Here is a 57,671-nt window from a genome sequence, read left to right on the forward strand (position 1 = left end):
GGCCGCTCAGGGTAACCGCGCCTGACAGACCGACTTCCTCGTCGAGCTCGGCCAGAAGCTGGGCGCCGAGGTCCACGGTGTCGGCGTCCTCCCGCGCTTCGACACTGCCAGCGGGAACGCCCTGCCAATACCCGGGCAGATACAGGGAGTTCGGATTGCGTCGCCCCAGAACGACGCCGTCCGGGCAGAGAAGCAGTCCCGTGACGGCCAGGGAGCGTAGATTGAGACGTGCCGCGAGTTCGGGCGCCCGCATCTGGGCGAGAACCCAGCGATATTCGCACCAGAAACCGGAGAGAGCATCTGGGGAAAGAGAGGAGAGGCAGAAGACGCGGCCATTATAGAGCCCCGGATGCGCCTTGAGTGCGTCGTGCCATTGCGCTTCGATCGCGGCCTCGAGATCGGGATCATCCAGAACCGGGGCGGGATGGCAGGTGATGCTCAGGGCCGTTGCGAGGCTCGTAACTGGCCAGGGGGCGCTTATCGGGTTCATGCGGGCTTCCTTTCCGCGGCAAGCAGCGCATCCAGTTCAGCCTTCATCGCATCGTCCAGGGTCAGTGCGCAGGATCGTGCATTCTGCAGCAATTGCTCCTCGCTTGTGGCTCCGGCGATCACGCTTCCCACTACGTCATGGCGCAGCAGCCATTGGAAGGCGAGATCGGAGAGGCTGTGGTCGTGGCGGGTTGCGAGCGCCTGCGCACCCTCGATGAATGACCAGACAGCGTCCGACCGGTAGCGCTCCTGGAGATAAGTCCAGGCGGCCAGGCGTGATCCTTCCGGCGGGGCGGTGTCGCGTTGATACTTACCCGTCAACATACCGGAGGCGAGGGGGAAATAGGGCAGGAGTCCCAGGCCAAACTGCTTTAACGCCGGGATGAGAGCGGTCTCGGCGCCGCGCTCCAGCAGGGAGAACTCATCCTGGCAGGCGATGATTCCCGAGAGTCGTTCCCGTCGGGCAATATGGCAGGCATCGGCGATCTGCCAGGCGGGGAGATTGGACACGCCTGCATAGCGTATCTTGCCGCTGCGGATGAGGTCGTCGAGCGCACGCAGGGTTTCCTCCAGCGGGGTGCGCGGGTCAGGACAATGAAGCTGATAGAGGTCGATCCAGTCTGTTTTCAGTCGGCGCAGACTGGCTTCGACCGCCGTCACGATATAGCGGCGCGACGCCCCGGATGCGCGTCCCGCAGGATCGTCGCCCTCGCACATTTTCATCCCGAATTTGGTGGCGACCACCACCTCCGCGCGATGACCCTCGAGCGCTGCGCCGAGTGCCTCTTCCGACGCACCTGCATGCGCGTCGCGCCGTCCGTAGACATCAGCCACATCGAAGAGTGTGATCCCGAGATCCCGCGCGCATGAGACGAGACGGGCGGAGCGCGAAGCGTCTACACGCCCCCCCAGATTATTGCAGCCAAGCCCGAGTTCCGAGACAATCAGCCCCGACTGTCCCAGAGAACGATAGCGCATGACCAGATCCCCCCTCCCGATGATGACGCAGATCATAGGCCAGCGCCGCGCCGATGCACAATCGAGCCAGCGCCCTGGATCAGCGTGGCGAGAGACGCACCGATACCGGGCAATGATCGGATAAAACGAAGGCCGGCGTGGACTTTGGCGGGAGCATCACGCGCAGGCTGCCGGAAATGAGCCAGTTCCGGGCCTGCCCTCCGAGCAGAATGTGATCGATGAAATAGCTGCCCCCTTCGCAGGGGCTGGCCAGCCCGGAAGTGACCAGAAGAGGCTGCGCCGCATCGACCAGGGCGCGGTAATACGGATCCTGCAGGGTGAGTCGGCGGTTGAAATCACCGATAATCGCATAGGCCTCGCCCTCGTCTTCGCGCTCGGCGATCCAGTCCGACAGGATGGCGATCTGCTCGCGCAGCACAGGACAGGCATGTCGGCTCTCGGTCCAGCTGCGCTCCCAGCAGCCGGATTTGAGATGGATCACCAGGAGGCGGAGCCGATAGCTCCCATCACTGACGACGACATCAAGACCCGGTCTCAGGGCGTGACCTCCATGCTGGGGAGAGCGGTCAAGCGCACGGAGTTCGTGCTGGACCACCACGTGCCATGGCGCGCGGAGAGCGAGGCCGAGATTCTGCGCAATGGGCGCATGGCTCAGGACGAGATGATAGAGCAGGGGCGGGAAGAGTTGCGCGAGCGCAGCCTCATTGGCGACTTCCTGGACTGCGATGATATCCGCATCGAGACGCGCCGCCTCCGCGGTGAGGGCGGCCCAGTCCCTGCCTGAACGAGAGGGAATATTGGGAGGCAGGTCTGCTCGCGCTGAGGCAGGCAGGATCAGCCAGTCAAGATTCCATGTGGCAATCTTGAGGGGAGACGCTTCGGCTGACGGGGCAAAGACCCAGACAGCCAGAAGCAGCCCCAAAAGCCAATCAGGCCTGGACGCCAAGATCGCTCAGAACATCGCGCACCGTGCGCTCCTGACGGGTCTGCTCGTCGATCACGACGACCTGACCCGAACCGATATCGTAGAACCAGCCCTGAAGGGCGATTTCGCCCGCGGCCAAGGCCCCGACCACGGCTGGATGGGTGCGCAGATGGGCGAGCTGAAGCAGTACGTTCTGCTGGGCCAGTTCCTTGACGGTTTCCGGCCCCGCGTCTTCGGCCTTCAGCGGGCCGAGAGCGGCGCGAGCTGCTTCGGCATTACGCAGCCAACGCGCTACTGTGGGCATCGCATCGAATTTCGGGTTGTTCAGATCGCACAAGGCGCCCATCGCGCCACAATTCGAGTGACCACAAACAACGATATGCTTAACCTTGAGCACGAGCACGGCGTATTCAATGGCGGAGGAAACCGCACCGAGCATTTCGCCATGCGGCGGGACGATATTGCCGACATTGCGCACAATGAACAGGTCACCCGGCGCGGTCTGGGTGATCATGCTCGGGTTGATACGGCTATCGGAGCAGGTGATGAACAGGGTGGAAGGCGACTGGCCATCGGCAAGACTTTCGAAAAGCTCGCGATGCTCTTCGTAGACTTCGTCGTCGAAATGCTGCACGCCCTTGAGCAGGGCAATCAGGCTGTTTTCGATTTCACTCTTCATCGAGACCTCATCTGAAAGATTGCTGTTGCACTGCTGTATTAGTGCAACAGCTTGAACTCAGATGCCTTCGATGCCGCGCTTTTGATTAGGTGTCCATGCCATAACGACATGGTTCACCCTTTGTCATGATCGCTCAGGCAGAGAGCGTTTTTCTGAGTGAATCGAACACGGCGTCGCTATTCGGCTGCGGCCCGCCGGCCTGGGCCATATCGGGGCGGCCACCACCGCCCTTGCCGCCCATTTCAGCCGAAGCAAGGCGCACCAGGTCAACGGCATTGAAGCGATCATTCAGGTCCTTTGTGACCGCCACGACCACGCTGCCCTTGCCCTCAGCGGTCGAGATCAGCGCCACGACGCCGCTTCCGATCTGCTTTGTAATGGCCTCAGCCATGTTCTTGAGTTCGCGCGGCGCCACATCGCCCAGATCACGCGGAACGAAGGTCACGCCATTGATGGTCTCGCTGGCGGAATCTGCCTGACCGGTGGCGAGGCGCCTTTGAAGTTCCGAGACCTGTCGTTCGAGCGCGCGACGCTCTTCCACGAGCGCGGCGAGGCGGTCGGGCGCCTCGGCCACGGTGGCCTTCAGCAGATCGGCCATGCGACGCAGGCGTTCATCGGCTTCGATCGCGAGCCGGTCGGCCGCAACGCCGCAAACGGCTTCGATACGACGCACACCGGCCGAGACGCCGCTTTCCGACACGATACGGAATGGCCCGATCTCACCCGTGCGGCCCACATGCGTGCCACCGCAAAGTTCGATCGAGTAGGCGCCGCGCGTGTCATCGCCCAGCCCCATGGAGACCACACGGACCTCGTCGCCGTATTTTTCGCCGAACAACGCCATGGCGCCCTCGGCTACGGCGGTCTCGGGCGTCATGATGCGCGTTTCGACGGCGCTGTTCTCGCGAATGCGGGCATTCACCTCGCGCTCGACCAGAGCCAGTTCCTCGGCCGTAATGGGGCGCGGCTGTGACACGTCGAAGCGCAGGCGCTCCGGCGCGTTCAAACTGCCCTTCTGGGCGACATGATCACCCAGCTGGCGACGCAGGGCCTCATGAAGCAGGTGGGTTGCGGAGTGATGCCCGCGCACGGCCTGGCGCCTTGTATGGTCGATCTCGGCTGTGACCGAAGTGCCGGGGCATACGGTGCCTTCGAGTACGCGGCCATAATGCACCAGCAGATCGCCATTGCGCTTCTGGGTGTCAGTGATCTCGATCCGCAGATTCTCACCGACCAGCACGCCATGATCGCCCACCTGTCCACCGCTTTCGCCATAGAAGGGGGTCTGGTTCAGCAGGATGGCGATCTCGTCGCCCGCTGTGGCGCTCTCGCTCTCGACACCGGCCTTCGCAATCAGAACGATCTCGGCATCGGCCTTTTCCGAGTTATAGCCCAGGAACTCCGAGGCGCCGAAGCGCTCCCGCGCGTCGAACCAGATGGTCTCCGCCGCAGCATCGCCTGAACCGACCCATGCCGCGCGCGCACGGGCGCGCTGCTCGGCCATGGCGGCTTCGAACCCGGTCACGTCGACCGTGCGGCCCTGTTCGCGCAGCGCATCCTGGGTCAGGTCAAGCGGGAAGCCAAACGTATCATACAGCTTGAAGGCAACGTCGCCCGGCAGGGCACCGCCTTCAGCCACGCGGGCGGTCTCGTCTTCGAGCAGCGACATGCCGCGCTCAAGCAGGGCGGTGAAGCGTTCTTCCTCACCCTTCATGGTTTCGGCGATGAGCGCCTGATGCTGGACCAGTTCGGGATAGGCCGAACCCATCTGGCGGATCAGTGCGGGGAGCAGGCGATAGAATACCGGCTCGGTCGCGCCCAGACGCTGCAAATGGCGCATGGCACGGCGCATGATACGACGCAGCACATAGCCACGCCCATCCTTGGACGGCATGACGCCATCGGCAATCAGGAAGGCGGTCGAGCGCAGATGATCGGCCACCACGCGATGGCTCGCACGCAGCGCGCCATCGGGGTCGGTGCTGAGTGCATTAGCGGTCGCTTCGACCAGGCTGCGCAGCACGTCGGTGTCATAGACATCGCGCTTGCCCTGCATGACGGCGGCAAAGCGTTCAAGCCCCATACCCGTATCGATCGAGGGGCGCGGCAGCGGCGCGCGCGTGCCCGGAGGCCCTTCAAGATACTGCATGAAGACGAGATTCCAGATCTCGACGAAGCGATCCCCGTCTTCCTCGGGCGAGCCCGGCGGGCCACCCCAGACATCGGGTCCGTGATCAAAGAAGATCTCCGAGCAGGGGCCACAAGGGCCGGTATCGCCCATGCGCCAGAAATTGTCGGAAGTCGGGATTCGAATGATCTTCTCTTCGGGCAGGCCAGCGATCTTGCGCCACAGACCGGCTGCTTCCTCATCCTCGGCATAGACCGTGGCGAGGAGCTTCTCTTTCGGCAGGCCATAGCCCTTGGTCAGGAGATTCCAGGCAAACTCGATCGCGTCGGCCTTGAAATAATCGCCGAAGGAGAAATTGCCGAGCATTTCGAAAAAGGTCAGATGGCGAGCCGTGTAGCCGACATTGTCCAGATCGTTATGCTTGCCGCCCGCGCGCACGACCTTCTGAGCCGTGGTCGCTCGGGTATAGGGGCGGGTTTCCTGCCCTGTGAACACGTTCTTGAACGGCACCATGCCAGCATTGGTGAAGAGCAGGGTCGGGTCGTTCTGAGGCACCAGCGGTGCTGAAGGAACGATCTTGTGGCCCTGGTCTCCGAAATACTTCAGAAACGCGCTGCGCAGCTCATTTGTGGTGGTGTTGTGGATCGGTGTGGTCATGGCGCGAGCAGAAAATCCCGATTGCGGCGTGAAGATGGCATCTCCACTAGAGCAAAGAGACCGCAAAGGAAATGTTTTGCGCGTGGGCTCTCAGGATTCCAGATCGCGATCGACCGGATCGACATTCAGATCCACGGCCATCTGGGCCAGTTCCATGGGCGTTTCAGGTACTTTGGCGCGGAAGACAAGCTTGCGTGACAGATTGAAATTGGCCATCAGCCCCATCAATGACCCGGCGGCCAGCGGCAAAGCCACATGGCGTGAGCAGAATGGAATGGTGAAGCATAGCGCATAGACCGTGCCGCGATTGAGCAGGAACCCGAAGCTGTTGGCCGCAAGGAAACGCAGCCATTGCAGGATGGGATGATCGCGATGGGCGACACTGCGAAAGGTCCAGATCTGGTTGAGCAGCCAGTTGAGGCTGGCGACCAGGAAATAGGACAGCAATGTTGCAGCCGTCAGGCCGAGTTCGGGGCGCAGCAGCGTGACGATCAGGATGTCCCAGACCAGCCCCAAGGCCCCGATGATCCCGAAACGCAGGAACTGCGTGATGAGCTGTCTTGGCGCCCGGGGGTAGAAGAGGCGTTTCTTCAGCAAGGGGCAGGGCCTTTCGCAATCACCGGTGGATGGCGACAAGCTGGTAAGACGATCGCGTAACGGATGCAAGGCTCGGTAGAACGCGATCCCGGCCAGATCACTTCAGTGAGGGGAGCGCCCAGGTTCGATTGCCCGGGGGATATCCCGGGGTGGCGCCGCCAGCGGTATCTTGCACACTCAGCTCTTCCTCGGAAAAGGAGAGCCGATATGAATGCTGCATCTGCCCTGGTCACAGGGGGGGGAGCCGCGGTGTAGGCGTGGCCATTTGCAAGCGTCTGGCGCAGGATTGGTTCGATGTCGCTTTGACCCATGCGCATAATGAAGCCCGTGCCCTCGAGACGAAGGCGGCCATCGAAGCACTGGGGCGACGTGCGCTTGTGATACGGACGGATCGACACTTTGATGTGCAATGCAGGGGGCTATCCCTATGGTCCGATTGACAGCATGAGCGATGGTGAGATTGAGTCCACGCTCTCTCAACCTGCGCGGGACCATGATCGAGACAGCCGCCGCGCTGCCCCATATGCGCAAGGGGGGAGCCTTATTTATATGGGATCGGCTTTCGGTGAGCGCATGCCGCTGCCAGGTGTGTCGGTCTACGCCGCGACCAAGGCGGCGCTGGTCGGGTTCTTGCGAGGCGTTGTGCGTGATGTCGGTCCGCGCGGCATTACGGCCAACGAACGCGGTCCAGCCCGGCCTGATCGATACCGAATGGAACCAGGCGGACGGGGCCCATGCTGAAACGCTTGCAAGCTTTGTCGCCAGTGGTGCCTTTGGCGAGACAGGGCATATCGCTGCGGCTGTGTCCTACCTTGCGGGCCCGGCAGCCAGCTATGTGAACGGAACGACGCTCACCGTCGGTGGCGGGTTATGCGCGTGACAGCCGGGCCCTGCGCCAGCTGAACCAGCCCCAGATTGCAAGCCCTGTGAGTCCTGCATAGAGCCCCGCACTGAGCCAGAGACTACGCTCGATGAACAGGGCCACATAGGCGCAGTCGACGGCGATCCAGAGGGGCCAGCAGGCAATGAAGCGGCGTGCTGTCCAGATCTGGCCAATCACACTGAACACGCTCAGCGCTGCATCGGTCATCGGAGCAGCGTCGCTCGTCCAATGCCGGAGCGCGACGCCTAGGACCGTGCTGGCCGCGACACCCAGAGCAAGATCTCGTGCCAGGATGGCGCGACCGATAGGCCTTACGGCAATGCCCGCCTCCCTGCGCGCCACGCGATACCAGTCGTACCAGCCTTTCAGAAGAAACAGGCAAAAGACGATCTGCAGCGCGGAATCCGCGTAGAGCCGGGCTCTTGCGAAGACGACCAGATAGAGAAGTGAGGCGAGCAGGGAGCAGGGCCAGCCGAGCACGCGTCGCTGCGCGGTAAGGGCAATGCCCATCATGGTCACGATAACGGCCAGAGCTTCGATCGGGGACATCACCGTGCGTTGCCCAGACTGTCCGGGGACGCGACGAGATCCAGCAATTTCTGCCCATTCTTTGTGCTGAACCAGCGCGCATGGGCCACGAGATAAGTGTCATGGGTGACGCGCGCGAGTGCAGGTTGCTCGACAAGACAGGTGTAATACCAGATCTCCGAACAAGCGAAGGAAACGTGGGCGAGGGGAAGAAATGCGGCGATGCCCGCCCTATCCTGCGCAGTGAGCGGCCATTCTTTGTGGTAGCCGCGCAGGAAAGCGCGCACTTGTTTCCAGTCGACCGAATAATCGGGCGCGGTGTCTGGTGTTGCGTGCGGCGTGAGCCATCCGATCATGCTGCGCTCCATGGCAACGGCGAGGTCGAAACCCCGCGTCGTCAGATCGGCCATGCTGAAATCGAACGGTACGCCTGCGGAGTAAGATGCTTCATCGCTCAGCCCTGTGCTGCTTTGCGGCGCAGGGCGCTCATGCCAGATGAGGTTGGAGCCGTGCCAGTCGCCATGACCCCACCGCAGGACCGGCGCCACAAGAAGGGGGGCTGCACGTTCGAAATGGGGCGTCAACGCAGCAATCAAGGCGTGATCTCCCCCCAGATCCGTCAGAGCCTGCTCCAGGTCAGGCATCGATGCGATCCATGCCCGCAGCCCTGACGCCGGGCCATGCGGGCCACAGAGCGGGGTGAGTGCAGAGACGAGGGAGCGCTGGGCACGAGACGGCGCGGAGTATCCCTCTGCTGCACGATGAAAACGCGCCAGTGCATTCCCGGCCTCGAATGCCTGATCAGCAGTGAGATATGACTCCCATGACATGCGATCGCGATAAAGATCCTGTCCGTCCAGCGCCGGGAAACACTCATAGCACCAGATCGCACCATCTCTGCCTTGCGATGAGTACGTGGTGTCGCCCGAGGACGTGGCACGAGGCAGGGCCACCGCCAGACCATGCCGGGCCAGATGGGCGATGAAGTCGTGTTCCTGGCGCAAGGCGGCCGCATCACGCAGGGCGCGATGATGACGCTTGAGAAACCAGATGGCGCCAGACCCGTCCCGCAGGCGCGAAACGGCGGAAAACGGGCGCGCGCTGTGCCACTCAATGGCCTTTTCGCAGGTGAGGTCGAAGGCGCTTAGAGCCTCCTGCGCCTCGTTTTTCGTAATCAGGGGCCAGTCACGCTTGGCCTCTTTGCCCCAGAGGCCGAACTGACCGGGGGCCTCGGGCGTACCGGTCATCAAAAGCCGGCTGTTGCCGTCGCGAGGGCAGAAAAGCCACCGCCGATATAGTAATCCGGTGCGCTTCCCGCGATGGTCGTTCTATAACGCCCGAGAGTATCCCGTGCGTTGAGCGTGGGGTCGGCAACGCCCGAAAGATAGTGCTCATTGGTGATGTTGATGAAGTTCAGACGGATCGACGGGGCTTTCAGGCGCTTTGCATCAGAAAAACGATAACCGAGCGTCAGATTACCTGTCGTATGATCGCTGATACGCTCGTCATTGGTGAAAGTGGCGTATTGCCTGCCGGTGTACTGAACGGCGGCAAACCCGAAAACATGTCCGTCATCATAGGTGAGCCCCGCCGAGGCCTGTAGCCGGGGGCTGCGCACCGCGGTTTTGCCGGCAGTGGGCAACAGATCTCCGTTGCTCGCGATGTTGTTGTCGATCGTGGCGTGCAGATACTCGCCGGAAACATAGGGCGCCCAGTGATGCCAGGGCCGAAGACCAATCTCGACATCCAGACCACGGGAGGTCTGGCCACCCGCATTCATTGTCGAGGATACCGGGGTGTTGTTGATCAAGACCTGCGTCTGGATCTGCCTGTTGGTAAAGTTATAGTTGAAGAAGGTCAGGCTCCCTGTCACGAGCGGCCCGCTATATCGATATCCCAGCTCTTCGGAGATGGAATATTCGTTGCGCAGATCTCCCGAGCCAGTAGTGCCGGTCGCGCCACTCGTCGGATCGTAGTTATTGTAGAGCGCCGTGAAGGCGGGAGCTCTGAAATTGGTTGTCGTATTCACGAAGATCTGGTGGCGTGCGGTGATTTGGTAGCGCAGGCCAAGCCGGGGGAGCGGTACGGCGCTATTGCTGCCCACGTGATATTGCGGGCCCGGTACGGCATTCGTTCCAACGCGGCTGACCATCACCTCCTTGAAACCGGCCTCGATCAGGAGCCGGTCTGAAAGCAGGTGCATCCGGTCGCCAATATACAGGGCATTGGTCATGCTGATCGTGTGGTTATTGCCAGCAACATAGATGCCGCCATCCGACAGCCTGACGAAATTGCGGGTACCACTCCCCCAGATATTCGGTGACCCGCCATTTGCAGAGACGGGCGAGAAAGACTGGACTTCGTGATCGTCGCCGTAATCGAACCAGTATCCGAGCACGGTCTCGTTCCAGCCCTGCTTCCACGCGATTTCGGAAGTGAATCCTGAGCGGTAGCTGCGCTGGGTGTAATTGGCGCGTACGATCGCCTGATCGTCTTGGGCGCTCGGTAACGACAGGACATCGCCCAGGGCCTGTGTGCCCGTGTAGAGCCCACTCAGGGGAAGGGTGGAACCGCCAGGGACGTTTCCATAGGCGCCCTGGGCATAGGGCGTGGCATTGAAGGTCAGGTGATCCGTCAGTGCGAGCGAGACGGGAGCACCCATATACAGGGTCCGCTCCGGCGCGCGCCACAGGCGCTGATAATACTGGGCCTCATCCGGGTTTGACGGATCATACTTGCCCGAAAGCGCATTGGCCGAAGACACGCCGTACGATTTGAAGGCGTCCTTCGAAACCTGCGGGTAGTAGCTCGTGATCGTGCTGTTGAAGCTGCCGAGCAGAGATGCGTGGGAGCGTTCACCGATATCGCGTACCAGCTTGAAATCGATATGATGGCGCATGTCATGGCCCGGCCCACGCCAGTTTTCAGCGCTCGTGTGGGAGTAGGACACAAAGCCGCGCAGCCCGGTATGCCCGATCAATCCGGTATCGAGACGCAGGAATTCGCGGTTCGTATTGTATGAGCCATAGGAAACCGAGGCTGTGCCTCCCGCCTTGCGAGCCGGATCACGGAAACTCAGGCTCATGAGGCCGCCAGCCGCATTGAGCACCGGGCTATCAAGATCGGCGGCACCCTGGCTGAGGGCGACCTGCCGATAATTCTCGCCGTCTGCAAACTGACTGGGATAGCCCGAGTAAAAGGCCAGATCGTTCAGCGGCATGCCCTCCAGCACGTAACCGATCGAATCCGTATTGAGCCCACGCACGGAAATTGTCGTCTGGGGGGAGAGCCCCATGGCATCGGACGCAGCGACATTGGCACCGGGCAACATCGAGACCAGTTGGTAGGCGGTCGAGATGGGGGCCTGCTTGGCGATGAACGCGCTATCCACTGCGCTGATCGAACGCACCGCGTGCTGGGCTTCGATCAGCCCACCACCGCGCTCGGCCTCGCGTTTTTCCGGCTCCGTCGCCTTGACCGTAATCTGTTCGGTTTTCGCTTTTTTTACCGGAATACTGGCCCCGCGTGCATTCTGGGCGGCGATGACAATGCTCGCGCCACATCCGGCGACGCCGCAAAGAAGCCAGAACCTGCGTGCGGATCGGCGCGAGGGGGCCAGGTGAAATGCCACTATCATAATCCAGCTGTCAGGGCGCGTCGGCTTTGCGGGGGCGGGGCTGCCGGGCAGGCCAGGCTACAGGGAAGGGTCGATATGAGAGCAATTCTCATAGAAGACCCATCGCGGCAAGACCAATCGCCCTCCTGGCTCAAAGCCTCGCCTCATGGGCGTCGGCCTATCCCGGCTCGCTGGACATACCGAGCTTCATGCCGAGCTAACGCGTCGCCAGGGTTTTGCCGCCATTGATCGCGATCACGGCGCCACTACTTCATCAGTGGGCTTTCGGCGCCTTGGTCTCCGCCCCATACATGTTTCGGCACAGGGCGAGAGCGGTCGTCATCTGGGCGCGCACCCTGATTTCTGCTATTCGGCCATGGAGCAAGGGGAGGAAGCGTGCGTGGCAGACCGGATCGTGGAACCGCAGATCATCGAGCAGCATGTTGGTGGCTGGGTCATCAAACGCGATACGGATAATGCGCCTCATCGCGCCGGTCCTGAGGATATCACGTTTTTGAGCCGATTGCTGTCTGAACAGGGTGCGCGTTCGGAAGCCGAAGCGATCGAGGCGGTGGCCTCTGCCCTTGCCGGTTGGCTCGTGCAGAAAGCGCGCGGGGAGCGCCCATCATCGCTCGCCGCGGACGATCACCTCGCGTTGATCAGACTTCTTCCACCGGTAGGGATGGTAGAGGACGGGACTGCGGATGCGGATCTCGATACGGCAGCTTTGCACCCGGAGGCAGATATCGGCAGCGGTGCTGCTGTGGAGATACCGCACGAACCGGAAATCCAGAGCGCTGCCGTGCACACGGCGCCTGACGCGTCCGCTTCACGCCCGAGTTTGACGCCCGTTCCTCTGCCTCGATACGACCTGCTGGAAGGTCACGACATGGCGCGCTTTCATCTCGACCACGGGATCTGAGCGTTCCTGTCTGATGCCGGGAGGGCGTCGTCTTTCGGCTCAAATCGCGCGCTGGGGGCGTCTGAGGCGGAGCACCAGCACGAGCCCGATCAGCGCACAGACCATGCCCATGATGAAAATCGCCCGATAGCCGAGATGATCCGAAACCAGACCGGCGACAGGCCCGCTGACCGCATAAGACAGATCCTGGAACGCGGCGAAGCCCCCGAGTGCCGTTGCGCGCATGGGGCCACTGACCCGGCGGACCACCTCGACGCCCATTGATGGATAGATCAGCGAGCACCCGGCTCCGGTTGCGACCGCGCCGATCAGCGCCAGAGCGGGTGAGGGCGCCAAGGCAATACAGGCCTGACCGATGGCCTCGATCGACAGAGAGGCCAGAGCGACGCGAATGCCGCCGAAACGGTCTGGCATATGGCCGCAGAATATTCGTCCCGCGACGAATGCGCCGCCAAAGCATGTCAGCCCCAGTGCGCCGTAGGACCAGTGGCGATTGATGAAATAGACCGAGAGAAAAGCCCCGAGCACGGCAAACCCGACACCCTGGAGTGCCACGACCGTTCCGAAAGGACGTATCGTGCCCAGAACGGGCCAGAAGGAGCCGCGCTCGCCGGTCAGGACGGGTGCCGCCGAAACAGGCTGGATGATGACCAGACCGATGCAGGGCAGGAGCGTGCACAGGATCATCAGCGTTGAAAATCCGGCATGATGGAAAAGCGATAACCCGACAGGGCCACCAAAAGCGAAAGCGCCGTACATGGCGGCCCCGGTCCAGGTCAGCACCTTTCCCGCTCCTTTTGCCCCCATCAATCCGATGCCCCAGCCATGCATGCCGACAAGCGTGTAGCTCTCTCCAACGCCCAGAAGCAGGCGCCCCAGAATCAGCAGACAAAACGAGGGCAGTCGCGGCAGAATCCCGAGGCCAGGAACGAGGCATATCAGGCTTGCCAGCGCGTAGAGCATCAGGCCGAAACGCATTGCCGAACGGCCGCCGCGTGAATCGGTAAAGCCGCCTGCGAGGGTGCGGGTCAGAATTGTCGACACGAACGCGATGCCCACAGCGACACCGGCCAGAGCGTTCCCATAGCCGGGCCATGAGGTGACGAAGGGGGGGATGACTGCCAGCGGCATTGCTACGGCGAGGTAAGAAAGGAAGAGGGCGGTAGTCAGGAAGACGAGTTGACCCGGAGCGGGGGCGCTTTCTGCCATGGCTGGTGACTCGTTCTGGGCTGGAGCGGATTGCGAAATGGACGGGGAACGCTAGACTTCCTGACCGAACGGTTCAAATAACGCTGTAGTGACGTGATCCCATCCCATGGACCTTCGCCGATTCTCCGAGGCTGTTTCACGCCTCGCGATGGTCAGGAAGATTTCAGGCGGTTTTCGCAACGCTGCGCGATGCGCGCGAGGGATGCATCCTGACCGTGACACGCGGTCAGCATCATTCCCGCAGGCAGCCCCTTCCAGTGCAGGGGCAGGCTGTAGGAGCAGCCATCCAGCAGGTTGGCAAGGGACGGGTTGCGCAGCATCAACCGATTGTACCGCGCATAGGCCTGAGGGTCGTCGCATGCCGAGATCATTGGAGGCAGGACCGGCACGGTCGGGCTGATGAGCGCATCGAAACCCAGCATATCCTGATTGAAGCGCGCACAAAGCTTCTGCCGTTCGATGTAGAGTCGGCGCAACGCGGCGACGCTCGTGTTGGCGCCCAGGATCATGCGTTCCCGAACCCGAGGGTCGAATTCCTCAGGGTGGTGCAACAGATCATCATGGAAGTAATGATAGGATTCTGCTGCGACAATCTGCGCCTGCAGGTTCAGATCGGCGATGTCCTGCAGAAGTGGCATGGGCTGGCGGATGATCTCTATCCCGGCATTTTCGAGATGCCTCATGACGGCTTCGAAAACCGAGAGCACCTGGCCATCTGCCTCATCACGGACGAATGAGGTGGGCAGGAGCAGGCGTATCGGGGCGCTCTGAGGCTCGGGCGCGACCCAGTCCGTGGTTTGGCCAGTCATCAGATGATCGAGGAGATGACAATCCGAAACGGTCAGCGCTACACTGCCCACGCTGTCGAATGTCGGCGATAAAGGGATCATGCCCTTGCGGCTGATCTTGCCGGCTGTCGGCTTGAAGCCGGTAAGGGCATTTAGCGCGGCAGGAATGCGACAGGACCCCCCGGTGTCGGATCCGATACTCGCCAGAGCGGCCCCCGTCGCGACTGATACCGCGCCGCCCGATGTGGAGCCTCCCGGAATGGCGCGTCCGTCGTCCACCAGCGTGTTCCAGGGCTGCGCGCCATGCGGATTGAGGCCGAGACCCGAATAGGCGAATTCGGTCATCTGTGTTCGGCCGATCAGAATGAAGCCTGCCGCCCGGAGGGGGGCAATCGCTTCGGCGTCGCCCGGAGCCACCGGACGGTCTGCCAGAAGAGTCGAGCCTGCACGCGTGATCTGGCCTTTCAGATCGAACAGATCCTTGACAGAGATCGGCAGCCCAGCCCAGGGCGAGGCCTGGTAGCCCTTGGCGCGTATCCGGTCAGCAGCATCGGCATATTGCCGCGCGCGATCGGCGGAGAAGTCCGACGTATAGGCCGCGCGTGCATTTTCGCAGCTTTCGATCTTTTCCAGGCATTGCTCGACCAGGGCCCTGCTGCTTGTCTCGCCCTTTGCCAGGCGTTGCGCTGTCATCACCAGCCCCTCGGGAATGGGGGAGAAGCTTGAACCTCTTGCTGAACCGCTCATTGGCTGGGCTTTCTTGTTATTATGCCGGTTGAAGATGGCTGATCTGGATGTCTACTCGGCGAATTGCTCCGCGATGATGCGCTCAGACAGCCCGTGATCAGGGTCGAACAAAATCGTCGCCGTGATCGAGCGATCCTCGCGCACGGTGGCCTCGACGACATCGCGGACCTCAAGGAAATCCGCGACCGCCGCGCAGGGCCTCTTATCCTGTTCTAGCAATGTGAAGCGCACGACCGCGCTCGACGGCAACAGCGCGCCACGCCACCGACGCGGACGGAAGGCTGAGATGGGCGTCAGGGGCAGCAGATTGGCCGTCAAAGGGACAATTGGGCCGTGAGCCGACAGGTTATAGGCGGTCGACCCTGCAGGGGTTGCAACGATCACTCCGTCACAGACCAGTTCTGGCAGGCGGACGCGCTGGTCGACCTCGATACGGATCTTGACGGCCTGTCGCGTCTGGCGAAACAGGAACACGTCATTGAAGGCGATCCCTTCATGGAGTGTGCCGTCACGCCCTGTGGCTTTCATGCGCAAGGGATGAAGTTCCGAGGCCTGGGCGCGCGTGAGCCTCGCGATCAGATCTTCATCTGAAACCGTATTGAGGAGAAAGCCGACCGAGCCGCAATTGAGCCCATAAGCCGGTATCCCGTGTTCGGTCACCTTATGGAGCACTTCCAGCAGGAAGCCATCTCCCCCCAGGCAAACAACGACCTCTGCATCGCATAGCGGCGTATCGCCATAAGTGGCGACAAATTTGGCCCGGGTTTTCTGGGCGATTTCGGTTGGTGAAGCCAGAAAGGCGATCCGCTCCGGCGGGGCGTCGAAACGGGCTTTTGGCGCGGGAGGAAGGCTCATTACCGTTCGAGGCTTTCAGTGGAAGACGCCCGGTCATGTAAAGGGGAGAACGCCAGCAAGATCACCTGTCCAAACACCTGGGAGCTACTAGGGAGACGTACCCTAACCACGCCAGACAATCCTCGCAACACTCCATCGTCACTGGAGCGTGATCGCTACGATCATGGCTGCGCATTGCGCCGTGTCTTCCCGTCCCGAGGAAATCGCGTGATACTCTCGTGCCAAATGCAGCATGAAAGGGACGGGTCGGTGACAGAGAAGGACGAGGGAGGTTTCAGGCCCTGTGCGATAGCCATTCTGACAATCTCCGATACCCGAACACCGGAGACTGATCGTTCCGGGCAGATCCTCGCTGATCGCGTCATCCAGGCAGGTCACATGCTGACGGCGCGCGATCTTGTGCCTGACACACTGGGCGAGATCGTCGAGCGATTGAGGCTGTGGATTGCCCGAGAGGATATCGAGGTGATCATCACGACAGGCGGGACGGGAATCACGGCCCGCGATGTGACGCCCGAAGCCTTTCAGAGGGTTATCGACAAGGAGATACCCGGCTTTGGAGAATTGTTTCGGATGCTCTCCTACGCCAAGATTGGCACGGCCACTATCCAGTCCCGCGCCCTGGCCGGAATTGCATCGCGCACTCTCCTCTTTGCGCTTCCCGGCTCGACCGGGGCGGTTGCGGATGGATGGGACGACATCCTGACCCATCAGCTCGATAATCGGCACCGCCCCTGCAATTTCGTTGATCTCCTCCCGCGGCTCTAAAGCTGCGCGACGGCTTGGGTCCTCTCACTGAGCGAGGCGCGCACGCGGGGGGGCTTCGAGGCCGAATTGCCTGCGTAATCCGTCTCTATAAAGCTTTTGGACCTGCATGAGATCCTCGGCCCGTCCAAAGCGGGTGGCGATCTCATCGTGTAGACGCTCTATTTCAGCCAGATGAGCGCTCTCGTCGAGAGCTCCTGTCACCGAACGCTGGTGGCGCCGATGGATGTTGAGGGGGCGCGCAAGATACGCGATCTGCGCGCCAGGCTGCATCAATATTTCCAGATAGACGCGCCAGTCACCGGCCAGCCGATAGGTGCCAAGTTCTGCCATGCAGGCGGATAGGGCTGCGTTGAATGCTTCGCGCCTGAACAAAACGGCGCTCACATTCAGGATCAGATTGGCGTGGCCCAGAAAATTCCTGACGAAATCCTGCCCTGGCATCACCATGTCGCGCCCAAGTTGGGCCCCGACATGACTCCTGTAGTAATCCTGGTAATCGGGGCCGAGGCTTATTCCCTCACCATCGATCGGGCGACTGTCGCAGAAGGCCATGACCGCCCCTTTCACTTGCCCGGCGAGACTCCCAAGCGAGGAAAGAAATTCAGGCTCACTCAGATCATCTGCTTCCGCAATCCAGATCCAGTTTCCCTGTGCGATTTCAGCGGCGCGTTGCCATTGTGCGAAAACCGAACCGCTTTGACGGGTCTGACGAATGATCCTCACGCCACGAGCGAAGGCCTCGGCCGTCTGCTCGGCCAGATCGGCCGACCCGTCCTGCGAGCAGTCATCCAGCACGATAATCTCGAGAACCGGACAGTCCTGTGCAAAGATGGTTGCAAGACGTGCCACAAGATAGCGTGCGTAGTTGTAGGAAAGCACAACGACTGAAATCCGGGGTAAATCGGGCATCGCTCGCCCGAGCACCTCCGCCGCATAGGCATCGAAGGAAAATCGCGCGCGCAGGGCGGTCCCGAGCGTGGAACGCTGCCCCCTCGCGGTAGGTGGAAGCCGGGCGCGCTTGAGAATGAGTGACCCCAGCGCCGGAAGATCGCCCGGCTGGAGGATCGCATGGCGCGTGTCTCCCTCGCTTGCCAGGGTTTCGAGGAGATCGGGGATCATGCCGCAGCGCGCGAAGGCCGCGCAGGGCAAGCCGCTGGCGAGCGCCTCGAGCGCGGCAGACGGATATGGGTCCTCGCGTGACGTTAGAACGAACTGATCCGCTGCGGAGAGGAATGGACTGACATTGTCGACCCGTCCCGGCAGATGGAAATTGCCGCTGTCGAGAGCCGGTTTCAAATCTGATTCCAGCGCAGTCTCGATGGCAGGAGAAAGGGCGCCCACCCAGAGAAAATGGATAGGGCGAACAGTTTCCTGCCCATTGATCAGGGCGGTGAAACTCGGGCTGCGCAGCATGCTCCATAATTGCAGGAAGAGGTCGAACCCCTTGCGCGTATCGCCGTAGCCCACGCCGATCACCACATGGGCGAGGGCAGGGATGCCGTAAGCCTGACGTACGCGCAGTCTGTCCTCGGGGGTGAAGGTCACCGGGTTGTACAAGCCTTGGGGCAGGATGTGCGCATTCGGGCAGATACGGGTCAGCATGGCGCCGGGAACGATTAGCCCAAATGCGCGCTTCATGGCCTCGGCCAGCGGGCGTTCGAGGTCGTGGTGGCGGATCATCCCGGGAAGTTCGTGGATCAGCAGGGTGAAGGGGATGCCGGCTTCAACCAGATCAGGCGTCAGAACGGTGGTGACAGCGCTGTTCATGAGGGCTGCACCGAAGCCCTCGATGCGCAGGGAGGCCAGTCGCTCACGGCATGCTGGCTCGCCGGGCCGAAGAATTTCCACGGTTGCGACCTGCCGGTACTGGGGAAGCATTTCGCCCCCGCCCAGAAGCAGAAACGCGATGTCGAGCCCGTGATTTCTTTGCAACGCCTTGCCGAGTGAGAGCAAAAGCATCTGGGCGCCAGCCGGGAAAGCATCATGGCCGATCAGCAACAGACGTGTCTTGCCCAATCCGCCGCGCAAGCGTGTGACAGCGCGTGCCGTTGCATTGAGGTAGGCGGCGCCATAATGCACGTCGGGTTCGAGATAGGTGCCCTCTGCCCATTCATTCCAGGCGTTGATACAGACCAGCGTTTCTCCGAAGACCGGATTATCTCGCGCCTTCTCGATCGTCTCACTCAGCCACCGCTCGTAAAGGGCAGGGGTCGAACCATGCAGGACCAGTCCCGCCCCCTGTCTTCTCGCGTCATTGTCCCATGAGGGGCTGACCGTGCGTATGAGTGGAAAAGCGGGGGCGGGGTCGGCCAGCGCCTTGTCGACCAATTCGGCATAATCATAGACCCGGGCCGTCATGTCCTGATCGAGAATGTCGAGGCGGTCTTCGATGGGGGTGCAGGTGCAGGTCAGCTTGTGTGGCGGGAACTCGATCGCCGCATCCATGCCGAAATGGCGCGGATCATGGTCGTCGAATGCCTGGGCCATGACGAAGACCGGCATGATCCCCTCTTGCTCCCTAAACAGCGCGCGCCATCTGCGCAGGCGCTGTTGCGCTTTGGGAATGGCACCCGGGCGGTAGATCATGAGTACAGGGCGTTCACCAAAACGAATATATCGGGGGTCACGCATGTGTCGTGCGAAATCCGCGATCAGGGCTTCGTCATCTTCAAAACGGTAGTTCTGCGAAATCAGGACGTCCTGATCTCCGCCATCCCAGCGACGGCTCCAGTTTTCATTGGCCCACATGAGGCAGAACGGAAGCGAGATTTCGGGCGAGCGAAGCAGGATCTCCATGGGCTGTTCGAGCAGTCGGGTGCCGTTGAACCAGTAATGATAGAAGATAAAGCCTTCGACCCCGCTCTCATGCGCCATTTTCGCCTGACGGCGCAGAGTCTCGGCACTGTCGAGCCGGTAATGGCCCAGATCCCGCGGGGTTCTTGGCTGATAGTGATCGGCAAAGCGGGGAACACCGCGGCTCAGATTCGTCCATTCCGTAAAGCCCTTGCCCCACCAGCGATCATTGGCCTCGACGGGATGAAATTGCGGCAGGTAATAAGCGAGCACGCGTGCCCGACGCAGTGAAGCATCAGGCAGCGGTTGATGCTCTTCGAACTCCGCAGCAGGCTGGGTGCGTCGGCGGATTTCGCGGGCAATGGTCGTCTCGTGGGCGGGAAGGGCTGGAAAGATGCCCGGCTCATGGCGATGGTCGAGCCAGTGCAGGAACGCATTGACTTCGGGTTGGTGACGCAGATAGCGCTGCCGGTAGAAAGCCGGATCGAACCCCGCGAAAGGGCGTCGCGCCTCACGGAACCCTTGCACCATATAGTGCTCGACGGGGTCCATGCCCGAGGCGGCCACATCCGGATTATTCTGAAGATAAAATACAGGGTCGAATTCCGGCATGGGATGGATGTCAGGGAGACGCCTGTTGGCGAGGTAATGCGCCAGGGCATTCATGTTGACCGGCACCTGATTGGCCTGACGATACCAGATCGGATCGAACCAGGGGACCGGGCGGCGTCCCTCGTACTCGCCTCGGGTGAGGTAATGATGCAGGGGGTCCTCTGTCACATCCCGGTAGCGGGCGAGATACCAGCCAGGGTCGAAAAACGGGTTGGGTTTGCGTCCTTCGCGCCAGCCTGTGCTGTGATAATGCGCGAGTGCGCCACTCCCTAGATCCTGGAGATCCGGATTGCGTGACAGGTAGAACGCCGTGTCGAACAGGCCTGAATGCCCGATGCAGCGTAGAACTGTGGGCATGATCGGTCTCCCTTCATCGATTCGTTAAAAAAACATTAATCGCCTCAAGTCACGCTGCCTAACATTCATTCGAACGAAGATGCAATTATTCTGCAATGCGCTGTTAAGACGGGAGAAATGCTGACCTCAGGGTCAGCTCTGAGCCGTGTCCCCTGGATTGTGTGAAGGAATTGCGGGAACGCCCGAGCAGTGGCATATCTCTCCCCAAAACCGCTGGCTTATTATTCTCCCATGGCATTCTGGTCGCGTTGCTGCGGTTGGCGTGACCGGATGGTACGGGCGGTTTGGTCGTCATGTTCAGCCTGCGCCGAGACGCGCGCAGCATTTCCTTAGGAGCACACGGCCTGTGTCGCGAGATCATTGTGCATGATGGGGCGGCCCATGGGGCCAGCATGTCGGACGGTTCGGACGTGCAGCCGGGGGGGCAGCGAATGCGCGCGCCCGAAGCGCGTGTCATGACGCAGGCCGGATCTCCCACGGCGTTTGCGGTGAAGCTTGACGGGGGGCTGACGCTCGAATGCGGGGCGCATATCGCCCCACTCGACGTGGCCTATTGCGCCTATGGCACGCTCTCGCCGCGTAAGGATAATGTCATCCTAGTCTGTCATGCCCTGACAGGTGACCAGTATGTCGCTGAAACCCATCCGGTCACGGGCAAACCCGGCTGGTGGGGCCGGGCCGTCGGGCCAGGTTGCGCTATTGATACCGACCGTTTTTACGTGATCTGTGTCAATGTTCTCGGCGGATGTATGGGGTCCTCGGGACCGAAAACGCTGAGGGAAACCGGCGAGCCCTGGGGGACGGATTTCCCACCGATCACCATACGGGACATGGTGTTCGCGCAGGCCAGGCTGCTGGACCATCTCGGTATCAAGCGCCTGTTCGCCGCCATAGGCGGCTCGATGGGTGGTATGCAGGTGTTGCAATGGGTCGCGAGCTTCCCCGAACGCGTGGGGGCTGCCATGCCTATCGCTACCGCACCGTTCCATTCCGCGCAGAATATCGCGTTCAACGAAGTCAGCCGTCAGGCGATCTGTGGTGATCCCGACTGGCATGGTGGGCGCTACTGGGCGATGGACACCATACCTGCCAAGGGGCTGGCTGTGGCGCGCATGATGGCGCACATCACCTATCTTTCCGAGGAAGCGCTCACCCAGAAATTCGGCAGGCGTACCCGGCGCGATGCCGTACCCTCCCATGAGGCGGTGGCCTCGGGGAACTCGCTCTTCGGCGAGATTTTCGAGGTGGAGAGTTACCTGCGCCATCAGGGTTCAAGCTTCGTGCGCCGGTTCGATGCAAACTCCTATCTTACCATCACGCGCGCGCTCGATTACTTCGATCTGAGCGCCGATTACGATGGCGATCTCTCGGCGCCTTTCCGCCATTGTGAGACGCGGTTCTGCATCATTTCCTTCACCTCTGACTGGCTTTTCCCCACGTCGCAGTCCCGTCTTCTGGCGCGGGCCCTCAACCGGGCTGGTGTGAACGTCTCGTTTGTCGAGATCGAGAGTGATCGTGGGCACGATGCCTTCCTGCTTGAGGAGCCCGATCTGGACCGGACGATGCGTGGCTTCATCAATGGTGCCGCCGAACAGGCCGGGCTGAGCCAGCGCTCTGCGCCGGATAAGGACGTGCCTGTCGAAAGCGGAACCGTTGTAACGGAAGGGGCTTCGCATGCGTCTTGATCAGCAACTCATCGCAGAGATGATCGCTCCGGGGACACGGGTGCTCGATGTAGGCAGCGGCGACGGCGCGCTGATCGATCACCTCTTCAAAACGCGACAATGCGATGCGCGCGGGATCGAGATCGACATGCGGGAGGTTACACGTTCCGTCGCTCATGGCCTGCCGGTCATGCATGGCGATGCGGATCAGGACCTGGTGCATTATTCAGACGATGCCTTCGATTACGTGGTGCTGCAGCGCACCTTGCAGGCTGTAGAGAAGCCCCGCGAGGTGCTGCGCCAGATGCTGCGCATCGGGCGTCACGCGATCGTATCCTTTCCAAATTTTGGTCATTGGCGTTTGCGGCTTCAGATCCTGCTGAGCGGGCGTATGCCGATGAACAAGGTGTGGCACACGCCATGGTATGAGACGCCCAATATCCATCCATGCACCATTCAGGACTTTCTCGAGCTCTGCGAGTCAGAGGGCTATGTGATCGATCGCTGGCTCGCCATCGACGAGGCGGGAGAGCGAGCCCCCTGGCGACGATCGATCAGGCTGGCCAATCTTTTCGGCGAGCAGGCACTCTTCCTGCTGAGGCGTCGCTGACGCGAGACTGCGCCCCCTCCTGAGGATAACGTTTCGACTTTGATCGAAATAAGGCTTTACAGCGTGGTGAACCCCGTGTTTGCATCCGGCGTTCCGGTACAACACCCACGCCCCCAGGACCCTGCGGGGCAGGAAAGCGGAGTTCTCATGACTGATATCCTGACCGCCATTGCCGAGCGTCGCGCGACCAAGCGCTTCGATCCTTCCGTCACCATTCCCGAGCACGAGTTGCGTGATATCCTGGATGCCGGACGACACGCACCGACGGCGTTCAATATCCAGCATACGCGCTTCGTCGTCGTGACCGATCCGACACTGCGGCAGAAGATCCGCGCCGTCTCCTGGAATCAGCCACAGGTGGAAGAGGCGAGCGCGCTGATCGTGCTCTGCGCGGACTTCAAGGCTTGGGAAAAGAACCCCGCGCGTTACTGGGCGGCTGCGCCTGAAAAGATGCAGACCACCTATGAAGGCATGATCCATCAGTTTTACAGCGGTAACGAGCAGATGCAGCGTGATGAAGGCATCCGCTCCGCCGGAATGGCGGCCTATGCGCTGATGCTTGCAGCTGCCGCGCACGGCTATCAGTCCTGCCCGATGGACGGGTTCGATTTCAAGGCTGTGGGCGAGCTGATCAATCTCCCGACTGACCATGAAGTCGTCATGTTCGTCGCGATCGGCAAGAAATCCGGCGAATACCCCCCCCATGGCGGTCATCTCCCGCTTGAGGAGACGATCATCGAGAACCGTTTTGCCTGATGGGGACTGATTGCCCACGGCGACGCTGCGCTGCTGTTTTATAAGCGTAATCGCTTGCGTCCGGGGAGGGCTCTGCCTATATGGGGTCCTCCCCGGTCCAGATTTGGCACAGCAGGTCCCGGCGTCAGGTGTCTGACGCAGTCGCGTGACCCGCTTCGCCAGTCCCGGATCTCCCTTTTACCCTTGTGACGTCCGGGCCAAGAGGCGTCATCCTGCGAGCCAGCATTAGTGAATGCGGCTCGTCGCCAGAGGAGGCGCTTCCTTCATGACCAGTTTTGCCGATCTTCAGCTTGCCACGCCAATCCAGCGCGCCCTTGCTGAGGAAGGGTACACCACACCGACCCCGATCCAGGCCGGAGCCATCCCGTATCTTCTGGAAGGGCGCGATCTGCTCGGTCTTGCCCAGACGGGAACCGGCAAGACCGCGGCGTTTGCCCTGCCTGCCCTGCATCGTCTGCTGACCCATCCGCGCCCGCTGACACCCAAGAGCGCGCGCGTGCTCGTTCTGGCGCCGACCCGCGAGCTGGCTGCCCAGATCGATGACAGTTTCAAGGCCTATGCCCGTCACATGAAGCTTCGCCACGCCGTGATCTTCGGCGGCGTGGGGCAGGGGCGTCAGGTCGAGGCGATGCGCCGCGGCGTGGACGTGTTGACCGCGGCGCCGGGACGTCTGCTCGATCTCATCGGTCAGGGCCATATCGATCTCCACGATCTTGAGGTACTGGTGCTCGATGAGGCAGATCGCATGCTGGATATGGGTTTCGTGCGCGATATCCGGCGCATTGTGGCTCTGCTGCCGAAGAACCGTCAGACCGTGCTCTTTTCGGCCACCATGCCCAAGGCGATCGAGGAGCTGGCGCATTCGCTGCTCCATGATCCTGCCAAGGTCGAGGTAACGCCGCCTTCTTCGACGGTCGACCGCATCCGTCAGGGTGTGATGTTCGTAAAGTCGGAAGACAAGCGCGCGGCGACGCTTCTGCTGGTAAAAAATCCCAAGGTCCAACGCGCCGTTGTCTTTACGCTTATGAAGCATGAAGCCAACAAGGTGGCCGATTTCCTCAATGCCGAGGGCATCCGCTCTGAAGCCATTCACGGCAACAAGTCCCAGGGGGCGCGCGAGCGTGCCATGGCCGGGTTCCGGGACGGATCGGTCAAGGTACTGGTTGCGACCGATATCGCTGCACGCGGGATCGATGTGGATGATGTGAGCCACGTCTTCAATTATGACTTGCCGAACATCGCCGAAAGCTATGTCCACCGTATCGGTCGCACTGCGCGTGCAGGCCGGGATGGGTGGGCCGTATCACTCTGTGACGCCGAACAGCGCGCCTGGCTCAAGGATATCGAAAAGCTGATCGGCAAGGCCATTCCGGTCGTGACCGATCATCCTTTCCATTCCGAAGACGCCCAGAATTCGACCATGCGCCCGCCTGTCCTGGGCGGTGGTGGACGTGGCCGCAACCAGCCGCGTGGTGGCGGACAGCGCTCGGGCGGTGGTCGCCCCGGCGGCGCGCCGCGCAACGGCGAGGGCAAGCGCCCTGAAGGGCGTCCTGCAGGTAACCGGCCCGCGGGCGGTCGCCCCTCTCGTCCTCGCGCACGCTGACTCCCGCGCGCGCCAATAAAGGCGCGCTGAATTTCTGTCCGACGGGGTCAACGCGCCCTGTCGGACACGACTTCACCAGATCATTCAGGCGTTTATCACCCCCGCCTATCGTGGACGGTGCCGTCGCTTGGTGGGCTAACCGTCCCCTTCATGTATTTCTGCCTTTCGAGCAATCGTACCCCGCGCGTGGCACGATTTGTTCCCGCCCGTTTGGGGGCGTTCCGTGCGGCTATGCAGAGTGATCGTTTCACAAAGCCGTGTAATTAACACTGTTACTGACGCGTTAAACATCGGATAAACCTGACAAATATAGAAATCGGGTGGCTATAGTCCCCTATTACCTCGATGTTATGTTTGAACCCGCAAGACGAGGCGGGGTTTAAGCCTCGGATGTTGGCAATGCCGCCATGCATTTCGAGGTCGTTACGTGTCTCAAAGCAGAATCATTCTCACGCTGAATTCCGGCTCGTCGAGCATCAAGTTTGCCCTGTTCGATGAACAGGGCGAGGCGGAGCGATTGCTCTCAGGTCTGGTCGAGTATCAGTCCGGCGGGGCTGTGCTGACGACGCGCACGCCTGACGGTGTCAGCAAGCGCATGGTGATCGAAACCGGCGCCAAGACCGGTAATGCCCATGGCGAGATGATCCGGCACGTTCTGAACTTCATCGAATCCCATGAGACGGGGCGCGATATCGGGGCTGTAGGGCACCGGGTGGTTCATGGCGGCGCCCATTTCGAGGGACCGGCCCGGATCAACGAGAAGACACTGGCTCAACTCGAGTCCCTGGTTCCGCTGGCTCCGCTGCATCAGCCGCCCAGTATTGCCCCGATGCGCCTGTTGATGCAGGAGAAGCCAGATCTGCTCCAGATCGCCTGTTTCGATACCTCGTTCCACCATACCATTCCGACTGTGCGCACGCGGCTTCCGCTGCCCGCCGAGCTCCTCGAGGGCGGCGCGCGGGTGTATGGGTTCCATGGCCTTTCATACGATTATATCGCCAATGAGCTGGAGGCGCGGTTTCCCGCCATTGCTCATAAGCGAGTGCTCGTAGCCCATATCGGTAACGGGGCGAGCCTGTGCGCGCTGATGCACGGGCGCAGCGTGGCCACAACCATGGGTCTCACCGTACTGGACGGGCTCATGATGGGAACACGATGCGGTGCCATTGACCCCGGAGCCGTGCTCTACCTCCTGCAACAGAAGGGGCTTTCTCCCAAGGAAGTGCAGGATGTTCTCTATTACCGTTCGGGACTGCTCGGCGTATCCGGCGTTTCGAGCGACATGCGTACCCTGCGGGAAAATGACGCCGACGAGAATGTGCAGCTTGCGCTGGACATGTTCGTCGAGCGCTTCGTACAGCAGGCTGGAGGGCTGATCGCACAGATGGGCGGGCTCGATGCGCTCGTCTTTACGGGAGGGATCGGGCAGAACGATGCCACCTTCCGTCAGGCTGTCTGCCAGCGACTCAGATTCCTCGACATCCAGATTTGCGAAGATGCAAATCTTGCAAGCCGACCTGTGATCAGCAGGCGTTCAGGAGGGCCAACAGTGCTGGTTGTCCCTGCGGATGAAGAAAAAACGATCTTCCGACACACAAGAAGAATAATGGAAGGATGTCACACATCATGAGCGAAAAAAATCCGCTAAGCGCCAAGCAAATAGCCCTGTTCGACCAGTGGTGGCAGGCTGCGAACTATCTCTCGGTTGCCCAGATCTATCTGCTCGACAACGCCCTGCTGCGCGAGCCGCTGAAGATCGAGCACGTCAAGCCCCGCCTGCTCGGCCATTTTGGTACCACGCCGGGTCTGACCCTGCTTTATCTGCACCTGAACCGTATTATCAAGGAACGTCAGAAGAGCGTGCTCTTCATCGCGGGGCCTGGCCATGGCGCTCCGGGCGTCGTGGCAGCGACCTATCTGGAAGGCACCTATAGCGAGTACTTCCCCGAGATTTCGCAGGATGTCGAGGGCGTAGGCCGCCTGGTCAAGCAGTTCTCGTTCCCCGGCGGCATCCCCAGCCACGTGGCGGCGACCACCCCTGGCTCCATCCATGAAGGCGGCGAACTCGGCTATTCGATCTCTCACGCCTATGGTGCGGCACTCGATAACCCCGATCTGATCGTCGCCTGCGTGGTTGGCGACGGTGAGGCGGAAACCGGCCCGCTCGCGACGTCGTGGCACAGCAACAAGTTCCTCGACCCGCGTAACGACGGTGCCGTCCTCCCGATCCTGCACCTGAATGGATACAAGATCGCCAACCCGACCGTTCTGGCCCGTATCCCTGAATCCGAGCTGCTCGATCTGTTCCGCGGTTACGGCTACGAACCCATCATCGTGGCTGGGGATGATCGCGACACGGTGCATCAACTCATGGCCCATGCCATGGATGTCTGTTTCGACAAGATCGCGGAAATCCAGAAGCGCGCCCGTACAGAGAACAACGCCGAGCGTCCCACCTGGCCCATGATCATCATGCGCACACCCAAGGGCTGGACCGGCCCCAAGGAAGTGGACGGCCAGCGTTGTGAGGGCTATTGGCGCGCCCATCAGGTGCCGCTGACCGATATCGAGAAGCCGGGTCACCTGAAGATTCTCGAAGACTGGATGCGTAGCTACAAGCCCGAGACGCTCTTCGACGAAAACGGGCGCCTCCACGCCGAGATCGCCGCGCTGGCGCCGGAGGGCACGCTGCGTATGAGCGACAACCCGCATGCCAATGGTGGGCAACTGCGTCGCCCCCTGCGTATGCCGGATATCGAGACCCACGCACTCGACGTTCCGTCTCCGGGTGCAGTGCAGGGCGAAAGCACCCGTATCCTCGGAGCGTGGCTGCGTGACGTCATGAAGATGAACCTGGAGAGCCGCAATTTCCGCGTGCTGTCACCGGATGAAAACAACTCGAACCGTCTCAACGATGTGCTCGAGGTGACCAATCGCGCCTGGGTCGGAGACAAGTTTTCTTACGACGACCATCTGGCGGCAGACGGGCTGGTCATGGAGATCCTGAGCGAACACACGATCCAGGGCTGGCTCGAAGGGTATCTGCTCACTGGTCGTCACGGTTTCTTCTCGTGCTACGAGGCCTTCGTCCATCTCGTGGATTCGATGGTCAACCAGCACGCCAAGTGGATCAAATCGGCCAAGGAAGTCCAGTGGCGCCGTCCGATCGCCTCGCTGAACTATCTGCTGACCTCGCATGTCTGGCGTCAGGACCATAACGGCTTCAGCCATCAGGATCCGGGGTTTATGGATCACGTGGTGAACAAAAAGGCCGATATCGCCCGCGTGTATCTGCCGCCCGATGCCAACACCCTGCTCTACGTGGCCAAGCACTGCCTTGAGAGCTGGGACCGCATCAACGTGATCGTGGCAGGCAAGCAGCCTGAGCATCAGTGGCTTGATATCGATGCCGCCATCGCGCATTGCAGCCAGGGTATCGGCATCTGGCAATGGGCCAGCAACGACAAGGGGTATGACCCTGACCTCGTGATCGCGTCTGCGGGCGACGTACCGACGGTCGAGGCGCTGGCCGCCGTGCAATTGCTGCGCGAACACGGCCCCGACATCAAGGTGCGCTTTGTGAATGTGGTTGATCTGATGACGCTTCAGTCACCGAGCGAGCATCCGCATGGTCTGGACGACGTGACGTTCGACAACCTGTTTACGAAGGACAAGCCGGTTCTCTTTGCTTTCCACGGCTACCCGCAGCTCGTGCATCGCTTGATCTATCGTCGGAGCAACCGGGCGAACTTCCATGTCCATGGTTTCCGCGAGGAAGGCACGACGACCACACCGTTCGACATGACGGTGCGGAACAATCTGGATCGCTTCCACATCATTCTCAATGCTGTGCGTCGTGTTCCCGCCCTCTCAGGTCATGCGGCCTATGTCACGCAGATGATCAACGACAAGCTCGTCGAGCATAAGCGGTACATCGCGCAATACGGTGAAGACATGCCTGAAATCCGCAACTGGCAGTGGAAAGGTGAAAAGGCCTGATGAAACCGCAGGTTCAACTCGTCCTCGCCGATGTGGATGGAACATTGGTGACGAGGGACAAGATCCTCACACCACGGGCTATCCGTGCCGTTCAGGCCCTGCGTGAGCGGGGTATACGGTTCGCCATTACGAGCGGTCGTCCGCCACGTGGCATGGCGATGCTGATTGAACCTCTGGCGATCGATCTGCCGATCGCCGGTTTCAATGGTGGCGTTCTGGTCCATCCGGACTGGAGCGTCATCGAAACCAAGCGTCTGACTCATGATCAGGCAGAGACGGTTCTGAAGCTCATACGCGATCACGGGGCAGACCCCTGGGTTTACACGAGCCATGAATGGATCGTGGGCGATCTGGATGCGCCCCATGTCTCGCGTGAGGAATGGACAGTCAAATTCGCGCCCCGTGCAGATGACGTGACCCGTCATCTGCATGACGTCGTGAAGATCACGGGTGTCAGCGATGATGCCGTTCTGATGCAGAAGCTTGAACGGGACCTTCAGGAGGCCCTTGGCAACACCGCCTCGGCTGCCTGCTCACAGCCCTATTATGTCGATGTTACCAATCGCGAGGCGAACAAGGGTGGCGTTGTGACGACTCTCGAAACGCTGTTCGACATTCCGGCCTCCGCGATGGTGACCATGGGTGATCAACCGAACGACATGCTGATGTTCGCCAAAAGCGGCATGTCGATTGCGATGGGGCAGGCGAATGACACCGTCAAGGCGGCAGCGACCCATGTTTCGACCTCATGCGAGGAAGAGGGTTTCGCCATCGGTCTTGAACGCTATGTATTGGGGGGCGTTACCGACTGATCCGCCTCAGGATCAGGAAGGACGCCCATGATCGATCTGTATTACTGGCCCACCCCAAACGGCCACAAGATTACTCTCTTCCTCGAGGAAGCGGGGCTGGAGTATCGGATCATACCGGTGAACATCAGCAAAGGCGACCAGTTCGCGCCGGATTTCCTGAAGATCTCCCCCAACAACAAGATGCCAGCCATCGTCGATCACGAACCGGCAGATGGCGGCTCGCCGCTGAGTGTTTTTGAATCGGGAGAAATCCTGCTCTATCTCGCAGAGAAGACGGGACGCTTTCTGCCCGCTGACCCGCGTGGCAAGATTGCAGCACTGGAATGGCTTTTCTGGCAGATGGGCGGTTTTGGTCCGATGCTCGGCCAGAACCACCATTTTGCTCTCTATGCGCCAGAGAAAATTCCCTATGCCATCAAACGGTATCAGGATGAGACCAAACGCCTCTATGGCGTGTTGGAAACGCGGCTCCGGGCGAGCCCGTTTGTAACAGGGGCCGAATACGGCATTGCCGATATGGCGACTTATCCCTGGACTCGTACCTGGAAAGAGCAGGGAATCACGCTCGATGACTTCCCGGCGATCAAGGCCTGGCGTGAAACCATCGAGGCGAGGCCAGCGACGCAGCGCGCACTCGCCAGGGCAGACGCAGTCAGATCCTGACCTGGGAAAGCGATGGGCGGGATTCCGCCCATCGCCAATCCAAAGTTTCCCGCTCCTGGATCATCGTTCCAGACGGGGAGCGATATTACCAGACGGTGAAGCCACCATCGACGCTGACAATCGAGCCTGTCATGAGGCTGGCGGCATCTGAAGTCAGGAACTGGACCACCGAAGCCACTTCTTCCGGCTGCCCTACACGACCCATAGGTGTTCCATCCACCCAGCGGTCGTAGAGCGCGGGCTTTTGCATGCCAAAACGCGTCAGGGTTGTCTCGATATAAGTCGGAGCAACCGCATTCGCGCGAATGCCATGGGGCGCCCATTCCGCTGCGAGCGAGCGGATATACTGGTGCACACCGGCCTTCGAGGCGTTATACGCGGCCTGCTCCTGCGGACGGTTCACGATCAGGCCGGACATCGAGCCGATCGCCACGATCGCGCCGGATTTCTGCTGGATCATGATCTTGCCGGCGGCCTGGCAACAGCGGAAAACACCGTTCAGATTGACATTGATCTGTTTGAGCCACTGATCTTCCGTCATGTCTTCGGCCTTGACCTCGGAAATGCACAGACCCGCATTCGCGACCAGAATGTCGAGCTTGCCATGACGCCTCATGATGGTGTCGACAGCCGAGGTCACGCTCGCTTCGGAGGTCACGTCCATGGCGACGCTGCAGGATTTGAACCCCTGGGCAACCAGCCCCTTCGCCGATTCAGCAGCTTTTTCGCCGTCGAGATCGGCGATCACCACATGGGCACCTGCTTCGGCCAGAGCCGAGGCGCAGCAGAGGCCGATATTCTGGGCGCCGCCGGTGATGACGGCCACGCGCCCGTCGAGGCGCAGTTTTTCCATATACATGGTCGAGAACTCTCTAGTTAACCGGCAAGACGGTGACGCACGAGCTTGGTAAGCGCCATCCCTCTTGCATCGAAAAGGTGACAATTTTCAGCGAGCACGCGCAGCCCAACGGGAGCGTCGACCTCGCCGCCATGATCGCCATCGGTCTGCACGATAATGAGCGCCCCATCAGGAAGCGCGACGTGCAGCAGTGTGAGCGCGCCGAGACGTTCAACCATGCGGATCGTGCCGGTAATCTCACCCTGCGGATCGAGGACGATGTGCTCCGGCCGAACCCCGAGCGTCATGGCCTCGGCCGAGGCGGTTTCGCCCGGGAGAACCGGCACCGTAACCGGTGCGCCATGGTCGAGCGCTACCATAATTCCACTCTCGGTTACGCTGCGTACGGTCACAGGCAGGAAGTTCATGGGGGGCGAGCCTATGAACCGCGCAACGAACAGGTTGCGCGGATGGTGATAGAGTTCGAGCGGGGAGCCGACCTGCTCGACGACGCCTTTCTGCAGCACCACAATCTTGTCCGCCATGGTCATGGCCTCGACCTGGTCATGGGTGACATAGATTGTTGTTGCCTTCAGGCGACGATGCAGCGTTGCGAGTTCGACGCGCATCTGCCCACGCAGAGCCGCGTCAAGATTGGAGAGCGGCTCGTCGAAAAGGAAGACCTTCGGGTTGCGCACAATGGCGCGTCCGATGGCCACACGCTGTCTCTGCCCACCTGAAAGCTGTCCCGGTTTGTGCTTGAGATAGGAATCGAGCTGCAGCGTCTTCGCGACGTCGTTGATCTTCTGACGACGCTCGGGCTCGGGCATGCCTGCCAGCTTCAGGCCGAATTCCATATTCTGATAGACATTCATATGCGGGTAGAGCGCATAGGACTGAAAGACCATGGCGAGGCCGCGCTTTGCGGGCTCGATATCATTGACCCGTTTGCCATCGATCAGGAGATCGCCCGCCGAGATTTCCTCCAGCCCGGCGATCATCCGCAGCAGTGTGGACTTACCGCAGCCCGAGGGACCGACGAAGACGACGAATTCCTCGTCGTTGATGTCGAGCGAAACACCCTTGATGATTTCTTCGGCGTGATAGGTCTTGCGGATATCGCGCAGTTCAACTTTAGCCATGGGTCACTCCGAAAGAGCGTGTGAATCCGAAAGAAAGGGTCATTTGACGGCGCCGAAAGTGAGGCCGCGCACGAGCTGTTTCTGGCTGAACCAGCCGAATACCAGGATCGGTGCCACTGCGAGGGTGGAGGCCGCCGAAAGCTTGGCGAAGAAGAGCCCCTCGGGGGAGGAAAAGGACGCAATGAAGCTCGCCAGGGGGGCTGCATTGGAAGACGTCAGGTTCAGCGACCAGAAGGCCTCGTTCCAGCACAGGATGAGAGACAAAAGCGCGGTCGAGGCGATGCCGGGCAGGGCTAGGGGGAGCAGCACCACGCTGATTTCCTGCCAGCGATTGGCCCCGTCCATGCGTCCGGCCTCGAGAATGGGCACCGGAACTTCCTTGAAGAAGGTGTAGAGCATCCAGACGATGATCGGCAGATTGGTCAGCAGATTGATGATGCCGAGCCCGACGATGGTATCGAGCAGATGGGTTGAGCGCGCGATCAGGTATACAGGCACAAGCACACCCACGGGCGGCAGCATACGGGTCGAGAGCATCCAGAGCAGGGTGCCGCGTGTCCGTTTGCTGGGGAAGAACGCCATGGAATAGGCGGCGGGCACGCCCAGGAGCAGCGCGCCGCCGGTCGCGAAGACCGACATCAGCACCGTATTGAAAGTGAAGTGCCAGTAGTTCTCCTGCGCGAACACGTCGTGATAGCTCTGCAGGGTCGGGTGGAAAATGAGATGCGGCGGGGTCGAGATGGCATCCATCTCGGTCTTGAACCCCGTCAGGACCATCCAGAAGATAGGAAAGAAGATCCAGAGTGCGACTGCCCAGCCGACCACTCCGAGCGCGATTTTTGGGAGAAGCTGCGTTTTCCGGGCCATGATCTCATGCCTCCAGATTGCGGGCGACCGCACGAACGAGGAATGCCGCGATGATGTTGGCAATGATGATTGCAATCACGCCGCCCGCCGAGGCACCGCCAATATCGAACTGGAGCAGAGCGCGCGAATAGATCAGGAAGGCGAGATTGGTGGAAGCAACACCCGGTCCGCCAGAGGTGGTGACCGAAATCTCGGCAAACACCGTGAGCAGGTAGATCGTCTCGATCATGATCACGACGGTGATCGCCCGGCTGAGATGCGGCAGGATGATATAGCGAAACCGGGCGATCGGACCCGCACCGTCCATACGCGCCGCTTCCTTCTGCTCATGATCGAGCGACTGAACCGCAGTCAGCAGGATCAGCACAGCGAAAGGGAGCCATTCCCAGGCCACAATCATCATCACGGTCTGCATGGGATAATGGGCCAGCCAATCTATGGGCTGCAGCCCGATAGCTCGCATGAACGCGCTGTACACCCCGTAGATGGGATGGAGCATCAGGTTCTTCCACAGCAATGCCGAGACGGTGGGCATCACGAAGAAGGGTGAAATGACGAGCACGCGGGCGATCCCGCGCCCGAAGAAGTCCTGATCGTAGAGCACCGCGAGCAGGACGCCGCCGCCAACGCTGATCACGAGCACGCCCAGAACGAGCAACACCGTGTTGAGCAGCGCGTAGAGGAAGTCAGGATCAGTCAGCAGATAGACGTAGTTGCTGAATCCGGCGAAGCCCTTCAGCGTGGGGTCGACCAGATTGTAATTCTGGAACGAATACCAGAGTGTCAGGACGAGGGGGATCAGAGACCAGATAAGCAGGATGATTACGGCGGGGGAGAGAAAGATTCCCGCACCTGATTTGCGTTTCACCCGTTCCGGCGTGGCAATGACAGCTTCCATAGTCAAGCTCCACGAGCGAAGCATCGCCCGTCCTGGCTGTGAAGGAAAACATTAGTAAGACAGGGTCGGAATTCCGAGGCGCAGCCCCTTCAGTTGCGGTTCGGGACGGCAGTGCCCGAACCGCGATACTTGCTCAATCAGCAAGGGCCTCACGCATGATCGCCCGATGATGAAGCTGTTCCTTGAGCATGGCCTGGAATACCGAGAATTTGGCCGCGTGATAGCGCGCCGTGCGTGGATCGGGCGCAACCTCGGAGCCGACGCGGGTCATCTGAGACATGGCGGCGCGCATATCGTCATAGGCGCCCCCCGCAACCGCACCGAGAATGGCTGAGCCAAGCAGCACGGCGTCCGGTTCCTGAGGCAGCATGATACGGCAGCCTGTGGCGTTGGCGTGTTCGCGCAGGAAGACCGGGTTCTTGGTGCCACCGCCTGTGGCGAAGATGGTGTCGATAGCATAGCCCTTGGCGTTGAGTGCGCGGATGATATCGCGGGTGCCATAGGCAAGCGCCTGGATCGTGCCGAGATAGAGCTTGGCCAGATCATCGAAGGTGGCGGAGAGGCTCAGCCCGCTCACCATGCCGCGCAGTGTCGGGTCGGCGTGGGGCGAGCGGTTGCCGTGGAAATCGGGCTGAACATGGAACTCGGCGGTCAGTGAGCCGGGCAGGGAACCCTGCTCGAGTTCCGCCAGACGCTCGTTCAGCAATTCATAGACGGTGCGTCCCTCTTCCTTGGCCTTCTCCGCCAGGACAGGGCCATAGGCATGAGTTGAAATCACGAAATCAACTAGAGAACCAACGGCGGATTGTCCGGCCTCGTTCAGCCAGGTTCCGGGAATCATGGCTTCGGAATAGGGGCCCCAGATTCCGTCCACATAGCGGGCATCGCGCGATACGGCCATGTGGCAGCTCGAGGTGCCACCAATCAAGGCAAGGCTGCGATCGAGGGCCGCGTCGTCGACGGTCTCGCCGGAGGCGGAGCCGATCACGCCGATTCCGCCAGCATGGGCGTCGATCGCGGAAACGCCGACCGGAATACCCGCGGCAAGACCCAGTTCCTGCGCGGCGGTCTCGCTCAAACCATTGCCGACGGTCTGGCCGAGCGGCAAAACGGTCTGGCCGATACGTTTGTAGTTTTCGGCAACGAGATCGCCCAGGCCGATGGCCTCGAAATAGGCTGGGTCCCACCCCTTGTCGTGCGCGAGATAGGTCCATTTGCACACGGTCGAGCAGCAGCTACGGGAATCCGATCCCGTAGCGCGCCACGTCAGATAGTCGGGCAGGTCGAAGAAGTACCCCGCCTTCGAGAAGGTATCGGGCATGTGCCGCTTGAGCCAAAGCAGCTTGGGTGTTTCCATTTCGGGGGAGATCGTTCCGCCTACGTAGCGCAGTACCTCATACTGGCCGGCATTGATCTCATCGGCCTCTTTCATCGCGCGATGATCGGCCCAGAGAATGATGTCCTGCGCGGCCTCTCCATTGGGATCGACCGAGAGGGGCCTGCCTTCACGGTCGAGCACGACGAGTGAGCAGGTGGCGTCAAAGCCAATCCCGCGAACCGTGACGTCGCCCTGCTTAAGCTCTGCCATGGCGGTACGAACGCTCTTGCAGATTGCGGCCCAGATATCGGTCGATGATTGCTGGATGAAATCGGCCTGGGGGCGCCAGGTCTTGGTGGCGGTCACACAGGAAGCGAGCTTTTGCCCGTTAAGGGTAAACACGCCGGCGCGTGCGCTGCCTGTACCGACATCGACGCCAATCACAACTTCCATGGGGACCCATCCAAACTCTTACGAATTCGTCATATTCCCACTCAGCTTCTGGGATGCAATTCACCAATGCGTGTGATCTGTCTCAATCTGTATGAGATTTCGAACAAAAAAACCCGGCATCTTGGGATGCCGGGTCTAGATGGTTTTCGATCAGGCGTGCAGGATCAGAAATTTACGCCGGCCTGGACGAAGACGTTACGGCCCATGAAGAGATTTCCGTACTGATAGACATTGGTGTTCGTCGAGCCGTCCACGACGTAGGGCGGCTTCTTGTCGAACAGGTTGCGCACGCCCGTCTCAAAGTTCCAGCGATTGAGCTGGTAGGCGAGGGTGATATCGTGGGTGAAGATGCCGGGTGTCTTGTAGCGACCGCCAGTTGCCTTGGTGATGTCCACAGACTGGTCGTTCCAGACCATACCACCCGTGAAGTTCATCATATAGGTGAAGCTGAACGCGTCATGACGCCAGGTTGCGCTGGTGTAGTTGCGTACGCGCGGCTGGCCCGTGCTGTTATTGTAGAGCAGGCGACCATCATAGTTGTACCACTGGCCACCGGGCACATATTGCTGCTGGTAGCTGATGAGCTGCTGGAAGTTGTTGCTCAGCATGACATGGTCATGACGTGTCACACGGAAGTTGTAATCGAGGTCAAGATCGAGACCGCCCGTACGCAGGCCGCCCAGGTTCTCGTACAGCGCCGAGGCCGTCTGGATCTGCTGCGTCTGCGCGTTACGAATGATATTGCCGCAATAGCCGGTGTTCGCACCCGTATAGCATTGATCGAGCAGGTACTGTGTGCCGATTGCGCTGATCATGTTCTTGACGGTGTAGTGCCAGTATGTGGCGGCGAGCGAGAGACCCGGGACCCAGTGCGGGGTCAGGACGGTGCCGAAGGTATAGGTGCGGCCTGTCTCGGGCTTGAGCGCAGCGTTACCACCCTGAAGCGTCGGCACCTGTCCTGCGCTGACCATCTGGAAATTAGCAGGCAGGCCCTGGCGGGCGCAGGTTGCCGCCACATTGGCCGAGCTCGCGCCGTAGCTGCTCACCTGCGCGCAGGGATCATTGGCAAATTCATAGCTGAGCTGTTGGCCGCCAAACATCTGATAGACGCTGGGCTGACGATAGGACGTACCGAGTGTGGCACGAAGCTGGATATCGCGGTTTGGCGCCCAGTTGATGGAGGCCTTCCAGTTCTTGGCACCGCCAAAGGTATTGTAGGACGAATAACGCCCCTGTGCGTCAATCGTGAGATCTTTCGCAAGGAAGGCATTCTTCAGCAGGTTGAGCTTGCCCTCAAGATAACCTTCAGAAACGCTGAAGCCGCCGCCCGAATAGGCCTGGGTGTTGGTCAGGGCGATACCCTGCGCCACGAGCGGATCGGGGCTGTCGCTCACCTGCTCGCTGCGATGCTCCATGCCAAGTGCGATACCGAGATCGCCGCCGTTCTTCCACGGCATGGACACAACGTGGTTGTTATGAACACGGAAATTGGTGTCGCGGAACTGGTACTGGATGTTCTCGACGGTAGTGTAGTTGCTGTACGCCACGCCCTGAGGCGACAGATGGCCGAAAGGCGAGGAGATCGAGCAGCCGGCCGAGGCCTGGCATACGGTCGGATCGTAAGAAAGCGTGCTGTCGGGATTGCCGGGTTCGTCTGCACGCAGGCCCCAGGCATTGAGCAGGTTGGCGTAATTGCCCACATTCAGGCCACGCACCTGCTCGCGGTTCACACCATAGGTGTAGGAGGCGTCATACATCCAGCCATGGGTGATTTCGCCCTTGGCGCCGAACATGCCTGTCACGGTGTCTGTGGCGTGTTCGAAGCGACGTGAGCCGAATTCGGTCATGCGACGATAGATCGTCGTATCCTCACCGAACGGATTGCCGGGGTAGTTGCCTGGAACGGTGATGGCACCGGGCAGAGAGCTCGGGGGGATGGAGCCGGTCACGGGTACCGGTGCCAGGAAATTATTTGAGGTACGATGGCTGTAGAGAACATTGGCATACACAGTGAGGTGCTTGTTCACATCGTAATGGGTATCGCCCGAAAGCGAGGTGTCCTGATAGTTGTTCGTCAGGCTCTGATCACGATTGAACGGATAGCGGTCGCCATTCGTGAAGGGCACAACCGTATTGCCGTTATCATGCGAGGTGTATTTCCCGCCACTATCCGGATAGAAGGTGCCGTTCGAGGCGATGCCGGAGCCGAAAGTGGGTGAGCCTGATACCGGGTTGTTTTGTGCAGCCGGGTTTGCCCAGGCGCGGTTGCGCTGCATCACGCCGGTTGAGGTCAGATACTGGCCGAACAGGGTGATGTTGCCCTTGCCGTGGTCGAAGTTCCAGCCCTTGAAAGCGGAAATCAACCCCTCAGGTGCGTCGCCATATTGCGAGATGCTGCCGCGCACGGTCACGTTGCCGGTGTTCACGTCGTGACGCATCTTGATGTTGATGACGCCCGACACGGCATCGGCACCATAAAGCTCTGAACCGCCATCACGCAGGATCTCGACGCTCTGAATCTGCTGCACCGGAATCGAGTTCATATCGACGCAGTTGGTAGCGCCATTGACCGTGGTGCGCTTGCCGTCGATCAGCACCAGGACGCGTGACGTTCCGAGGTTGCGCAGATCCGTACAGGACACGCCGCCGCCGCCATTGGTGACGGCATTGGTGGTAGCGCTCGAACCCACTGACGGCAGACGCATCAGGTAATCGCCGAGGTTGTTCACGCCGGTCTGCGCGATCTGCTTGGCCGTAATGATCTGTACCGGGTTGGCGTTCGCATTGCGCGACGTGCTCAGGGCTGAGCCTACGACCGTAATGCTCTCATTCCCGGCGGGAAGGGGGCCTGACAGGCTCACGAGTGTGTTGCGTCGCGCGTTGGTGGAAACCGGTGCGGATGCTGAAGCGACGGCCGGCGAAGTCGTGCTTGCGGTGCTGGCCATGCGCTTGCCGGCGCTCTTATGCGCTGCCTTGTGATGGGCGGAGCTGGATGCCTTGACAGGTTTGCTCGTTGTTTGGGCGACAGCTGGCAAACTGGCGCCGGCAAGGATTGTCGCGCCGAGGAGTAGCGAGGTGCGGCAAAGACGCGTGCGTGTAATGGCCATCGGACACTTTCGCGAAAGGAAATGGAGGCGGAAGGATCTCCGCAATTGCCGCCGAGATGGCACAACGTGATCGAGGGTTTCAATCTCGTAATGTGACGTCACCCGATGTAATTGTGACAATTTGATTGCGATGTGTTCCCGATGCAACAGCCAGTTTCTTGCGCAGCGATATAAAAATTTAAAAAAAAGCCATTGAGGAAAATTTTATTACTCTTGCGCTCTTGACCCATAGATCACGGAAACTTTACAAGGGCGCAGCTCGCGAAAACGCGAGCACCAAACATCCGTCAGTGAGCTGCCATGTCCGTTCATCCCGTCGTTGCTTCCGTCACAGAGCGCATCATCGAGCGTTCCGCCGTGTCGCGGCGCCGTTATCTCGCATTGATGGAGCTCAACCGGCAGAAAGGTATCTCGCGTCCGCGCATGGCCTGCGGCAATCTGGCTCATGCGATGGCCGCCTCGGGCGAGGACAAGGCGCAGCTCATGCGCGGGGGCGGCGTCAACCTGGGCGTGATCACAAGCTATAACGACATGCTCTCGGCGCATCAGCCGTATGCGCGATACCCCGATCAGATGAAGCTGTTCGCGCGTGAGATGGGGGCAACCCTGCAGGTGGCTGGCGGCGTGCCCGCCATGTGCGATGGCGTGACCCAGGGGCAGGAGGGTATGGAGCTCTCGCTGCTCTCGCGGGATAATATCGCGATGGGAACGGCTATCGGGCTGAGCCACGGCATGTTCGAGGGCGTGGCTCTGCTGGGTATCTGCGACAAGATCGTGCCCGGGCTGCTCATGGGTGCGCTGCGTTTTGGCCATTTGCCAGCGCTTCTGGTTCCAGCGGGTCCCATGACATCGGGTCTGCCGAACAAGGAAAAGCAGCGCGTCCGACAGCTTTATGCAGAGGGCAAGGTCGATTCCAGCGCATTGATGGAAGCCGAGGCCGCATCCTATCACAGCGCGGGAACCTGCACGTTCTATGGCACGGCCAACACAAACCAGATGATGGTCGAGCTTATGGGGCTGATGCTTCCGGACTCCGCGTTCTGGAATCCGAATAGCCGTATCCGCCAGGCACTCAACCGCCGAGCGGTGCATCGCCTGATCGAGATCTCCAGGCCAGGTGAGGACCACCGCCCGCTCTCGCGCCTGGTCGATGAAAAGGCCATCGTGAACGCAGCAGTCGGATTACTCGCAACGGGTGGTTCGACCAATCACGCGATTCACCTGCCAGCCATTGCACGCGCTGCAGGCATCTGTATCGACTGGAGCGATCTCGATACGCTGTCATCGGCAGTGCCGCTGCTGACACGCGCCTACCCTAATGGCTCCGCTGATGTGAATGCCATGCAGGAGGCGGGAGGGCTGCCCACGCTCATTGCCGCGCTCTGCGAGGCCGGTATGCTGCATCAGGATATCCTGACCGTGTCCAGGGGCGGTTTCAGTGATTACGCCTGTCGCGCGCGGCTCGAGGGGGAGGCACTGCTCTACAGCGCTGCGCGCGCCTCGGCGGATCGCAGCGTGTTGCGTGACACGAAGGAGCCGTTCCGCAAGGATGGCGGCATGCGTCTTGTCCAGGGCTCGCTGGGCCGTGGCATCTACAAGACGAGTGCGGTCGATGAGGACCGTCAGACTATCGAAGCGCCCGCTGCTGTGTTCCAGACCCAGGAGGACGTCATCACGGCCTTCAAGGCGGGGAAGCTCAATCGCGATGTGATCGTGGTCGTGCGCTTCCAGGGCCCCGATGCCAATGGCATGCCCGAGCTGCATCGTCTCACTCCGACACTGGCGGTGCTCCAGGACAAAGGCTATCGCGTGGCCCTTCTGACCGACGGGCGCATGTCAGGCGCAAGCGGCAAGGTGCCTGCGGCCATCCATATCTGCCCGGAAGCACATTCGGGCGGCCCGATCGCGCGCATTCAGGATGGCGACATGCTGCGCATCTGCGCGCGTCGTGGTGAGATTGAAGCGCTTGTCGATCCTGCGATATGGGAGCGTCGCCAGCCCGCAATGCAGCCTTTGCCCGGCATGGGCACGGGGCGTGAGATGTTCGCGCTCATGCGGAGCCGGTCGGATAGTGCGGAAAAGGGCGGATCGGCCATGCTCGCCGCCATGGAAGACGTGATGGATCGTCACGGCGTGGAACTCGATAAGGATTTTGGTGATGCTCGACACGACAATGCTGGACGCCGTGATGACGAAATGTCCGGTCATTCCGGTTCTGGTCATTCCCGACCTGTCTCTGGCGCGTCCGATCGCGCAGGCGCTGGTCGCGGGCGGGTTGACCACGCTTGAAGTAACGCTCCGTACGGAATGCGCGCTCGACGCTATTCGCGAAATGGCGAAGGTCGAAGGAGCGCATGTTGGAGCCGGAACCGTCCTCAATGGTGATGACCTTGCGCGGGCCGTCGATGCAGGGTCGCAGTTTATCGTCAGCCCCGGCCTTACGCCGGAAGTGGCGGCTGCGGCGCAGCGACATGACGTGCCCTTGCTGCCCGGCGTTGCGAATGCGGGCGATATCATGCGTGGGCTCGATCTCGGTCTGAGTCGCTTCAAGTTCTTCCCGGCCATGGCCAATGGCGGTCTTCCGGCCCTGAAGGCGCTCGCTTCGGTTTTCGGGAAAGTCAGGTTTTGCCCGACGGGGGGTATCAGCGAGGCCAATGCCCCCGAGTGGCTGGCAGAATCCGCCGTTTCCTGTGTTGGCGGGTCCTGGCTGACTGCCGGGACGTTTGATGCGGCGGCTGTCGAGCAGCGCGCGCGTGCGGCGTCCAGAATGGGCAAGCGCGACTGACAACAGGGCAGGGGCCGATCGCGATTGGTTCCTGCCCTATTTTTTATTTTAGATTTTATGTTCGCATCGATTGCCAAGGGTAATGGTTTCGCCCGATAGACGATCAATGCTGTGCAGTATCCCCCTGTTTCGTGTCTGTGGTCTGATGCTGCGTCCATGACGAAGCAGGGGCGCTCCTATTTTGGGTTGGCGGGCGTGATCGTGCTCGCGATGACGACCGAATTGAACGAGCAGGTCTCTTCACAGTCGCTCCCCGATATTCTGGGCGGACTCGGCCTGAGCCACGATCCCGGAACCTGGTTCAACAGCCTTTATCTTTCCGCCGAAGTCATGGGCATGGCGCTCGCACCATGGATGGCTCTGACGTTCGGCGTCCGGCGGTTTTCCATCATTGTCGCGATTGTTGCCAGCCTCTCGGCGGCCTGTATCCCGTTCAACCATCATCTCTCCCTTCTCTACGGTCTGCGGATCATCGAGGGGCTGGCAGGCGGGTTTGCGGTGCCGCTCCTTCTGCTCGTCGCGCTGCGCGTGCTGGCTCCGCCTGTGCGCCTTTACGGGCTCGCCGCCTATTCGCTCACCGCCACGTTTTTTCCGAATTTGAGCACGGCTCTGGCCGGGCTCTGGACCGATCTGGTCGATTGGCGCTTCGTTTTCTGGCAGGCGATACCGTTTGGCAGTCTCGCCATATCGCTGCTGTGGTACGGTGTACCGCCAGAAGATATGAAACTCGCCCGCATCCGTCACTTTGACTGGAAAGGCGCGCTGCTGATCCTGTTCGGCTTCGGCGCGCTCTCCACGATGCTCCAGCAGGGTGACCGGTTCGACTGGTTCAATTCCCCGGCCATCTGCGTGATGGCGCTGATAGCGGGTATCTGCCTGCCGCTTCTCGTCATCAATGAGTGGGACCAGCACACGCCTCTGTTCCGGTTCCAGTTGCTGGGCAGACGCAATTTCGCCTATGGGGCCTCGACGCTCCTGATTTTTCTGGTTGTATCATTGGCGTCATCCACCCTGCCTGCCACCTTCCTGCAGGAGGTGGCGGGATACCGCCCGGAGCAGATCTATCCGGTCACGCTCGAGATCGCCTGTATCCAGCTCATCATGCTTCCACTCATGGCTGTCGTGCTCAACAGTCGCAGTGTCGATAGTCGCGTGGTCAGTCTGCTTGGCATGTGCCTGATCTGTATGGCCTGCATCGGCGACAGCTTCCTGACCGTAGGCTGGAACCGCAACGAGTTCTACCTCTGGCAGATCTTCATGGGAGCGGGTGAGGCGATGATCGTCATGCCGCTGCTGATGATGTCGACCAACACGCTGGTTCCCGCCGAAGGGCCATTCGCTGCGGCGATGGTCAATACCCCCCGCGCGGTTTCGCAGGCGATCGGGGTCTGGATGCTCCAATTGATCCACCGCTGGCGGGGCGGACTTCACTCGGACCGTATAACGGATCGTATCGGAATAGACCGGTTTCGCACCTTTCAGGCCAATGCGATCCCCCTGCAGCGTCCGGCTCCCTTGCTGCCTGATGGGACCCCACGCAGTCCAGACGCTCTCGCAACGTTCAAATATCAGGTTGCACATCAGACAACTGTGCTGGAACTATCGGACGCCTATCTGATCATAGCCGGAATCACCGTGTTTCTCATGGCCTGGGTTACCCTGCTTCCCCAGCGCACCTATCCGCCCCGCCTCATGTTCCTGAAGAAAAAAACCTGACCCATGGCCTCAGACGATCAGAAAAGCAGCCCGGCCAAATGGCCCTTTGTTGTCACAGGCCTCATCATTCTGGGCTTTTGTGCCATCATCCTCGCGATCATCTTCGTCCCCAACCGAAAGGTCTGGACGAATGATGCCTATGTGACGGCGCATTATGCCACGATTGCGCCACGTGTGCCGGGTCAGGTGATCGATGTCCTGGTCGATGACAATCAGAGCGTCCGGGCGGGGCAGGTGCTCGTGCGGCTCGATCCACGCGATTACGAGACGACACTTGAGAAAAATCGGGCCCAGCTTGGGCATGATGAGGCGCTTGTGCTGGACACCGAGGCCGCTGTTGACCGTCAGCCGAGCATGATCGAGGAGAGCAAGGCCGAAGCTGCGCGCATCGAGGCGCAGCTTGTCTACGCGCGGCAGAATGCGCGGCGTTATCAGAATCTTGCCCAGACAGGGGCGGGCTCCACGCAGGAGCATCAGCTGACCGATGCGTCAATGCGCGAAATGGAGGCGAATCTGCGTAGCATGAAGGCGCGCGTCGCCGCAGCGGAAGCGGATATTCCCATCCTCAAGGCGCGCCACGAAGCCTCGATGCGCAAGCTGATCATCGATCGGGCGATTGTGCATCAGGACGAACTCAATCTCTCCTATACCGAGATCCGCGCGCCTTTCGATGGAATGGTGGGTGAAAAGACGGTTCAGGCGGGTAATTACGTCGCCCCTGGCGCGGCCATGATGGCCCTCGTGCCGATGAACCAGCTCTGGGTCATGGCCAATTACCGGGAGCTTGCGTTGCGTCACATGCGCCCGGGCCAGCATGCGCGCATCCATGTGGACGCTTACGACATGGATCTCGACGGTATCGTCGACAGCATCCCACCGGCATCAGGTGCGGCCTTTGCGCCGATTGCCCCCGAGAATGCGACCGGTAATTTTACGAAGATCGTGCAGCGTCTGCCTGTGAAGATCATCGTGACGCCTAATCAACCCTTGGCGAAATTGTTGCGCATGGGATTTTCGGTCGAAACGACGGTCGATACCGGCCTTGAGAACGTGGTGGACGAACAGCGCCACAGCCAGACCGGGATCACGGCGCGATGAGTTCTCCTGCGCGCCTGCTTATGCTGCTCGGGGCGAGTACGCTCCTGTCGGCGTGTACGTTGGGGCCTGATTTCAAACGCCCTGAGGTCATCTCTCCGGCGCGCTACGGCGAGGAACCTCAGGATCTGGCGGGCCGGACCTATGGAGGGCCGGTGGATATTGCCTGGTGGAAGCGATTCAACGATCCTGAGCTGAACCGGCTTATCGATCGTCTGGCGGTTCAGAACATCGATCTGCAACGCGGTATGCAGCGTATCGCGGAAGCCCGCTCGCAGACTCGTATCGCAGCTGCCCAGGGTTTGCCGAGCCTCAATTGGGCAGGCTCCTATACGCGGACGCATCAGAGTGAGACCGGATTTATCTCTTTGGTGCAACCGCGAAACGGCGCGCCCAACGAGTATGATTTTTTCCAGAACACACTCGGGGCCTCCTGGGATCTCGATCTGTTCGGGCAGATCAGGCGGTCGGTTGAGGCGCAGCACGCGTCGCAGGAGGCCGCTATCGAGGCACGCCATGGCTTGGCCCTGAGCACGCTGGCAACCCTGGTAGACAGCTACATGCAGCTGAGAGGCGTACAGGACCAGATCGCCATCACGCAGCGGCATATGGCCGTTGCCGAACACGATGTGGCACTGGTTGAGTCGCGTTTTGGCAACGGCGCGGCGACGACGCTCGATCTGGCGCAGGCGCGTACGGAACAGGCGGGTACGGCGGCGGCATTGCCCGTTCTGCGCAATTCTGAGTCTGCCCTCATCAACGCCATCGGGATGTTGCTGGATGAGCCGCCCCGGAGCCTTGCCGTCGAGCTGGCTGCGCATGATGGCACGATGCCGGGGGTAATTCCGTCCGCTCCGGTGGGATTGCCCTCCGCACTGGCGCGCCGTCGCCCCGATATCCGGGAGGCTGAAGCCAAGCTCCATATGGCGACCGCCGGAGTAGGCGTTGCGATCGCGGCGTTCTATCCCGATATCACCCTGACAGGGCAGATGGGCACGCAGACCCTGTCAGCGGCGAATTTCTTTTCGCTTCCTTCGCGTCAGTTTGCGACGGGTCCGACATTATCGGTTCCTCTTTTCGAAGGGGGACGTCTGCGCGGTACGCTGGCCTTGCGCAAGGCTGAACAGAAGGATGCGGCGCTCGCTTTTCACCAGACCGTCACCACGGCCTGGAACGAAGTCGATAATGCGCTCACTGCTTACGCCCAGTCCCAGAAGCGCCTCGAGCAGACGCGGGTCGCCTGGGAAGAAAGTCGCAAGGCAGTCGGTATTGCACGGGAACAGTACCGCGAGGGTGCCGTGGACTTCCTCCAGGTTGATAACGCTGAGAGCGCCGCATTGGCGGCAGAGGCAACCTATTCGGCTAATCGTATCCAGATCGCGACGGCGTTCGTCTCTCTCTACCGCGCCTTGGGTGGAGGCTGGGAGTATCCTGCACTGATGGAACATAATGCTTCAAAATCAGGATGATGCGGCAGATATTTTATCTTGATGTCAAGATGCACTGGAGCGACTGACCTTAGGCGTTTGCTCACAGATTGTATGAGATTCTTGGCGTAGTATACTGTCTTTGCAGTATTTTATATGCGTTATGAGCGAATGTACCGTTCCGGTATCGAAGACCGTACCCTGCCCGGAGACGAGATGGGCGGCGAAGCCAATCGGTAGCCGAACGAGGCTTCGTTTGAGGATTTTCCGCTCCACCTTCTGGTGCATCGAATATCGCGCTCGGACTGGTTACAGAGATGAAGACTATCGAATAGAATCATAGAGATGGACGAGAGAGTTCATGTGGTGCCATAAGGCAGCATGATTGGACGTTCCCATCTTGTTCTTGGTATCGCTTGCGGGCTGACCGCGGCAGCCGCAGGCTGGCTCCCGCTCTCATGGCCGGTAATGATTGCGACCGGTCTCGGCAGTCTGGCCCCCGATCTGGACACAGAGAGATCGATGCTCGGCTGCCGTATGGTGTGGCTGTCGCGGCCGCTGTCCCGCATGGTGGGGCACCGTACGGTAACCCATAGTCTCGCAGTACCCTTGGCGGCGGGCTGGGCACTCGAACATTCTCTCGGACCGGCGGGGCTTCAATCTGCCTGGGGTGGGTTCCTGATCGGCTATTTCAGCCATATTCTTGCGGACATGATGACAGGGGGATGCTGGGCGCTTTATCCGCTCTCTCGCAACAGACTGTCCCTCTGGCCTCACGCCAAGACCGGCAGTTTCAGGGAGTATGTGCTGCTCGTTGCCTGCCTCTTCTGCCTTGGCTGGATAAGTTATCGTTGCCTGCTTCATGACTGGCCGCCTGGAATGTTAAAATTCAGCCACATGCCTTTGATTGCCTAATCGGATGCAGGGGAATAAGAGCAGCAGCAAAATTCCGCTGTTGTGCGTTCGTGGCTGGCATCCCGGGCTACGATATCCGGGATCTCAGGTGCGGTCTCGGGTGCCGGTCCATGATGGGCAATGGCGGAGCCTCCGTCGCTGAATACCAGCGCTGAATGCCGGTTACCTTGGAGCCTCACATGACCTCTGCCGACCGCCTGCCCATTCGCAGGGCGCTTCTCTCCGTTTCCGACAAGACCGGGCTGATCGACCTCGGTCGCGCCCTGACGGCGCAGAATGTGCAGCTGCTCTCGACGGGCGGCTCTGCCAGGGCGCTCCGCGATGCGGGGCTGGCGGTTACGGATGTTTCGGATCATACGGGTTTTCCGGAAATTCTCGACGGACGCGTGAAGACCCTCGTCCCTCAGATCCATGGGGGGATTCTCGGGCGTCGCGATCTGGCCTCCCATCGTGAGCAGATGGAAGCCCATCAGATCGCCCCGATCGACCTGGTTTGCGTCAATCTCTACCCGTTTGCCGCGACGGTGGCCTCGGGAGCGGGTCCTGAGGACTGTATCGAGAACATTGATATCGGTGGGCCGGCCATGATCCGCGCTGCCGCCAAGAATCATGATCACGTCGTGATCCTGACCGAACCCGCGCAGTATCCCGCATTGATGGAGGCGCTCGAAAAGGGGGGCTCGACGCTGCAGGAGCGCACGGTATGGGCCGGCGCGGCCTACGCGCATACGGCATCCTATGACTCGATGATCGCGACCTGGTTCGCGAAGCAGCGCGGAGACATGCTGCCTGAGACCATGACGCTCACGGGTTCGCGTCGCGAGTTGCTGCGCTACGGCGAGAATCCTCATCAGGACGCTGCATTCTACGCCACGTCCGACAAGCGTTATGGACTGGCCACCGCAACCCAGATTCAGGGCAAGGCGCTCAGCTATAACAACCTGAACGACACGGACGCCGCCTTCGAGGCAGTTGCCGAATTCGACAAGCCGAGCGTCGTGATCGTCAAGCATGCCAACCCTTGCGGGGTTGCCAGCGCCGAAACTCTCGAGGCCGCCTGGAAAGCTGCGCTCAGATGCGATCCGGTTTCCGCATTTGGCGGGATCGTTGCGCTCAATCGCCCCCTTGATGAAGCCACTGCCGAACTCATCTCCACCATCTTCACCGAAGTGATCGTTGCGCCGGACGCCACGGACGGCGCAAAGGCAGCTCTCAGCCGCAAGAAGAACCTGCGTCTGTTGCTTACAGGCGGTCTGCCTTCGGCCACTGAAGCAGGCATGACGTTCAAATCGGTCGCAGGCGGTTTCCTGGCCCAGAGCCGGGATGCGGGGCAGGTGCAGGAGGCGGATCTCCGTGTTGTGACCAAGCGCGCGCCGAGCGAAGCCGAAATGGTCGATCTGCTCTTCGCGTTCCGTGTCGCCAAGCACGTGAAGTCCAATGCTGTGATCTATGCCAAGCACCGCGCGACCGTCGGTATCGGTGCTGGTCAGATGTCTCGCGTTGATTCTGCCCGTATCGCGGCTCGCAAGAGCCTCGATGCCGCTGAGGCGGCTGGTGAGAGCGTGGCGCTCACCCAAGGTTCTGTGGCGGCTTCAGACGCATTCTTTCCGTTTGCTGATGGGCTCGAGAGTGTCATCGCCGCTGGCGCCGTCGCGGTTATCCAGCCGGGTGGCTCCATTCGTGATCAGGAAGTGATCGACGCCGCCGATGCCGCCGGTATCGCGATGGTGTTCACTGGGATGCGGCATTTCCGCCATTAAGTGCCGTGCCCGGTGACCGCCGGGCTGATATCGAATCTGATGAGGGAGTTTACGCCATGCGCATGATGTCCAGAGGCTCGGGTCAGTCCTCTCGCCGTATGGCGACAGCGCTTTTCGCCCTGTGTATCTGGCATTCCGGCGCGGCCCTCGCCGCAGGTCCTATTGAGGCGACTCAGGTCGTGAGGAGCGCCTCACCTGGGCAAGGCGCCTCGCAATGCGTGTTCGACCTTCGGGGGATGCAGCGATACTCCGGGAAGGTCGAACGTCTGCTCCCTGGCACACAGGGTGACGCGGTCGGGGCGATCCTGACCGATGGGACCGAGATTGAAATGCCTCCGGGCCTCGCCGCGCAGGATCATCATCTGCGCGCCGGTTCCAGCCTGACCGTGAGGGGGCTGATCGCTCCTGCCCTGCACCTGATCCGGGCTTTTGCTTTGAGCGACAGGCAGGATCTTTGTGCAGCCCCCATGCCGGAGCTGGTTACCTCGGCCCCTCCCGCGAGCGCGCAAGGGCGAATCGCGCGTCTGCTCCATGATGGTGACGGGGCGCTGAACGGAGCACTGCTCGATAGTGGAACGGTGCTGCGTGTACCCGCCTCGGGTGCACGGACACGATACCTGCAACCAGGAGCGCCAATCTACGCCGAGGGCTATGGGTATCAGACCGCTTACGGAAAGCTGGTTGTGGCCCGACGCCTTGGTCCGGATCGGCTTCAGGCCATCCATGTCTCTGACGAGCCGCTCATCCCTCGCGGCGCGCCGCCCGGGTCTGTGGGCTATGATCAGATCCAGGCTCCGGGTGGCACGGAATAGGGAACGTGATTTTTGCGGCGTGACGTGACCGGCGCAGCCGTGTGAGAAGTGCCCTCGTCCGGAGAACAAGAGCCTTTACTGTCAGACGATATCTGATTCCCGCAGGGCGAGGGTCAGGCAGGGCGATAATGGCAGGATCGGTGCCACTGTGGCCTGAAATGCATGGTATAGATCCGCCTTGTTCGCGTATACGGCGCCGGAAACGTACCCGTCTGCATCGACCTCGTTACGCCAGCCGCCCTGGTCATGGTCGATCAACGTGTCGGCGATATAGTCCCAGACCTTGCGGTACCAAATTTCGTAAGCCGGGCTGCCGGTGCGCTTGAGCAGGTTGACCGCAGCTGTGACGGTTTCCGCCTGCACCCAATGCGCGCGGTTGGTGACGTGAGGGCGGTGGTCCCAGTCGATCGTATAGATCATCCCCGGCTTTCCGTCCGGTCCCCAGCCGAAGCGCAACGCCGAATCGAGCAGTGCCCGCGCGTCATGAAGCATCCACCCGGGGGCGGTGCCGGTGCGGCGAAGAAGCGCTGCCTCGACCTTGAGTGTCAGATGCGCCCATTCCGAGAAATGGCCAGGCGTCATGCCATACGGGCGCAAAGGGTCCGTCGGCTTGTCCTTGTTGTACTCGCGAAGAAGGGTCCACTGGCGGTCGAAATGCTCGGGCATGCAGAAATCGTTATTGCCCGCGATTTCATGCACGAAACGGTGGACGATGAGATGCGCGCGATCGAGCCATTTATCATCTCCCGTGATATCGGCGAGGGCCAGGCAGGCTTCGGTGGAATGCATGTTTGCGTTGGCGCCGCGATAATCTTCCTCATCGCTCCAGTCAGCAGCGAAACTCTCGCGCATGACACCTTCTTCTTCCGACCAGTAGCGCCCCTCGAGTACGTCGGTCGCTAGAGAGAGGAGTCTTTCACCGCCCTCCACGCCGAGAAGCGTGGCCGAGGAGCCGGCAAGAGCTACGAAGGCATGCAGATAGGCCTGCTTGCGCGCTTCAGGATTGGCCGGGCTGGCATACCAGCCGCCATGCTCCTTGTCATGCAGCGGGCCGAGAAGGGCCGCCACGCCATGGCGGACCATGGGCAGGCATCCCGGGATACCCTGTAGCGCGGCCATGGCGAACGCGTGCACCATACGCGCCGTGAGAATACCATCCGGAACGCTGTCCGCAGGAAGCTTGCCGTCGCGACCCAGGGCTCCGAACCCTCCTTCCATGCGTGAGGCTGAGGCAAAACGCAGTAGCCGGCGCCCCTCGGCGGCGAGCCAGTGACGATGCGCGGCTCGGCGCACCCAACTCGTTTCTGGAAGCAGCATGGGAGAAAGCAGATCGGTCATCGAGGCAATCCTGTACCGTGAGCGTTTCGATGAACACGCGACCGGGGAGGGATGGTTGCCGTTTGACAAAGCACTTATCGTGATCGGCCCGTGAAAACGGTTATTTGCCGTGACATGTCACAAGAATTCACTGTTGTCGTGGCGGGAGGGGATTTATTATCGCGTTCTGTCTGATAGACGCGCTGAACTCGTTCCGAGCAGGATGAACATAAGAGCCATGCCCCCGTTTTCGCCCAAGAAAAAACAATCCCAGGACCTCGCGAGTTTTGGCAAGATTCCTCTTGCCGTCGCCCATAACAAGGGAATTTGGCCTCAGGCGCGCTATCAGCACGTGCTGGTGGCATGCGCGCGCTGGGAATCCGATTCCATCGCCGAATGGCTGAGCTATCATCGGTCGATCGGGTTCGATCACGTCTATCTCTACTGTAATGACGATGATCCCTCGGCGCTTTACGAGGCCGTGCTGCCGTTCATGATGGAGGGGCAGCCTTTCGTTACCTTCCATCATTATCGTTACACGGGCGAACAACTGCAGATGTATCGTCATTTCCTGCGTCATCACGTGCATGAGACGAAATGGCTCATGTTCCTCGACGTGGACGAATATGTCTGTCTGCCGGGCAGCAATGACATTCGTCAGGTCAGCGCACGCTTCGGCGGCGATCACGACGCAATCTATCTGAACTGGTGTGGCTACGGGCATTCCGGCCACGCCACCCGCCCGACCGATGGTGTGCTGCGCAATTACACGATGCGCGAGAGTGGAGCTTCTCCTTTCACCAAGATCCTGGCCAAGGCGGGGGCTGTTTCATATCGGCTTTCCTATGAGAACCAGCACGTCGCGATTCATCACGATCTGTTCGGACTGGGCGCTCCCTTGCGGGCCTGCAACATGCTCGGTGAGTCGATGGAGGGCTATTACGAGAATTTCCCCGAGAAAGCCTGGTCCTTCTTGAACGCTGAAAACCGCCGTGCCCGACTGGTAGAGGCCGGTTACATCGCGCATTTCAACATTCGCTCGGAAGAGGATTTCGATCGTCGGAACAGGCGCGGCTGTCTGGGCGATTTCGGAGCGCAAAAGCATTGGGGTGACAAGACCGCAGAGGAACGTGCGGCGTATCACGCCCATACCAACGAAGTTTCCGACAGCTACCTTAAGGACTATTGGGAATCCCTGATCGGCAAAGCACGCGCGGGCATCATCATCCCGTTGGCCGACTGGCCGTTACTGTCTCGCGGGAAGCGCGCGACGCAGAGTTCCACGCTTCACGAGGGCTCGCGTGACGAGGATGCTTGCCGCGCTGTCTCGGGGCGTCTCATGGGACGGCCTCAACATCACACGGCCCTCGAGGACAATCCCTGGTGGATGGTCGATCTGGGAGAGCTCTGCCATATCCATGAGATCATGATCTTCAATCGCCTCGATGGCGTGCTGGAGCGCTTGTCTTCCTTCCGGGTTGAGGTTTCTCACGATCGTTTCTTCTGGAGCACGATCATCGATCGTCAGGGCGGCCCGGTATTTGGCGGTCTCGATGGTACGCCTTTCATCTGGCGTGATGAGGCGGGTGTGCTCGGTCGCTTCGTCAGGGTGACGATCCCCGGTACCGGAGTCTATCTGCAGACCGATCAGATCGAGATCTTCGGGCGGCCATTCTCGATCGAGGAGTTCGAGGCACAGATCAAGGCGCTGCGGGAAGCTGTCTGAATTTGAGTCGCACAGCCTCCCGTCTTTTCGGATTGCAGAGAAATTGACTGCATGAGGGTGAGGCGGGAGACGCTCTGTTATTCGCAGGCGTGGTCGCGCGTGCGAATTCGCAGTAAGCCGCTCTTGGCAATCAAAAAAAATCTCCCATCTTGAAGTTATGACACTGCGAGGATCGCCTTGATGGGGTTCTCGCTGTCGCAACTGGCCGCCTTCACGGGGCATAGGAGCATTGCCAAGACATGAATATTGAGAAATTCACCGAACGTAGCCGCGGTTTTCTTCAGGCCGCATCGACCATCGCCCTGCGCGACTACCATCAGCAATTGACGCCCGAGCATCTTCTCAAGGCGCTTCTGGACGACCCGGAAGGGGCCGCGTCTGCACTCATCCGCGCCGCCGGTGGAAATCCCGATAGTGTCCGCATGGCCAATGACGCCGCGCTGGCGCGTTTGCCCAAAGTCCAGGGCGGCGGCGCAGGCCAGCCTCAGGCGACGCCTGATCTTGTCCGCACCCTTGATACAGCCGAACAGGATGCCCAGCGCGCGGGCGACAGTTTCGTGGCGCAGGATCGCCTGCTCGTAGCGCTTGCCGCGAGCAAATCAGGTGCCGGACAGGCTCTGTCCGAGGGCAAGGCCGATGCCAAGGCCCTTGAGCGTGCGGTGGCCGAATTGCGCAAGGGCCGGGTCGTCGATAGTGCGAACGCCGAGGCGGGGTTCGACGCACTCAAGAAATATGCGCGTGATGTCACCGCCGTTGCCCTGTCGGGTAAGCTCGATCCAGTGATCGGTCGCGATGAGGAGATTCGTCGCGCCATCCAGGTTCTTGCACGACGCACCAAGAATAATCCGGTCCTGATAGGCGAGCCCGGTGTGGGCAAGACGGCCATCGTGGAAGGCCTGGCGCTGCGTATCGTCAATGGCGACGTACCCGAAGCGTTGCGCAACAAGAAGCTGCTCTCGCTCGATATGGGTGCGCTGGTGGCCGGTGCGAAATATCGCGGCGAATTCGAGGAGCGGCTCAAGGCTGTTCTCAAGGAGATCGAAAGTGCCGAGGGGCAGGTCATTCTGTTCATCGATGAGATGCATACGCTGGTAGGAGCCGGCCGCTCCGATGGCGCAATGGATGCCTCGAACCTGATCAAGCCGGAACTCGCTCGAGGCGTTCTGCACTGCATTGGTGCCACCACGCTGGACGAGTATCGCAAGTACATCGAAAAAGACGCTGCACTGGCCCGGCGCTTCCAGCCGGTTTTCGTCGGTGAACCCTCGGTTGCGGATACTATTTCCATCCTGCGTGGCATCAAGGAGAAATACGAACTCCATCACGGTGTCCGCATCACCGATGGTGCCCTCGTCGCTGCGGCGACGCTGTCCAATCGTTACATCACCGACCGCTTCCTGCCGGATAAGGCCATCGATCTGATGGATGAGGCCGCGAGCCGTCTGCGCATGCAGATTGACAGTAAGCCAGAGGCTCTGGACGAACTCGACCGACGCATCATTCAGCTCAAGATCGAGCGCGAGGCCATACGCAAGGAAGACGACAGCGCGAGCCGCGAGCGTCTGGTGAAGCTCGAAGTAGAGCTGGCCGACCTGCAGGAGCAATCCGACACGCTGGGCGCGGCCTGGCATGCCGAAAAGGATCGTGTAAATGCGATCCAAAAGCTCAAGGAGCAGCTCGATCAGGCGCGCTCCGAAGTCGAGATAGCCCAGCGCAAGGGGGATCTCGGCAAGGCCTCTGAGCTGATGTATGCGACCATCCCGGGTCTCGAGCGTCAGATCGAAGAGGCCCAACAGGAGGAGCAGAAGGACGCCGCCCAGGCGGGCCTGTTCAGCGAGGCCGTGACGGATCAGGGGATCGCCTCCGTCGTGTCGCGCTGGACCGGTGTCCCAGTAGACAGGATGCTCGAAGGCGAACGTGCCAAGCTTGTGCGTATGGAAGACGAACTGCGCGAGCGCGTAGTGGGTCAGGAAGCTGCGCTCAAGGCCGTCTCCAACGCCGTGCGCCGTGCGCGCGCCGGCCTGCAGGATCCCAACCGTCCCATCGGCTCATTCCTCTTCCTCGGCCCTACCGGTGTGGGCAAGACAGAACTGGCCAAGGCGCTGGCACAGTTCCTGTTCGATGATGATCGGGCCATGCTGCGTGTCGATATGAGCGAGTTCATGGAGAAGCACGCAGTTTCCCGTCTGGTCGGCGCGCCTCCGGGCTATGTCGGTTATGAAGAGGGTGGTGTGCTGACCGAGGCCGTGCGTCGCAGGCCCTATCAGGTCATCCTGTTCGACGAGGTCGAGAAGGCGCATGAGGATGTGTTCAATATCCTGCTCCAGGTGCTGGATGACGGGCGTCTGACGGACGGGCAGGGACGTGTTGTCGATTTCCGCAACACGATCATCATCCTGACCTCCAATCTTGGTTCGGATATTCTGGCCCAGCAGCCCGATGGAGAGAGCACGGCTCTGGTTCAGGCGCAGGTCATGGCGGTGGTGCGCAGCCATTTCAGACCGGAATTCCTGAACCGTCTCGACGAGATCGTGCTGTTCTCGCGTCTGCAACGGGCCGATATGAACCGTATCGTGTCGATCCAGCTCAAGAGGCTGCGTGAGCTGCTGGCCGATCGCAAGATCACGCTGGATCTCGACCAGGCGGCCGATGACTGGCTCGCTGAGTCCGGCTACGATCCGGTCTATGGGGCGCGTCCGCTCAAGCGTGTGATCCAGCGCAGCCTGCAGAACACATTGGCCGGGCTCCTTCTGGACGGGACGATCTTCGATGGCCAGACCGTCCATGTCTCTGCCAATGACAAGGGACTGGTCATTAATGGTCAGCAGGCGGAGATCGACTGACCGGTCTGTTTCCAGGCGGTGTCCCTCGAAACCGATAGGACATCATGCGTAACGAGGGGGTGCATCGCCTGGACGCGATGCACCCCTTTTTGAACCTCCTTCACGCGCAAACAGGCATGTCAGAGTTACCGCGGGACCCGCTGTCACCCCGGCATACCAGTGCCGCCGGTAATGCCGTAGATTTGCCCCGTGATGTAGCTGGCTTCGGTCGAAGCAAGGGTGACGTAGAGCGGCGCGATCTCCGCCGGTTGTCCCGGCCGTCCCATCGGCACGGTGGTGCCGTATTTCTCGACAGCTGACATGGGTTGGCCACCACAGACCTGAAGCGGTGTCCAGAAGGGACCCGGGGCGACGGCATTGATGCGAATCCCTTTGGGGAGAAGCTGCTTGGCGAGCGATTTCGTCAGATTGGTAATGCCTGCTTTCGTCAGGCTGTAATCGATGATGATCTCGGACGGGTTATAGGCATTGGAGGACGCCGTGTTCACGATGGCGCTTCCGGGCGGCATATGCGGAATGGCCGCCTTGATGATCCAGAACAACGCATAGAGATTGGTCTTGAGCGTCCAGTCGAATTCCTCGGTGCTGAGTTCGAGAATACTGTCATGGTGATGCTGGCGTCCGGCACAATTGACCAGCGTATCCAGACGGCCCAGCGCCGTTGCGGCATCATTGACCAGCTTCTGGCAGAATGCCTCCGAGCGAATATCACCCGGCAGGGCAACGGCCTTGCATCCTGCCTTGCGGATCAGGGCGATAACTTCCCTGGCATCCTCTTCCTCCTGCGGGAGGTAGTTGATGGCAACGTCCGCGCCTTCGCGCGCAAAGGCGATGGCAGCGGATCGGCCGAGCCCGGAATCCCCGCCCGTGATGAGCGCGCGCCGCCCTGCCATGCGACCACTGCCCTTGTAGCTGCTCTCGCCGCAATCGGGCTTGGGATGCATGCGCGATTGCAGCCCTGGCCATTCCTGAGGTTGAGAGGCAAACGGGGCGTGGGGATAGAGCTTTTGCGGATCGGCCATAGGCGCCGCCCCCGCCTGTAACGATGCCCCCTGAGCAGATGCTGCCTGCGCGCGACTGGTCGCGGCCACGAGCCCGGCGAGCCCAAGCGTCGCGCCTTGCATCATGCCGCGTCTGCTGGGTGAGGTCGCTCGGGCATTGGCCCGGTCGGACGTTGGCGACGCATTCTCGGGGGGTAGAGCCGCAGAAGGGGGGATAGAGGGATCGGACGGGTTGCTCATGGCGTCGGAACTCGCTTTTGACAGGAAGGAACCGTGCCGGTCGGCCGACACATTATGAGAAGACGTCACGAGGCTTTGGGTTGCTATGCAAGGAGCGCTCGATGAAGACTCGGCCTCGTCACGTCGAAAGCTCGGTCCCTCGATTGCGACATTTCCGACAGGTGGGTTTCTTGGGTCCCCGGCCCGTATTCCAACGCCCTAGCCGTGGCTCGTCAGAGGGGCTATATTGATCGCTTGTTGCGAGTAGGAGCGTCACGCCAGCATGTCCGAACAGATCCGTCCGACCGAGTTGCCTGAGAACCTCGATGACGAAGCCGATTATGGCGCCTCATCCATCTCGGTTCTCAAAGGGCTCGATGCGGTACGCAAACGCCCCGGCATGTATATTGGCGACACGGATGATGGCTCGGGACTGCACCATATGGTCTTCGAGATCATCGACAACGCCGTGGACGAGGCGCAGGCAGGTCATGCAACACGCTGCATCCTGACGCTCAATGGCGACGGGTCGGTGAGCGTACGCGATAACGGCCGTGGCATCCCGACCGATATGCATGAGGAGGAGGGCGTAAGCGCGGCTGAAGTCGTGCTGACCAAGCTCCATGCCGGCGGCAAGTTCAACCAGAATTCTTATAAGGTCTCGGGCGGCCTGCATGGTGTGGGCGCGGCGGTGGTCAATGCACTGTCGGAATGGATGGAAGTCCGCATCTGGCGTAACAACACCGAGCATTTCATTCGCTTCCAGCATGGCGAGCGCGACGAGGCGCTGGCTG

Annotated in this window: 45 protein-coding genes (2 of these 45 cut by a window edge); 24 read left to right on the plus strand and 21 right to left on the minus strand. The window is 60.7% G+C overall.

What is annotated here, in order from left to right:
- The 6 genes from WFJ47_RS08255 to WFJ47_RS08280 form a co-directional block, all read right to left on the minus strand.
- Positions 1 to 490, minus strand: the 5' portion of a protein-coding gene (locus WFJ47_RS08255; RefSeq protein ID WP_336762216.1) for a hypothetical protein. The gene continues 215 nt to the left of window position 1, outside the view; 490 of the gene's 705 nt are visible here — the first part of the coding sequence; its start codon is at positions 488 to 490; its stop codon lies beyond the left edge, outside the window.
- The gene (locus tag WFJ47_RS08260) at positions 487 to 1,467 is read right to left on the minus strand and encodes an aldo/keto reductase (protein ID WP_336762218.1); all 981 of its coding nucleotides are present in this window, start codon (positions 1,465 to 1,467) and stop codon (positions 487 to 489) included. The genes WFJ47_RS08255 and WFJ47_RS08260 overlap by 4 nt, the downstream gene beginning before the upstream one ends.
- Before the next feature lie 79 nt (positions 1,468 to 1,546).
- On the minus strand, positions 1,547 to 2,413 hold the full coding sequence (locus WFJ47_RS08265) for an endonuclease/exonuclease/phosphatase family protein (RefSeq protein ID WP_336762220.1): 867 nt from the start codon (positions 2,411 to 2,413) through the stop codon (positions 1,547 to 1,549).
- A complete protein-coding gene (locus WFJ47_RS08270) occupies positions 2,397 to 3,071 on the minus strand; it encodes a carbonic anhydrase (protein ID WP_336762222.1) in 675 nt (224 codons plus the stop codon). The genes WFJ47_RS08265 and WFJ47_RS08270 overlap by 17 nt, the downstream gene beginning before the upstream one ends.
- A gap of 133 nt (positions 3,072 to 3,204) precedes the next feature.
- Complete coding sequence (gene alaS / locus WFJ47_RS08275) at positions 3,205 to 5,856, minus strand: alanine--tRNA ligase (RefSeq protein ID WP_336762224.1); 2,652 nt, start codon at positions 5,854 to 5,856, stop codon at positions 3,205 to 3,207.
- Between the two features lie 90 nt (positions 5,857 to 5,946).
- Positions 5,947 to 6,453: a GtrA family protein gene (locus WFJ47_RS08280; RefSeq protein WP_233582057.1), complete on the minus strand. Its 507-nt coding sequence runs from the start codon at positions 6,451 to 6,453 to the stop codon at positions 5,947 to 5,949.
- Between the two features lie 257 nt (positions 6,454 to 6,710).
- On the opposite strand from WFJ47_RS08280, the gene WFJ47_RS08285 reads away from it, so the two are divergent.
- From WFJ47_RS08285 to WFJ47_RS08295, 3 genes are read left to right on the plus strand one after another with little or no spacing between them, the layout of a single operon-like run.
- The gene (locus tag WFJ47_RS08285; protein ID WP_336762442.1) at positions 6,711 to 6,893 is read left to right on the plus strand and encodes a hypothetical protein; all 183 of its coding nucleotides are present in this window, start codon (positions 6,711 to 6,713) and stop codon (positions 6,891 to 6,893) included.
- The gene (locus WFJ47_RS08290) at positions 6,856 to 7,194 is read left to right on the plus strand and encodes an SDR family oxidoreductase (RefSeq protein ID WP_336762227.1); all 339 of its coding nucleotides are present in this window, start codon (positions 6,856 to 6,858) and stop codon (positions 7,192 to 7,194) included. Before WFJ47_RS08285 ends, WFJ47_RS08290 begins: the two co-directional genes overlap by 38 nt.
- Positions 7,100 to 7,333 (plus strand): SDR family oxidoreductase, encoded by a 234-nt coding sequence (locus WFJ47_RS08295; protein ID WP_336762444.1) that lies wholly within the window; start codon positions 7,100 to 7,102, stop codon positions 7,331 to 7,333. The genes WFJ47_RS08290 and WFJ47_RS08295 overlap by 95 nt, the downstream gene beginning before the upstream one ends.
- Here WFJ47_RS08295 and pnuC read toward each other — a convergent pair.
- Genes pnuC through WFJ47_RS08310 form a run of 3 tightly spaced genes read right to left on the minus strand, consistent with a single transcriptional unit; the run spans position 7,322 to position 11,501 of the window.
- Entirely contained in the window at positions 7,322 to 7,885 is a 564-nt protein-coding gene (pnuC, locus tag WFJ47_RS08300; protein WP_127102193.1) for a nicotinamide riboside transporter PnuC, read from the minus strand. The genes WFJ47_RS08295 and pnuC overlap by 12 nt on opposite strands.
- On the minus strand, positions 7,885 to 9,111 hold the full coding sequence (locus WFJ47_RS08305; RefSeq protein WP_336762230.1) for a phosphotransferase: 1,227 nt from the start codon (positions 9,109 to 9,111) through the stop codon (positions 7,885 to 7,887). The genes pnuC and WFJ47_RS08305 overlap by 1 nt, the downstream gene beginning before the upstream one ends.
- Entirely contained in the window at positions 9,111 to 11,501 is a 2,391-nt protein-coding gene (locus WFJ47_RS08310) for a TonB-dependent receptor (protein ID WP_408868636.1), read from the minus strand. Before WFJ47_RS08310 ends, WFJ47_RS08305 begins: the two co-directional genes overlap by 1 nt.
- A gap of 145 nt (positions 11,502 to 11,646) precedes the next feature.
- On the opposite strand from WFJ47_RS08310, the gene WFJ47_RS08315 reads away from it, so the two are divergent.
- On the plus strand, positions 11,647 to 12,402 hold the full coding sequence (locus tag WFJ47_RS08315; protein WP_336762232.1) for a hypothetical protein: 756 nt from the start codon (positions 11,647 to 11,649) through the stop codon (positions 12,400 to 12,402).
- A 39-nt stretch (positions 12,403 to 12,441) separates the two neighbouring features.
- On the opposite strand, the gene WFJ47_RS08320 is transcribed toward WFJ47_RS08315, so the two are convergent.
- The 3 genes from WFJ47_RS08320 to WFJ47_RS08330 form a co-directional block, all read right to left on the minus strand.
- Positions 12,442 to 13,611 carry an arabinose transporter gene (locus WFJ47_RS08320; RefSeq protein WP_336762234.1) on the minus strand — a complete coding sequence of 390 codons (1,170 nt, stop codon included), beginning with the start codon at positions 13,609 to 13,611 and terminating at the stop codon, positions 12,442 to 12,444.
- Between the two features lie 152 nt (positions 13,612 to 13,763).
- Positions 13,764 to 15,146 (minus strand): amidase, encoded by a 1,383-nt coding sequence (locus WFJ47_RS08325; RefSeq protein ID WP_336762236.1) that lies wholly within the window; start codon positions 15,144 to 15,146, stop codon positions 13,764 to 13,766.
- 51 nt (positions 15,147 to 15,197) lie between these two features.
- Positions 15,198 to 16,001: an NAD kinase gene (locus WFJ47_RS08330; RefSeq protein ID WP_127102187.1), complete on the minus strand. Its 804-nt coding sequence runs from the start codon at positions 15,999 to 16,001 to the stop codon at positions 15,198 to 15,200.
- Positions 16,002 to 16,250: 249 nt separating this feature from the next.
- Here WFJ47_RS08330 and moaB point away from each other — a divergent pair, with 249 nt between their 5' ends.
- Positions 16,251 to 16,769 (plus strand): molybdenum cofactor biosynthesis protein B, encoded by a 519-nt coding sequence (gene moaB, locus WFJ47_RS08335; RefSeq protein ID WP_336762238.1) that lies wholly within the window; start codon positions 16,251 to 16,253, stop codon positions 16,767 to 16,769.
- 24 nt (positions 16,770 to 16,793) lie between these two features.
- Here the strand turns inward: moaB and WFJ47_RS08340 are convergent, their stop codons facing one another.
- A complete protein-coding gene (locus tag WFJ47_RS08340) occupies positions 16,794 to 20,531 on the minus strand; it encodes a glycoside hydrolase family 99-like domain-containing protein (RefSeq protein WP_336762240.1) in 3,738 nt (1,245 codons plus the stop codon).
- A 431-nt stretch (positions 20,532 to 20,962) separates the two neighbouring features.
- On the opposite strand from WFJ47_RS08340, the gene WFJ47_RS08345 reads away from it, so the two are divergent.
- The 8 genes from WFJ47_RS08345 (at position 20,963) to WFJ47_RS08380 (ending at position 30,638) form a co-directional block, all read left to right on the plus strand.
- Positions 20,963 to 22,216 carry a homoserine O-acetyltransferase gene (locus WFJ47_RS08345; protein ID WP_336762430.1) on the plus strand — a complete coding sequence of 418 codons (1,254 nt, stop codon included), beginning with the start codon at positions 20,963 to 20,965 and terminating at the stop codon, positions 22,214 to 22,216.
- Positions 22,206 to 22,805, plus strand: coding sequence for a methionine biosynthesis protein MetW (gene metW / locus WFJ47_RS08350; protein ID WP_127102185.1), 600 nt, complete (start codon positions 22,206 to 22,208; stop codon positions 22,803 to 22,805). Before WFJ47_RS08345 ends, metW begins: the two co-directional genes overlap by 11 nt.
- Before the next feature lie 147 nt (positions 22,806 to 22,952).
- The gene (locus WFJ47_RS08355; RefSeq protein ID WP_336762243.1) at positions 22,953 to 23,561 is read left to right on the plus strand and encodes a nitroreductase family protein; all 609 of its coding nucleotides are present in this window, start codon (positions 22,953 to 22,955) and stop codon (positions 23,559 to 23,561) included.
- A gap of 265 nt (positions 23,562 to 23,826) precedes the next feature.
- Positions 23,827 to 25,164 (plus strand): DEAD/DEAH box helicase, encoded by a 1,338-nt coding sequence (locus WFJ47_RS08360; RefSeq protein WP_336762244.1) that lies wholly within the window; start codon positions 23,827 to 23,829, stop codon positions 25,162 to 25,164.
- Between the two features lie 427 nt (positions 25,165 to 25,591).
- Entirely contained in the window at positions 25,592 to 26,794 is a 1,203-nt protein-coding gene (locus WFJ47_RS08365; protein WP_336762245.1) for an acetate/propionate family kinase, read from the plus strand.
- On the plus strand, positions 26,791 to 29,163 hold the full coding sequence (locus tag WFJ47_RS08370) for a phosphoketolase family protein (protein ID WP_336762246.1): 2,373 nt from the start codon (positions 26,791 to 26,793) through the stop codon (positions 29,161 to 29,163). Before WFJ47_RS08365 ends, WFJ47_RS08370 begins: the two co-directional genes overlap by 4 nt.
- The gene (locus WFJ47_RS08375; protein WP_336762248.1) at positions 29,163 to 29,975 is read left to right on the plus strand and encodes a Cof-type HAD-IIB family hydrolase; all 813 of its coding nucleotides are present in this window, start codon (positions 29,163 to 29,165) and stop codon (positions 29,973 to 29,975) included. Before WFJ47_RS08370 ends, WFJ47_RS08375 begins: the two co-directional genes overlap by 1 nt.
- Positions 29,976 to 30,002: 27 nt before the next feature.
- Positions 30,003 to 30,638, plus strand: coding sequence for a glutathione binding-like protein (locus WFJ47_RS08380; protein ID WP_127102179.1), 636 nt, complete (start codon positions 30,003 to 30,005; stop codon positions 30,636 to 30,638).
- A gap of 85 nt (positions 30,639 to 30,723) precedes the next feature.
- Here WFJ47_RS08380 and WFJ47_RS08385 read toward each other — a convergent pair whose 3' ends face one another.
- The 6 genes from WFJ47_RS08385 to WFJ47_RS08410 form a co-directional block, all read right to left on the minus strand.
- On the minus strand, positions 30,724 to 31,497 hold the full coding sequence (locus WFJ47_RS08385; RefSeq protein WP_336762251.1) for an SDR family oxidoreductase: 774 nt from the start codon (positions 31,495 to 31,497) through the stop codon (positions 30,724 to 30,726).
- 17 nt (positions 31,498 to 31,514) lie between these two features.
- A complete protein-coding gene (locus WFJ47_RS08390) occupies positions 31,515 to 32,618 on the minus strand; it encodes a sn-glycerol-3-phosphate ABC transporter ATP-binding protein UgpC (protein ID WP_336762253.1) in 1,104 nt (367 codons plus the stop codon).
- 39 nt (positions 32,619 to 32,657) lie between these two features.
- Positions 32,658 to 33,488, minus strand: coding sequence for a carbohydrate ABC transporter permease (locus WFJ47_RS08395; protein WP_408868639.1), 831 nt, complete (start codon positions 33,486 to 33,488; stop codon positions 32,658 to 32,660).
- 1 nt (position 33,489) lies between these two features.
- Positions 33,490 to 34,383 (minus strand): carbohydrate ABC transporter permease, encoded by an 894-nt coding sequence (locus tag WFJ47_RS08400; protein ID WP_127102175.1) that lies wholly within the window; start codon positions 34,381 to 34,383, stop codon positions 33,490 to 33,492.
- A 133-nt stretch (positions 34,384 to 34,516) separates the two neighbouring features.
- Entirely contained in the window at positions 34,517 to 36,154 is a 1,638-nt protein-coding gene (locus WFJ47_RS08405; RefSeq protein WP_336762258.1) for an FGGY-family carbohydrate kinase, read from the minus strand.
- Between the two features lie 164 nt (positions 36,155 to 36,318).
- The gene (locus WFJ47_RS08410; RefSeq protein ID WP_336762259.1) at positions 36,319 to 39,261 is read right to left on the minus strand and encodes a TonB-dependent receptor domain-containing protein; all 2,943 of its coding nucleotides are present in this window, start codon (positions 39,259 to 39,261) and stop codon (positions 36,319 to 36,321) included.
- A 300-nt stretch (positions 39,262 to 39,561) separates the two neighbouring features.
- Between WFJ47_RS08410 and edd the strand changes: the two genes are divergently transcribed.
- The 8 genes from edd (at position 39,562) to WFJ47_RS08450 (ending at position 49,771) form a co-directional block, all read left to right on the plus strand.
- Positions 39,562 to 41,550, plus strand: a complete 1,989-nt coding sequence (gene edd, locus WFJ47_RS08415; protein WP_336762261.1) for a phosphogluconate dehydratase — start codon at positions 39,562 to 39,564, stop codon at positions 41,548 to 41,550.
- On the plus strand, positions 41,435 to 42,046 hold the full coding sequence (gene eda, locus WFJ47_RS08420) for a bifunctional 4-hydroxy-2-oxoglutarate aldolase/2-dehydro-3-deoxy-phosphogluconate aldolase (RefSeq protein WP_336762431.1): 612 nt from the start codon (positions 41,435 to 41,437) through the stop codon (positions 42,044 to 42,046). The genes edd and eda overlap by 116 nt, the downstream gene beginning before the upstream one ends.
- A 156-nt stretch (positions 42,047 to 42,202) precedes the next feature.
- Complete coding sequence (locus WFJ47_RS08425) at positions 42,203 to 43,762, plus strand: MFS transporter (RefSeq protein WP_336762263.1); 1,560 nt, start codon at positions 42,203 to 42,205, stop codon at positions 43,760 to 43,762.
- Positions 43,763 to 43,765: 3 nt separating this feature from the next.
- Positions 43,766 to 44,860, plus strand: a complete 1,095-nt coding sequence (locus WFJ47_RS08430) for an HlyD family secretion protein (protein ID WP_336762264.1) — start codon at positions 43,766 to 43,768, stop codon at positions 44,858 to 44,860.
- Positions 44,857 to 46,326 carry an efflux transporter outer membrane subunit gene (locus tag WFJ47_RS08435; protein WP_336762265.1) on the plus strand — a complete coding sequence of 490 codons (1,470 nt, stop codon included), beginning with the start codon at positions 44,857 to 44,859 and terminating at the stop codon, positions 46,324 to 46,326. The genes WFJ47_RS08430 and WFJ47_RS08435 overlap by 4 nt, the downstream gene beginning before the upstream one ends.
- 339 nt (positions 46,327 to 46,665) lie before the next feature.
- Entirely contained in the window at positions 46,666 to 47,199 is a 534-nt protein-coding gene (locus WFJ47_RS08440) for a metal-dependent hydrolase (protein WP_336762267.1), read from the plus strand.
- 179 nt (positions 47,200 to 47,378) lie between these two features.
- The gene (gene purH / locus WFJ47_RS08445) at positions 47,379 to 48,959 is read left to right on the plus strand and encodes a bifunctional phosphoribosylaminoimidazolecarboxamide formyltransferase/IMP cyclohydrolase (RefSeq protein ID WP_336762269.1); all 1,581 of its coding nucleotides are present in this window, start codon (positions 47,379 to 47,381) and stop codon (positions 48,957 to 48,959) included.
- A 56-nt stretch (positions 48,960 to 49,015) separates the two neighbouring features.
- Positions 49,016 to 49,771, plus strand: a complete 756-nt coding sequence (locus tag WFJ47_RS08450) for a hypothetical protein (RefSeq protein ID WP_336762270.1) — start codon at positions 49,016 to 49,018, stop codon at positions 49,769 to 49,771.
- A gap of 81 nt (positions 49,772 to 49,852) precedes the next feature.
- On the opposite strand, the gene WFJ47_RS08455 is transcribed toward WFJ47_RS08450, so the two are convergent.
- Positions 49,853 to 51,109 carry an AGE family epimerase/isomerase gene (locus WFJ47_RS08455; protein WP_336762272.1) on the minus strand — a complete coding sequence of 419 codons (1,257 nt, stop codon included), beginning with the start codon at positions 51,107 to 51,109 and terminating at the stop codon, positions 49,853 to 49,855.
- Positions 51,110 to 51,326: 217 nt separating this feature from the next.
- Here WFJ47_RS08455 and WFJ47_RS08460 point away from each other — a divergent pair, with 217 nt between their 5' ends.
- The gene (locus WFJ47_RS08460; RefSeq protein ID WP_336762274.1) at positions 51,327 to 52,814 is read left to right on the plus strand and encodes a glycosyltransferase family 2 protein; all 1,488 of its coding nucleotides are present in this window, start codon (positions 51,327 to 51,329) and stop codon (positions 52,812 to 52,814) included.
- Between the two features lie 239 nt (positions 52,815 to 53,053).
- Entirely contained in the window at positions 53,054 to 55,657 is a 2,604-nt protein-coding gene (clpB, locus tag WFJ47_RS08465) for an ATP-dependent chaperone ClpB (RefSeq protein WP_336762276.1), read from the plus strand.
- A gap of 143 nt (positions 55,658 to 55,800) precedes the next feature.
- Here clpB and WFJ47_RS08470 read toward each other — a convergent pair whose 3' ends face one another.
- Complete coding sequence (locus tag WFJ47_RS08470; RefSeq protein WP_336762433.1) at positions 55,801 to 56,784, minus strand: SDR family oxidoreductase; 984 nt, start codon at positions 56,782 to 56,784, stop codon at positions 55,801 to 55,803.
- 376 nt (positions 56,785 to 57,160) lie between these two features.
- Between WFJ47_RS08470 and gyrB the strand changes: the two genes are divergently transcribed.
- Positions 57,161 to 57,671, plus strand: partial view of a DNA topoisomerase (ATP-hydrolyzing) subunit B gene (gene gyrB / locus WFJ47_RS08475; RefSeq protein WP_127102162.1) — the start only. Its footprint extends 1,943 nt past the window's final position; only the first 511 of its 2,454 coding nucleotides appear in the window; its start codon is at positions 57,161 to 57,163; its stop codon lies beyond the right edge, outside the window.

Source organism: Asaia sp. VD9 (genome assembly GCF_037150015.1).
GTDB lineage: Bacteria > Pseudomonadota > Alphaproteobacteria > Acetobacterales > Acetobacteraceae > Asaia.

Bases quoted from the DNA above. Each gene is read 5' to 3' on its own strand.
- WFJ47_RS08325 (WP_336762236.1), bottom strand. From the start codon at position 15,146: ATGAGCGGTTCAGCAAGAGGTTCAAGCTTCTCCCCCATTCCCGAGGGG.
- alaS (WP_336762224.1), bottom strand. From the start codon at position 5,856: ATGACCACACCGATCCACAACACCACCACAAATGAGCTGCGCAGCGCG.
- WFJ47_RS08345 (WP_336762430.1), top strand. From the start codon at position 20,963: ATGCGCGCGCCCGAAGCGCGTGTCATGACGCAGGCCGGATCTCCCACG.
- WFJ47_RS08340 (WP_336762240.1), bottom strand. From the start codon at position 20,531: ATGCCCACAGTTCTACGCTGCATCGGGCATTCAGGCCTGTTCGACACG.
- WFJ47_RS08455 (WP_336762272.1), bottom strand. From the start codon at position 51,109: ATGACCGATCTGCTTTCTCCCATGCTGCTTCCAGAAACGAGTTGGGTG.
- clpB (WP_336762276.1), top strand. From the start codon at position 53,054: ATGAATATTGAGAAATTCACCGAACGTAGCCGCGGTTTTCTTCAGGCC.
- WFJ47_RS08430 (WP_336762264.1), top strand. From the start codon at position 43,766: ATGGCCTCAGACGATCAGAAAAGCAGCCCGGCCAAATGGCCCTTTGTT.
- WFJ47_RS08330 (WP_127102187.1), bottom strand. From the start codon at position 16,001: ATGAGCCTTCCTCCCGCGCCAAAAGCCCGTTTCGACGCCCCGCCGGAG.
- WFJ47_RS08410 (WP_336762259.1), bottom strand. From the start codon at position 39,261: ATGGCCATTACACGCACGCGTCTTTGCCGCACCTCGCTACTCCTCGGC.
- pnuC (WP_127102193.1), bottom strand. From the start codon at position 7,885: ATGTCCCCGATCGAAGCTCTGGCCGTTATCGTGACCATGATGGGCATT.
- WFJ47_RS08460 (WP_336762274.1), top strand. From the start codon at position 51,327: ATGCCCCCGTTTTCGCCCAAGAAAAAACAATCCCAGGACCTCGCGAGT.
- WFJ47_RS08450 (WP_336762270.1), top strand. From the start codon at position 49,016: ATGCGCATGATGTCCAGAGGCTCGGGTCAGTCCTCTCGCCGTATGGCG.
- WFJ47_RS08390 (WP_336762253.1), bottom strand. From the start codon at position 32,618: ATGGCTAAAGTTGAACTGCGCGATATCCGCAAGACCTATCACGCCGAA.
- WFJ47_RS08380 (WP_127102179.1), top strand. From the start codon at position 30,003: ATGATCGATCTGTATTACTGGCCCACCCCAAACGGCCACAAGATTACT.
- WFJ47_RS08260 (WP_336762218.1), bottom strand. From the start codon at position 1,467: ATGCGCTATCGTTCTCTGGGACAGTCGGGGCTGATTGTCTCGGAACTC.
- WFJ47_RS08470 (WP_336762433.1), bottom strand. From the start codon at position 56,784: ATGATGCAAGGCGCGACGCTTGGGCTCGCCGGGCTCGTGGCCGCGACC.
- WFJ47_RS08305 (WP_336762230.1), bottom strand. From the start codon at position 9,111: ATGACCGGTACGCCCGAGGCCCCCGGTCAGTTCGGCCTCTGGGGCAAA.
- WFJ47_RS08425 (WP_336762263.1), top strand. From the start codon at position 42,203: ATGACGAAGCAGGGGCGCTCCTATTTTGGGTTGGCGGGCGTGATCGTG.
- purH (WP_336762269.1), top strand. From the start codon at position 47,379: ATGACCTCTGCCGACCGCCTGCCCATTCGCAGGGCGCTTCTCTCCGTT.
- WFJ47_RS08315 (WP_336762232.1), top strand. From the start codon at position 11,647: ATGGGCGTCGGCCTATCCCGGCTCGCTGGACATACCGAGCTTCATGCC.
- eda (WP_336762431.1), top strand. From the start codon at position 41,435: ATGCTGGACGCCGTGATGACGAAATGTCCGGTCATTCCGGTTCTGGTC.
- WFJ47_RS08310 (WP_408868636.1), bottom strand. From the start codon at position 11,501: ATGATAGTGGCATTTCACCTGGCCCCCTCGCGCCGATCCGCACGCAGG.
- WFJ47_RS08320 (WP_336762234.1), bottom strand. From the start codon at position 13,611: ATGGCAGAAAGCGCCCCCGCTCCGGGTCAACTCGTCTTCCTGACTACC.
- WFJ47_RS08435 (WP_336762265.1), top strand. From the start codon at position 44,857: ATGAGTTCTCCTGCGCGCCTGCTTATGCTGCTCGGGGCGAGTACGCTC.
- WFJ47_RS08440 (WP_336762267.1), top strand. From the start codon at position 46,666: ATGATTGGACGTTCCCATCTTGTTCTTGGTATCGCTTGCGGGCTGACC.
- WFJ47_RS08405 (WP_336762258.1), bottom strand. From the start codon at position 36,154: ATGGAAGTTGTGATTGGCGTCGATGTCGGTACAGGCAGCGCACGCGCC.
- WFJ47_RS08370 (WP_336762246.1), top strand. From the start codon at position 26,791: ATGAGCGAAAAAAATCCGCTAAGCGCCAAGCAAATAGCCCTGTTCGAC.
- WFJ47_RS08360 (WP_336762244.1), top strand. From the start codon at position 23,827: ATGACCAGTTTTGCCGATCTTCAGCTTGCCACGCCAATCCAGCGCGCC.
- WFJ47_RS08385 (WP_336762251.1), bottom strand. From the start codon at position 31,497: ATGTATATGGAAAAACTGCGCCTCGACGGGCGCGTGGCCGTCATCACC.
- metW (WP_127102185.1), top strand. From the start codon at position 22,206: ATGCGTCTTGATCAGCAACTCATCGCAGAGATGATCGCTCCGGGGACA.
- WFJ47_RS08290 (WP_336762227.1), top strand. From the start codon at position 6,856: ATGTGCAATGCAGGGGGCTATCCCTATGGTCCGATTGACAGCATGAGC.
- WFJ47_RS08355 (WP_336762243.1), top strand. From the start codon at position 22,953: ATGACTGATATCCTGACCGCCATTGCCGAGCGTCGCGCGACCAAGCGC.
- edd (WP_336762261.1), top strand. From the start codon at position 39,562: ATGTCCGTTCATCCCGTCGTTGCTTCCGTCACAGAGCGCATCATCGAG.
- WFJ47_RS08400 (WP_127102175.1), bottom strand. From the start codon at position 34,383: ATGGAAGCTGTCATTGCCACGCCGGAACGGGTGAAACGCAAATCAGGT.
- WFJ47_RS08270 (WP_336762222.1), bottom strand. From the start codon at position 3,071: ATGAAGAGTGAAATCGAAAACAGCCTGATTGCCCTGCTCAAGGGCGTG.
- WFJ47_RS08375 (WP_336762248.1), top strand. From the start codon at position 29,163: ATGAAACCGCAGGTTCAACTCGTCCTCGCCGATGTGGATGGAACATTG.